The organism is Sinomonas cellulolyticus, from assembly GCF_014656475.1.
GTDB lineage: Bacteria > Actinomycetota > Actinomycetes > Actinomycetales > Micrococcaceae > Sinomonas > Sinomonas cellulolyticus.
In genome coordinates, this window is record NZ_BNCM01000009.1 from 56,619 (window position 1) to 113,792 (window position 57,174).

General features: G+C 70.3%; 49 protein-coding genes and 4 riboswitches (2 of these 53 running past the window's edge). Of the genes, 16 read left to right on the forward strand and 33 right to left on the reverse strand.

What is annotated here, in order from left to right:
* From IE231_RS12235 to IE231_RS12275, 9 genes are all read right to left on the reverse strand, one after another.
* A protein-coding gene (locus IE231_RS12235; RefSeq protein WP_189694251.1) for an FdhF/YdeP family oxidoreductase crosses the window boundary here: on the reverse strand, window positions 1-2,280 show its 5' portion. It extends 129 nt beyond the left edge of the window; the window shows 2,280 of its 2,409 coding nt (coding positions 1-2,280); it begins with the start codon at window positions 2,278-2,280; its stop codon lies off the left edge, out of view.
* A gap of 78 nt (window positions 2,281-2,358) precedes the next feature.
* The gene (locus tag IE231_RS12240) at window positions 2,359-3,744 is read right to left on the reverse strand and encodes a molybdopterin molybdotransferase MoeA (protein WP_189694252.1); all 1,386 of its coding nucleotides are present in this window, start codon (window positions 3,742-3,744) and stop codon (window positions 2,359-2,361) included.
* The gene (locus IE231_RS12245) at window positions 3,741-4,058 is read right to left on the reverse strand and encodes a DUF6457 domain-containing protein (RefSeq protein ID WP_189694253.1); all 318 of its coding nucleotides are present in this window, start codon (window positions 4,056-4,058) and stop codon (window positions 3,741-3,743) included. The genes IE231_RS12240 and IE231_RS12245 overlap by 4 nt, the downstream gene beginning before the upstream one ends.
* A complete protein-coding gene (gene mobA / locus IE231_RS12250) occupies window positions 4,051-5,010 on the reverse strand; it encodes a molybdenum cofactor guanylyltransferase (protein WP_229866819.1) in 960 nt (319 codons plus the stop codon). Before mobA ends, IE231_RS12245 begins: the two co-directional genes overlap by 8 nt.
* On the reverse strand, window positions 4,974-5,474 hold the full coding sequence (locus IE231_RS12255; protein ID WP_189694254.1) for an HNH endonuclease: 501 nt from the start codon (window positions 5,472-5,474) through the stop codon (window positions 4,974-4,976). The genes mobA and IE231_RS12255 overlap by 37 nt, the downstream gene beginning before the upstream one ends.
* A 262-nt stretch (window positions 5,475-5,736) precedes the next feature.
* Window positions 5,737-6,504, reverse strand: coding sequence for an NlpC/P60 family protein (locus IE231_RS12260; RefSeq protein WP_189694255.1), 768 nt, complete (start codon window positions 6,502-6,504; stop codon window positions 5,737-5,739).
* A 109-nt stretch (window positions 6,505-6,613) separates the two neighbouring features.
* The gene (locus IE231_RS12265; RefSeq protein WP_229866821.1) at window positions 6,614-7,354 is read right to left on the reverse strand and encodes a C40 family peptidase; all 741 of its coding nucleotides are present in this window, start codon (window positions 7,352-7,354) and stop codon (window positions 6,614-6,616) included.
* 4 nt (window positions 7,355-7,358) lie between these two features.
* Window positions 7,359-7,519: riboswitch (cyclic di-AMP (ydaO/yuaA leader) on the reverse strand.
* A gap of 135 nt (window positions 7,520-7,654) precedes the next feature.
* Window positions 7,655-8,473 (reverse strand): M23 family metallopeptidase, encoded by an 819-nt coding sequence (locus tag IE231_RS12270; RefSeq protein ID WP_374189449.1) that lies wholly within the window; start codon window positions 8,471-8,473, stop codon window positions 7,655-7,657.
* A 3-nt stretch (window positions 8,474-8,476) separates the two neighbouring features.
* Window positions 8,477-8,659, reverse strand: a riboswitch (cyclic di-AMP (ydaO/yuaA leader).
* A gap of 206 nt (window positions 8,660-8,865) precedes the next feature.
* Window positions 8,866-9,561 (reverse strand): iron-dependent transcriptional repressor DtxR, encoded by a 696-nt coding sequence (locus tag IE231_RS12275; RefSeq protein WP_189694257.1) that lies wholly within the window; start codon window positions 9,559-9,561, stop codon window positions 8,866-8,868.
* Between the two features lie 227 nt (window positions 9,562-9,788).
* On the opposite strand from IE231_RS12275, the gene serC reads away from it, so the two are divergent.
* On the forward strand, window positions 9,789-10,922 hold the full coding sequence (serC, locus tag IE231_RS12280) for a phosphoserine transaminase (RefSeq protein WP_189694258.1): 1,134 nt from the start codon (window positions 9,789-9,791) through the stop codon (window positions 10,920-10,922).
* Between the two features lie 93 nt (window positions 10,923-11,015).
* On the opposite strand, the gene IE231_RS12285 is transcribed toward serC, so the two are convergent.
* Both IE231_RS12285 and IE231_RS12290 read right to left on the reverse strand, forming a co-directional pair.
* On the reverse strand, window positions 11,016-11,621 hold the full coding sequence (locus IE231_RS12285) for a DUF3027 domain-containing protein (protein ID WP_189694259.1): 606 nt from the start codon (window positions 11,619-11,621) through the stop codon (window positions 11,016-11,018).
* Between the two features lie 2 nt (window positions 11,622-11,623).
* On the reverse strand, window positions 11,624-11,998 hold the full coding sequence (locus tag IE231_RS12290) for a cold-shock protein (RefSeq protein WP_189694326.1): 375 nt from the start codon (window positions 11,996-11,998) through the stop codon (window positions 11,624-11,626).
* A gap of 164 nt (window positions 11,999-12,162) precedes the next feature.
* On the opposite strand from IE231_RS12290, the gene IE231_RS18270 reads away from it, so the two are divergent.
* From IE231_RS18270 to IE231_RS12340, 10 genes are all read left to right on the forward strand, one after another.
* Complete coding sequence (locus IE231_RS18270) at window positions 12,163-12,456, forward strand: hypothetical protein (protein ID WP_229866823.1); 294 nt, start codon at window positions 12,163-12,165, stop codon at window positions 12,454-12,456.
* Complete coding sequence (locus IE231_RS12300) at window positions 12,456-14,852, forward strand: helicase-associated domain-containing protein (RefSeq protein WP_189694260.1); 2,397 nt, start codon at window positions 12,456-12,458, stop codon at window positions 14,850-14,852. Before IE231_RS18270 ends, IE231_RS12300 begins: the two co-directional genes overlap by 1 nt.
* A 70-nt stretch (window positions 14,853-14,922) precedes the next feature.
* The gene (locus IE231_RS12305) at window positions 14,923-16,578 is read left to right on the forward strand and encodes a DNA repair helicase XPB (protein WP_189694261.1); all 1,656 of its coding nucleotides are present in this window, start codon (window positions 14,923-14,925) and stop codon (window positions 16,576-16,578) included.
* Between the two features lie 275 nt (window positions 16,579-16,853).
* Window positions 16,854-18,971, forward strand: a complete 2,118-nt coding sequence (locus IE231_RS12310; RefSeq protein ID WP_189694262.1) for a prealbumin-like fold domain-containing protein — start codon at window positions 16,854-16,856, stop codon at window positions 18,969-18,971.
* 219 nt (window positions 18,972-19,190) lie between these two features.
* Window positions 19,191-19,652: a DUF6220 domain-containing protein gene (locus tag IE231_RS12315; RefSeq protein WP_189694263.1), complete on the forward strand. Its 462-nt coding sequence runs from the start codon at window positions 19,191-19,193 to the stop codon at window positions 19,650-19,652.
* Between the two features lie 28 nt (window positions 19,653-19,680).
* Window positions 19,681-21,657, forward strand: coding sequence for a multicopper oxidase family protein (locus tag IE231_RS12320; protein WP_189694264.1), 1,977 nt, complete (start codon window positions 19,681-19,683; stop codon window positions 21,655-21,657).
* 97 nt (window positions 21,658-21,754) lie between these two features.
* Complete coding sequence (locus IE231_RS12325) at window positions 21,755-22,468, forward strand: response regulator transcription factor (protein WP_189694265.1); 714 nt, start codon at window positions 21,755-21,757, stop codon at window positions 22,466-22,468.
* 3 nt (window positions 22,469-22,471) lie between these two features.
* Entirely contained in the window at window positions 22,472-23,980 is a 1,509-nt protein-coding gene (locus IE231_RS12330) for a sensor histidine kinase (RefSeq protein ID WP_189694266.1), read from the forward strand.
* 93 nt (window positions 23,981-24,073) lie between these two features.
* Window positions 24,074-24,364: a WXG100 family type VII secretion target gene (locus IE231_RS12335; protein WP_189694267.1), complete on the forward strand. Its 291-nt coding sequence runs from the start codon at window positions 24,074-24,076 to the stop codon at window positions 24,362-24,364.
* A 119-nt stretch (window positions 24,365-24,483) separates the two neighbouring features.
* The gene (locus IE231_RS12340) at window positions 24,484-25,419 is read left to right on the forward strand and encodes a ribonuclease HI family protein (RefSeq protein ID WP_189694268.1); all 936 of its coding nucleotides are present in this window, start codon (window positions 24,484-24,486) and stop codon (window positions 25,417-25,419) included.
* A gap of 242 nt (window positions 25,420-25,661) precedes the next feature.
* Here the strand turns inward: IE231_RS12340 and groL are convergent, their stop codons facing one another.
* From groL to IE231_RS12360, 4 genes are all read right to left on the reverse strand, one after another.
* Window positions 25,662-27,290 (reverse strand): chaperonin GroEL, encoded by a 1,629-nt coding sequence (groL, locus tag IE231_RS12345; protein WP_189694269.1) that lies wholly within the window; start codon window positions 27,288-27,290, stop codon window positions 25,662-25,664.
* 223 nt (window positions 27,291-27,513) lie between these two features.
* Entirely contained in the window at window positions 27,514-28,767 is a 1,254-nt protein-coding gene (locus tag IE231_RS12350) for an ABC transporter substrate-binding protein (RefSeq protein WP_229866824.1), read from the reverse strand.
* The gene (locus IE231_RS12355; RefSeq protein ID WP_189694270.1) at window positions 28,764-29,378 is read right to left on the reverse strand and encodes a LytR C-terminal domain-containing protein; all 615 of its coding nucleotides are present in this window, start codon (window positions 29,376-29,378) and stop codon (window positions 28,764-28,766) included. The genes IE231_RS12350 and IE231_RS12355 overlap by 4 nt, the downstream gene beginning before the upstream one ends.
* 49 nt (window positions 29,379-29,427) lie before the next feature.
* Window positions 29,428-29,736, reverse strand: a complete 309-nt coding sequence (locus tag IE231_RS12360; protein WP_189694271.1) for a DUF3263 domain-containing protein — start codon at window positions 29,734-29,736, stop codon at window positions 29,428-29,430.
* 87 nt (window positions 29,737-29,823) lie between these two features.
* On the opposite strand from IE231_RS12360, the gene IE231_RS12365 reads away from it, so the two are divergent.
* Window positions 29,824-30,633, forward strand: a complete 810-nt coding sequence (locus IE231_RS12365; RefSeq protein WP_229866838.1) for a uracil-DNA glycosylase — start codon at window positions 29,824-29,826, stop codon at window positions 30,631-30,633.
* A 58-nt stretch (window positions 30,634-30,691) separates the two neighbouring features.
* Window positions 30,692-31,561 (forward strand): siderophore-interacting protein, encoded by an 870-nt coding sequence (locus IE231_RS12370; protein WP_189694272.1) that lies wholly within the window; start codon window positions 30,692-30,694, stop codon window positions 31,559-31,561.
* Between the two features lie 29 nt (window positions 31,562-31,590).
* Here the strand turns inward: IE231_RS12370 and IE231_RS12375 are convergent, their stop codons facing one another.
* Together IE231_RS12375 and IE231_RS12380 are read right to left on the reverse strand one after the other, a co-directional pair.
* On the reverse strand, window positions 31,591-33,288 hold the full coding sequence (locus IE231_RS12375) for a threonine/serine exporter family protein (protein WP_229866843.1): 1,698 nt from the start codon (window positions 33,286-33,288) through the stop codon (window positions 31,591-31,593).
* A gap of 12 nt (window positions 33,289-33,300) precedes the next feature.
* Window positions 33,301-34,455, reverse strand: coding sequence for a lipid II:glycine glycyltransferase FemX (locus tag IE231_RS12380; RefSeq protein ID WP_189694273.1), 1,155 nt, complete (start codon window positions 34,453-34,455; stop codon window positions 33,301-33,303).
* A 115-nt stretch (window positions 34,456-34,570) separates the two neighbouring features.
* On the opposite strand from IE231_RS12380, the gene IE231_RS12385 reads away from it, so the two are divergent.
* Complete coding sequence (locus IE231_RS12385) at window positions 34,571-35,143, forward strand: type 1 glutamine amidotransferase domain-containing protein (protein ID WP_189694274.1); 573 nt, start codon at window positions 34,571-34,573, stop codon at window positions 35,141-35,143.
* A 67-nt stretch (window positions 35,144-35,210) separates the two neighbouring features.
* On the opposite strand, the gene IE231_RS12390 is transcribed toward IE231_RS12385, so the two are convergent.
* The 10 genes from IE231_RS12390 to IE231_RS12435 form a co-directional block, all read right to left on the reverse strand.
* On the reverse strand, window positions 35,211-36,626 hold the full coding sequence (locus tag IE231_RS12390) for an L-serine ammonia-lyase (protein ID WP_189694275.1): 1,416 nt from the start codon (window positions 36,624-36,626) through the stop codon (window positions 35,211-35,213).
* Between the two features lie 71 nt (window positions 36,627-36,697).
* The gene (glyA, locus tag IE231_RS12395; protein ID WP_189694276.1) at window positions 36,698-38,017 is read right to left on the reverse strand and encodes a serine hydroxymethyltransferase; all 1,320 of its coding nucleotides are present in this window, start codon (window positions 38,015-38,017) and stop codon (window positions 36,698-36,700) included.
* The gene (gene gcvH, locus IE231_RS12400) at window positions 38,014-38,394 is read right to left on the reverse strand and encodes a glycine cleavage system protein GcvH (protein ID WP_189694277.1); all 381 of its coding nucleotides are present in this window, start codon (window positions 38,392-38,394) and stop codon (window positions 38,014-38,016) included. The genes glyA and gcvH overlap by 4 nt, the downstream gene beginning before the upstream one ends.
* 53 nt (window positions 38,395-38,447) lie before the next feature.
* On the reverse strand, window positions 38,448-39,629 hold the full coding sequence (gene gcvT, locus IE231_RS12405; protein ID WP_189694278.1) for a glycine cleavage system aminomethyltransferase GcvT: 1,182 nt from the start codon (window positions 39,627-39,629) through the stop codon (window positions 38,448-38,450).
* Window positions 39,630-39,643: 14 nt separating this feature from the next.
* The gene (gene gcvP / locus IE231_RS12410) at window positions 39,644-42,559 is read right to left on the reverse strand and encodes an aminomethyl-transferring glycine dehydrogenase (protein WP_189694279.1); all 2,916 of its coding nucleotides are present in this window, start codon (window positions 42,557-42,559) and stop codon (window positions 39,644-39,646) included.
* 37 nt (window positions 42,560-42,596) lie between these two features.
* Window positions 42,597-42,701: riboswitch (glycine riboswitch) on the reverse strand.
* A gap of 1 nt (window position 42,702) precedes the next feature.
* Window positions 42,703-42,801, reverse strand: a riboswitch (glycine riboswitch).
* A gap of 134 nt (window positions 42,802-42,935) precedes the next feature.
* Complete coding sequence (locus IE231_RS18275; protein ID WP_201896890.1) at window positions 42,936-43,691, reverse strand: excalibur calcium-binding domain-containing protein; 756 nt, start codon at window positions 43,689-43,691, stop codon at window positions 42,936-42,938.
* Window positions 43,681-44,301 (reverse strand): GNAT family N-acetyltransferase, encoded by a 621-nt coding sequence (locus IE231_RS12420; protein ID WP_229866845.1) that lies wholly within the window; start codon window positions 44,299-44,301, stop codon window positions 43,681-43,683. Before IE231_RS12420 ends, IE231_RS18275 begins: the two co-directional genes overlap by 11 nt.
* Before the next feature lie 47 nt (window positions 44,302-44,348).
* Window positions 44,349-46,898, reverse strand: coding sequence for a Tex family protein (locus IE231_RS12425; RefSeq protein WP_189694280.1), 2,550 nt, complete (start codon window positions 46,896-46,898; stop codon window positions 44,349-44,351).
* Window positions 46,899-46,908: 10 nt separating this feature from the next.
* Window positions 46,909-47,784 carry a metal-dependent hydrolase gene (locus tag IE231_RS12430; RefSeq protein ID WP_189694281.1) on the reverse strand — a complete coding sequence of 292 codons (876 nt, stop codon included), beginning with the start codon at window positions 47,782-47,784 and terminating at the stop codon, window positions 46,909-46,911.
* A gap of 66 nt (window positions 47,785-47,850) precedes the next feature.
* Window positions 47,851-48,102: a hypothetical protein gene (locus IE231_RS12435; RefSeq protein ID WP_189694282.1), complete on the reverse strand. Its 252-nt coding sequence runs from the start codon at window positions 48,100-48,102 to the stop codon at window positions 47,851-47,853.
* An 83-nt stretch (window positions 48,103-48,185) separates the two neighbouring features.
* Between IE231_RS12435 and IE231_RS12440 the strand changes: the two genes are divergently transcribed.
* Window positions 48,186-48,806: an L-threonylcarbamoyladenylate synthase gene (locus IE231_RS12440; protein WP_189694283.1), complete on the forward strand. Its 621-nt coding sequence runs from the start codon at window positions 48,186-48,188 to the stop codon at window positions 48,804-48,806.
* A gap of 66 nt (window positions 48,807-48,872) precedes the next feature.
* Here IE231_RS12440 and IE231_RS12445 read toward each other — a convergent pair whose 3' ends face one another.
* Both IE231_RS12445 and IE231_RS12450 read right to left on the reverse strand, forming a co-directional pair.
* On the reverse strand, window positions 48,873-49,337 hold the full coding sequence (locus IE231_RS12445) for a GatB/YqeY domain-containing protein (protein WP_189694284.1): 465 nt from the start codon (window positions 49,335-49,337) through the stop codon (window positions 48,873-48,875).
* A gap of 72 nt (window positions 49,338-49,409) precedes the next feature.
* Window positions 49,410-50,624, reverse strand: coding sequence for a trypsin-like peptidase domain-containing protein (locus tag IE231_RS12450; RefSeq protein ID WP_306341566.1), 1,215 nt, complete (start codon window positions 50,622-50,624; stop codon window positions 49,410-49,412).
* A 287-nt stretch (window positions 50,625-50,911) separates the two neighbouring features.
* On the opposite strand from IE231_RS12450, the gene IE231_RS12455 reads away from it, so the two are divergent.
* Complete coding sequence (locus IE231_RS12455; RefSeq protein ID WP_189694286.1) at window positions 50,912-53,080, forward strand: transglycosylase domain-containing protein; 2,169 nt, start codon at window positions 50,912-50,914, stop codon at window positions 53,078-53,080.
* An 88-nt stretch (window positions 53,081-53,168) separates the two neighbouring features.
* Here IE231_RS12455 and ocd read toward each other — a convergent pair whose 3' ends face one another.
* The 4 genes from ocd to IE231_RS12475 form a co-directional block, all read right to left on the reverse strand.
* Window positions 53,169-54,200: an ornithine cyclodeaminase gene (gene ocd / locus IE231_RS12460; RefSeq protein WP_189694287.1), complete on the reverse strand. Its 1,032-nt coding sequence runs from the start codon at window positions 54,198-54,200 to the stop codon at window positions 53,169-53,171.
* Window positions 54,201-54,338: 138 nt separating this feature from the next.
* Window positions 54,339-54,770, reverse strand: a complete 432-nt coding sequence (locus IE231_RS12465) for an Lrp/AsnC family transcriptional regulator (protein WP_189694288.1) — start codon at window positions 54,768-54,770, stop codon at window positions 54,339-54,341.
* Window positions 54,771-54,774: 4 nt separating this feature from the next.
* Window positions 54,775-55,533: a dienelactone hydrolase family protein gene (locus tag IE231_RS12470; protein ID WP_189694289.1), complete on the reverse strand. Its 759-nt coding sequence runs from the start codon at window positions 55,531-55,533 to the stop codon at window positions 54,775-54,777.
* Window positions 55,534-55,567: 34 nt separating this feature from the next.
* Window positions 55,568-57,174: the 3' portion of a DHA2 family efflux MFS transporter permease subunit gene (locus IE231_RS12475; RefSeq protein ID WP_189694290.1), read on the reverse strand. It continues 76 nt past the right edge of the window; 1,607 of the gene's 1,683 nt are visible here — the last part of the coding sequence; the start codon falls outside the window, past its right edge; the stop codon is at window positions 55,568-55,570.

A 57,174-nucleotide genomic window follows, 5' to 3' on the forward strand; every position in this document is an offset into this window, starting at 1 on the left:
GTGCACGAGGGCGTTGGCCTCGGGGAAGTATGCGGCGGCACAGCCTCTCGCCGTCGGGTAGGAGACGAGCCGGAAGCGGTCGGCGCGCCGTTCGTCGCCGTTGAACACGCTCACGACGTCGACGAGTTCACGGTCCTGGAGGCCGAGGTCGGCGAGGTCCTCGGGGTGGACGAGGATGACGCGACGGCCGTCCTTGATGCCGCGGTAACGGTCGTCCTGGCCGTAGAACGTGGTGTTGTACTGGTCGTGGCTGCGGACTGTCTGGAGGATGAGGTGGCCCTCGGGCGCCTCGAGGTACTCGAGCGGGCTGACCGTGAAGTGCGCGCGGCCCGCGTCCGTGGCAAACGTGCGGGTGTCGCGCGGCGGATTGGGCAGCTGGAAGCCGTTCTTCTCCCGCACGCGCCGGTTGAAGTCCTCGAAGCCCGGCAGCACCCGCGAGATGTGGTCGCGGATCACGTCGTAGTCCTCTGCCATGGCGCGCCAGTCCACCGGGTGGTTCTCGCCGAGGGCGGCGGCGGCCATGCGCGCCACGATCACGGGCTCGGCGAGGAGGTGCTCGGAAATCGGCTCGAGGCGGCCCTGGGTCGAGTGGACCATGGACATCGAGTCTTCGACCGAGAGGAACTGCCGGCCCTTCGGGTGCTTGTCGTCCCGGTCGGTGCGCCCGAGCGTGGGCAGGATGAGCGACGTCTTGCCATGGACCACGTGGGAGCGGTTCGGCTTGGTCGAGATGTGGACTGTGAGCCCGGCGCGCTGCATGCCGGCCTCGAGCGCCTCGGTGTCCGAGTTCGCCTGGGCGAAGTTCCCGCCGAGGGAGACGAAGACGTCCACCTCGTCCTTCTCGAAGGCGTGGAGCGTCTCGGTGGAGTCGTACCCGTGCTCACGCGGGCTGCTGATGCCGAACTCCCTGTCCAGTGCCGCGAGGAGCCACTCGGTGGGCTTCTCCCAGATGCCCATGGTCCTGTCGCCCTGCACGTTCGAGTGCCCGCGCACGGGGCACGCACCCGCGCCGGGCTTGCCGAAGTTGCCCTGGAGCAGGAGCACGTTGACGATCTCGCGGATCGTGTCCACCGAGTGGGGCTGCTGGGTGAGGCCGAGGGCCCAGCAGATGACAGTGGCCTTGGACTTCGCCAGCAGGTTCGCCACCGTGGCGATCTCGAGGCGCGAGAGGCCGGTGGCGCGTTCCGTCTCGTCCCAGTCGATCTCGGCGCGGGCCGCCTCGTAGGCGGCGAAGCCCTCGGTGCGGGCGTCGACGAACGCGCGGTCCACGATCGTCCCCGGGGCCCGGCGCTCCTCCTCGAGCAGGAGGTGGCCGAGCGCCTGGAACAGCGCGAGGTCGCCGCCGACCTTGATCTGGAGGAACTCGTCGGAGATGGTCGAACCGTGGCCCACGTAGCCCTCGACGGTCTGGGGGTCCTTGAAGTGGAGGAGCCCGGCCTCGGGCAGCGGGTTGACCGCCACCACCTTGCCGCCGCGGTCCCGGCACTCCTTCAGGGCCGAGAGCATGCGCGGGTGGTTGGTGCCCGGGTTCTGGCCGACCACCATGATGAGCTCGGCCTCGTGGAGGTCCTCGAGCGAGACGGTGCCCTTGCCGATCCCGATAGTGGGGTTCAGCGCCGATCCGGAGGACTCGTGGCACATGTTGGAGCAGTCAGGCAGGTTGTTGGTGCCGAGGCTCCGGGCGAAGAGCTGGTACATGAACGCCGTCTCGTTCGCGGTGCGGCCCGAGGTGTAGAACACGCACCGGTCGGGGGTGGTGGCGTTGATGTGCTCGGCAACGAGGTCGAAGGCGTCCGTCCACGAGATCCGGTGGTAGCGGTCGTCACCGGGGTGCAGCACCACCGGCTCGGTGATGCGGCCCTGCTTCGAGAGCCAGTAGTCCGTCTTGTCGCGCAGCGTCGCGATCGGGTGCTCGGCCCACCACTCCGGCGTCACAGCGGAGACGGTGATCTCCTCCGCCACGGCCTTCGCACCGTTCTCGCAGAACTCGGCGGCCTTGCGGTGCCCGGTGGACTCCGGCCACGCGCAGCCGGGGCAGTCGAACCCGCCGCGCTGGTTGATCCGCGCCAGGGAACGCAGAGTGCGCGCCGGGCCGCCCTCGCCGATGGTCCTCTGCAGCGCGACGGCGACAGCCGTCAGGCCCGCGGCGGAGGTCTCCGGATGGCCGACGTGCAGCGAATCCTCATTGATGTCTGCAACCTGCCGCTCTGCAGGCTTCCTCTCCGCCGTTCTCCCCGCCCGGTCCACGGGCCTCTCGACGGTGCGCGCCTCATTGCTCATGGGCCCATACTGCCCATGTCCCCCACACTTTTCGAAAGGCGCCCGTCATGTGGGCAGTGCGCGGTCACATGGGCGCGCTCAGCGGTCCAGTGCGCTCCAGTCGACCGGCTCCTTCGACCCCACGGAACGCCGCCGGGCCTTGGGTTTGGCGTCACCGCCCGCTCCCGATGCCGACGACGGCGTGGCACCGCCGAGCGGGCGCCCCCACGGCAGCGGGAGGCACTCCACCGGGCTGCCGAGTTCGACGCCGTGCGGCGGGACCACCATGAACCCGTCCGCCCGGGCGAGGCCACGGAGCATGCCGGACCCGATGCCCGCCGCCGGGGAGGCCATGCCGTACATCCGCCGGAACGGCACGATCCGGGTGCGCTTGAGCTCGGGCTCGAACACCTCCCCGGAGGGAAGCTCGACGGCGGCGAGGGGCTTCCGCCCGCACAGCGCCGCCAGCAGGGGCTCGCCGAGGGTGACGAGCCCCACGACCGCCGCGAGCGGGTTCCCCGGAAGGCCGAGGAAGAAGCGGCCGTCCGGGAGCTCGGCAAGGACCGTGGGATGTCCGGGGCGCATCGCCACCCCGTCCACGACCAGCCGGCCCCCCATGCGCGCCACGATGTCGCGGAAGTGGTCCGAGCCGCCCTTGCCCGTCCCGCCCGTGGTGACCACGACGTCGGCCTGGCCGTCCGCGGACGGCGCGGCGCCGGCGTCGTGCCCTGCCCGGATGACGTCCCGGCCGGCGCTGTCTGCGAGCGCGGCCTCCCACTCCTCAGCGGCGTCGCCGATCTTCTCGTGCCCCACCAGGATCCCGCCGTACGCCTCCAGAAGGGGCGGCAGGAGGTAGCTGAACACGTCGCGGACGAGGCCGGGCCCGGGGAGGCCTGCCTCGACCACCTCCCCGCCCGTGCGCACGAGCTTCACGTTGGGACGCCCCGTGACCCGGAGGGAGTCATAGCCGGCGAGGGCCGCGAGGGCGAGCTGCGCCGGGCCCATCAGCGTGCCGGCCTTGAGCAGCACGTCGCCCTCGGATGCCTCCTCACCCGCTGGCCGGAGGTCTGCGCCGCCCCCCGGCGCGCCCGGGGGCGCCCCCGGTGCGAGGCGGAGGTGGGGCAGCCCGTCGTCGTCGGGGACCACCTCGCCATGCTCCCGCCGCAGCACCGACCGGGCCCCGTGCGGCAGCACACCGCCGGTGACGATGGGAGCGGCCTGGTGGGCCGTCAGGGGCTCGCCGGGCTCGGCGAGGATCCACGGCCCGGTCCCGCACACCGCCCAGCCGTCCATGGCGGAGGACGTGTAATGGGGCATGTCCCGAAGGGCCGTGAGCGGGCCGGCGAGCGTACGGCCGCTGGCCCTGCCCAGCGGCACTTCCGTGGGCGGCTGGGGAAGCGCAGCGGCCGCTGCGGCCGCGCGCGCCTCGCTCCACGTGAGGTGAAGTGCGTGGTGTCGTCCGGCCGGGTGGGGGCCGGAGGTCATTCCTCGGACCCGGCCGCTCCGTGCGCCTTCGCGGCCTGGAGCGCGGTTGCGATCGAGGACTGGATCGCCTCGCCTGCCTCCGCCTTCCCGCTGCCCGCGGCGAGGCCCGCGGCGTAAGCGGCGAGGAACGTGGTCAGCGGCGCCGCCGGACGGACGATCGAGTGCGCCGCCACACCTGCCAGACCCAGGACGGCATCGATGTCGATGTCGGTCCCGCCGAGTCCCAGGACCTCGCCGAGCTCGGCGCACCAGATGCGCAGCACCGCGTCCTTCTCGTCCGACCCGTTCGGCGTGCCTGCCGGCGTCTCAGTCATGGCGTTCCTCCTGCCGTGGCGTGGCGTCCCGCCCCTCGCCGGGACCGGGCCGTTCGATGCCCCAGCTCAGCGCTGCCTCCCACGTGTCGACGTCATCGGAGGCGCGCGGAGGCAGTGCCAGGGGCAGCATGTCCAGCCTAGCAACGAGGTGCTTCATCGGGCGGTCGGCGAGGCCGCCCTCGGCGGCGAGCCGGGCGAGCACTTTCTCGAGCGGACCGCGGCGGTACGCGGCGAGGAGTGGCTGGGCGCGGCCGCCGGCATCGGTGCCGAGCAGCGCGTCTGGGCCCGGCGGCGCATCTGGGCCCGGGGAGGCAGCGGCAGGGTCCGGGGCGGCAGCACGGTCCAGGGCGGCGGCGCGGGCCAGGAGCTGGGCGACGCCACCCGTGGCAAGCGGAAGGTCCGCGGCGAGGACGACGACCCATTCCGGCTGCGGCTCCATCTGCGAGTCAGATGCTGCCTGATAGCCCACGGCCGCCCGCGAGTCGAGGGCCGCGCGAGCACGCAAGGCTGCCAGGCCCGCACCGAGTGCCGCGAGCGGGCCGGCGAAGCGCGGCTCCTCCCGGGTGAACAGCACCGACGGCGGGAAGTCCAGGCGGCCCTCGTGCGCCTCGGGTTTCCGGCCTTCAGGGCAGGCGCTTTCAGTGCCGGCCCTGCCCGGCAGAGCCGGCCCTCCCGGCTCGCCGGGGGCCGGACCGACGACCACCACGGTGCGCGCCCGGGCGACGGCCCGCAGGGCATGCTCCAGCAGGGTGGCACCGCGGTACTCCAGCTGCGGCTTCGGGTAGCCGCCGAGCCGCGAGGCTCGGCCGCCTGCGAGCACGACCGCATCGAACAGCGGCGGGTCCTGGGCCGTCCCTGCCCCGGCCGAGGCGGCAGGTGCCGGTAAAGAGCGGGACGAGGGGCCGGCGTCGCGCGTCAGGCCGCCGACTCCGGGGCGAGGAAGGGGCTCCACTGCGCTGCCGGCTTCTCCAGTTCCTTGATCTGCCAGACGACGCCGACCGGCGCTGCGGGCGAGAAGCGCAGCTTCCAGCCCATCTCGCCGGGCGTGTGGTCGCCCTTGACGTTGTTGCAGCGCAGGCAGCATGCCACGAGGTTCTCCCACGTGTCCGCGCCGCCGCGCGAGCGGGGCAGCACATGGTCCACCGTGTGGGCCGCCTTCCCGCAGTAGGCGCAGGCGTGGGCGTCACGGCGGAGCACGCCCCGTCTGCTCACCGCGGTGGCGTACGTGCGCCGGGGCCTGATGTACCGATGCAGCAGGATCACCGAGGGGCGCCCGAGCACTTCGCGTGGTCCGACGACCGGTTCGCCGTCTTCCAGCACGACGCTCGCCTTGCCGGCGAGCACGAGGACGAGCGCGCGGCGGAAGGTGACCACCGCGAGCGGTTCATATCCAGCATTGAGAACGAGTGTGCGCATGCGCGTTCCTCACGGCCGCACCCGGTCAGGGGCACAGGGCCGGCTGCCCTGTGCGTAGCCGGGCTGATCGACCCTCCCAGAGTACTGAACACATCTGTGATTAACCGAACGACCCCGTGAGACTCCCCACACCGCCCACTGCCGTTCACCGATTCGCAACCAGCCAGGGCCCGAAGGCACAGGGACGCCCCCACCCGTGCGGGTGGGGGCGTCCCTGAGGTTTTCCCGGACCGTTCGCTGCCCGGGAGGTATTCGCTGGCGGTCAGCCGCCGACGCGGATGAACACCGGGCCGGAGCCGACGTTCACACTGAACAGCGCGGTCGTGCCGCCGTTCCAGCCGCCGTGCACGGCCATGCCGTTGCCCACGTAGACGGCAATGTGGGCCATGCCCATGCCGCCGTTGGCGTAGTAGGCGAGGTCGCCGGGCTGGGCCTCGGCGGCGCTCACGGTGCGGCCGAGGGAGAGGTAGCCGGCCGGCCAGCCGTGGTAGTGGATGCCGACGGCGGCCAGGGAGTTGGTCACGAGCATCGTGCAGTCCTGGGCCACGCCGAGCTGGGCGTAGGCGGCGGCTGCGATCGCGGCACCCATGCCCGAGGCGGCAGCAGGCTTCGGCGCCGCGGGGGCGGCCGGGGCGACAGCAGCCTGGACCTTGGCAACCGGGGCGGCCTGCTGCGTGGCGACCGGAGCGGCCGCTGGGGCCGGGGCCGGTGCCGGGGGCTCGACGACGGGAGCGGCGACGGACTGGACGGCCGGGCGCTCGAAGCTCACCGCTGCGTTCGCCTCGGCGGAGATGGGGGCCTGGACGGCGCTCTCAACGTCGAGCGCGACCGGAGCGGACGCCTCGCGCTGGGTGGAGACGTTCGCCGCGTTGGCGGCCACGCCGCCGGTGAGCACGAGGCCGCCGGCAGCGGCGATGACAGCAGCCTGGCGGCCGACGCCGCCAGCGTTCTCCGTCACAGCCTTGGCGATGACGGCCAGCGAGGAGGTGTTGTCCGCGCGGTGGCGGGCAATGCCTGCACGTGTGGTCATGAAGGGGGTTCTCTCTTTCGTGTCCTTCAGGCCGCGGGGGGTAGGACGGCACTGAAGCGCGGCAACACGGTCACGAGAGCGCCGCATCGCCTGGATGTGTGATTGGGCCTCAGTGGGTGAGGGTGTAGTACGCCGAGGTTCCGGTGGCAGCCACAGCGTGGAGGAGCGTGCCCTGCGAGGGGTTGAGGGCGCTGATCATCATGCCGTTGCCGACGTAGATGCCGACGTGGGCGCCGCCGTTCTGGACCACCAGATCACCGGGCATGGGGGTGGACGTCGGCTTCATGATGGACCAGGCCTGAACGCGCGGGATGCTGATGCCAGCCTGGGCGTAGACCCACTGGGTGAAGCCCGAGCAGTCCCAACCGGCGGGGGTGGTGCCGCCCCACACATAGGGGTGGCCGATTCCGGTGTAGGCGATTCCTGCGAGGCTCGAGCCGGCGGCGGTCGGCGCTGCCACGGGGGCAACAGCGGCCGGGGCGGAGGCAGCCTGGACGGTGGAGGCGGCAGTGCGCGCCGTCGGGGCTGCCTGCTGGGCGGGCTGCTCGACAACCGGGGCGGCCACGGACTCGACGACCGGGCGCTCGAAGGAAACCTGGGCTTCGTTGGACGCGACAACGCTCGGAGCCGAGGCGCTTGCCACGTCGGAGAGGGCGGAGGCCTCGCGGTGGGTCTCCGCGGCCTGGGCGGGAAGCCCGGCGCTCATGATCAGCCCGGACGCCGCAGCGATGACGGCCGCCTGACGGCCGATGGTGCCTGCATTGCCGGAAACGGCCTGCGCGACGGCCCCGAGGGGGCTCGTGCGGACTGGAAGGGCGCGGTGGCGCGCCGTCAACGTACGAGTCGACACAGAAATAGCCTCTCCCAATGCCTACGAGGTGAGCTGTCGGGTTCGGATGGAAAGTATCCGGCAGCCCGGCGGACCGGACTGCTTAACCCCAAGACCCTCCGAAGAGGACCAGAAGTGGTTCCCCCGCCTCTGCCAGACGGATTGTGCGAACGGCTCCGGGAAGTGGCAGAGCTAGGCGTTCTTCCCGGATGTTCCAACTTGGTAGGAGCTGGAACAGGAACGACCCTACCTGAGACCTGACGAAAAGTCACATTCGGATCACAGATTGTTTTGGCGCGTCACGGACAGGAAACGGAGGCCTCAGAGCCACCCGTTCGGATCCACCACTTCGCCGTTCACCATCACCTCGAAATGCAGATGGCAGCCCGTGGACGCGCCGCTGGTGCCACTGAGGGCGATGGAGGCTCCGCGGTCGACCTTCTGCCCCACTTGGACCGAGAAGGACGAGAGGTGGTTGTAGGTGGTCTCGAGGCCATTGCCGTGGTCCACCACAACACGGTTGCCGCCCCCATACGGGTGCCAGCCGGCAAAGGTGACCGTGCCGCCAGCGGCAGCCTTGACCGCCGTGCCGCACTGGGCGGCGAAGTCCTGGCCGCGGTGGAACTCCCCGGCTTCGCCGCTGATCGGGCTGACCCTGTACCCGTAGGGCGAGGAGGGCACCATCGAGTCGAGGGCAGCCCCGAGAACGTGGTGCGATTCGCCAGCAGTGATCCCACCCGCCGACTCTGCCGCGAGCAGGTGCTTGAGCTGCCCGTCCGGGTCTGCGGAGCTGCCGACCGCAGCCTTCGCGAACTCGACGACGGAGTCGCCGGAGGCCGTGATTGCGGGCTGCTGCGCCGTATCTGCGGTCGAGGCGGGTGCTGCGGCGCGCTCCGCAGCGGCCGTCGGGACGGTCACGGTGAGTACGAGTCCCGCGGCCGCCAGCGCGACGCCGGCCTTCTGGCCGGCTCCGCCGGCAGAGGCCATCTCGGCGAGCTGGCGCATGGCGCCCGGCCTCGCCGCGGCGCGGCGCCCGCGCACTGCGGAGCCACGCGGCCGAGGCCCGGGGGCATGGGTGGAAGACGGCGCGGATGGCGGCACGGTGGCACGCCTGCGCCCGTGGACGGCAGACTGCGTCAAGCGATGCCCTCTCTGTCATCGCCTGCGAAGTTAGCTGTCGGGTTCGAGTCAGAGAGCCACGGACTCGGCCCAGTCGTCCGGGCACGCCGGACTTGGGCCGGGTGCTGCGGCGGACGAGCTGCGGGCTTCACCCCAAGGCGGCTGGTGCCGCCGTCGGCGGGTCCCCCGCCTCTGCCATTCAGGATGCGATCGCGTCCCGCTGGCAGAGCTCGGCGTGCGGGCCGGGATGACGCCGAGAACCCCCGGCGTCGTGACCCCAGCATAGGCGGAAGGGGCCGGCTGTAACAATTCCGTGATCTTTTATGAGACTTGACTCACTTACTACGCGAGAGTAGGTATTACTCCAGCGAGTAGACTTTTGTCGCTTTGTGTGAGGCAGTGTGAGATTCGTCTCAGCCGACGGAGACGAAGACGTGCGCGGCGACCTCGGACGGGAGCTCCAAGGCGCCGTCAACGCTCGGCACGCGCACCGAGATGTAGTCGCCGACGCGCTCGAGCGAAACCTTCACCCCGGGGCGGATGCCGCCCTCGTCGAGCTGGGCGAGCAGCTCCGGGTCGACCTGGATCGGCTCAGCCAGCCGGCATACCACCACGCGCGAGCCCGGGGCGTACTCCCCCATCGCCTCCACGAGAGTCATCATGCCCTCGCCGAATCCCTCCGCGGCCTCGCCGCCGAGTTCCTCCAGGCCCGGAATGGGGTTGCCGTAGGGCGACTCGCTCGGCCGGCCCAGCAGCTCGTACAGCCGGCGCTCGACGCGCTCGCTCATGACGTGCTCCCACCGGCAGGCCTCGTCGTGGACGTAGGCCCAGTCGAGGCCGATCACGTCCGAGAGCAGGCGCTCCGCGAGGCGGTGTTTGCGCATGACCTCGACGGCCCGCTTCCTTCCAGCAGCGGTGAGCTGGAGGTGGCGGTCGCCGGAGACCACCACGAGCCCATCGCGCTCCATGCGTGCCACGGTCTGCGAGACCGTAGGGCCGGAGTGGCGCAGCCGCTCGGCGATGCGCGCACGCAGCGGGACGATGCCCTCCTCCTCGAGCTCGAGGATGGTGCGCAGGTACATCTCGGTGGTATCGATGAGGTCGGACATGCGGGGTGCGAGCTCCTGGCGGCCGGACGGCGGTGCAGTTCACCGCTCGAACACCGAGTCTAGCTTATTTTGATCTGCTCAGATTAGACGTGCCGCGCCGACCCGACCAGGGCCCAAGGCGCTCGTGACCGATTCGCACGCGCCCTTGCCGTTGCGGCAAACTGGAGGGCGGGGCGGAGCGTATCACCTCGGCCCCCAAAAACCCGGATCCCGTAGGAGGCGCCCCCGTGACCGAAACCAGCCAGCTCCAGATCCCCGCCGATCTCCTTCCCTCGGACGGCCGCTTCGGCGCCGGGCCCTCGAAGGTCCGCAAGGAGCAGGTCGATGCGATCGCCGCGGCTGGCTCGACCCTGCTGGGCACCTCCCACCGGCAGGCGCCGGTGAAGAACCTCGTGGGAAGCATTCGCGAGGGCCTCACGTCCTTCTTCAGCGCGCCTGACGGCTACGAGGTCATCCTCGGCGTCGGCGGCTCGACGGCGTTCTGGGACATCGCCTCCTTCGGCCTCGTCCGCTCCAAGGCCCAGCACCTCTCCTTCGGCGAATTCGGCTCGAAGTTCGCCAAGGCGACCGACAAGGCACCGTTCCTCGAGGCGTCCTCGATCATCACCTCCGAGCCGGGCACGCGCCCCTCGCCCAAGCCCGAGGCGGGCGTGGACGTGTATGCATGGCCCCAGAACGAGACCTCCACCGGCGTCGCCGCGCCGGTAGAGCGCGTGGAGGGCGCCGACGAGGGCTCCCTCGTGGTGGTGGACGCGACGAGCGCCGCGGGCGGCCTCGCCGTGGATGTGGCCCAGAGCGACGTCTACTACTTCGCGCCGCAGAAGAACTTCGCGTCCGACGGCGGCCTCTGGCTTGCGCTGTTCTCCCCCGCCGCGCTCGAGCGGGCAGAGGAGATCAAGGCCTCGGGCCGGTGGATCCCGGACTTCCTGGACCTCAAGACGGCCATCGACAACTCCAGGCTCAACCAGACCTACAACACCCCGAGCCTGACCACCCTCGTGGGCCTGAACGCCCAGGTCGAGTGGCTCAACGCCCAGGGCGGCCTCGACTGGGCCGCGTCGCGCACCGCGGACTCGGCGGGACGCATCTACTCCTGGGCGGAGGCATCCGAGTTCGCGACCCCCTTCGTGTCCACGCCGGACGAGCGCTCCAACGTCATCGCCACGATCGACTTCGACGAATCGGTTGACGCCGCCCAGGTCGCCAAGGCCCTGCGGGCCAACGGCATCGTGGACACCGAGCCCTACCGCAAGCTGGGTCGCAACCAGCTCCGGATCGCCACGTTCGTTGCGATCGAGCCCGAGGACATCACGAAGCTCACCCAGGCGATCGACTGGGTCGTGGGCCAGCTGGCCGGCTGAGCAGCCTCCTCCGGACGACGGCGGGCCCCCACCTTCGCCGGTGGGGGCCCGCGGTGCGTCGTGGCCCGGACGGCGGCGGCGAGACGGGGAAGCTCAGCTCTGGGCGTCCTCGCCGGAGGCCTCGCCGGAGGTCTCGCCCGTGGCGTCGTTGCCGGGAGCCTCCGGTTCCTCGGGCCCCTGTTCCTCCGGACTCTCCGGTTCCTCCCGGCGCTCAGGCTCCTCCGGACTCTTCGGCGAGCCGTCCGCGGAAGCCGCGGGGGCGCCGTCGTGCGCCTGCTCACCCGGGGCGGCCTCAGGCCCTGCCGTGTGGCTGTCCTCCGGGCGGACGCGCTCCGACCACGGGACCCACTCGGGAGCGAGGATGGAGTCCTGGGACGGGACCAGGCCGATCTCGCTCACCGTCGCGGCCTTGGACCGGGCCACCCGGGCGAGCGTGGCAAACCACTGCCAGCCCCGATAGCCGCGCAGGCGGCACTCGAAAAGGTGCGTGACCACGCGCTCGCCCTCGCTCTTGGCCGCGATGTGGCCCCCGATGTCCTCGGGGCGCGCGATGTCGGCCAGTGCCGCCCGGGCCGTGTCCGCGGCGGCGGCGAGGAAGGCATCGGGCTTGCCGACGCGCCACACGGGCACGCCGGCCTTGGGCTTCGCGGACGCCGTCGGCGTGCGCGCTGCGCTCTGCTGTGCCCCGGGCTCGGCCATGGCTACGCTTCGAGCTGCTCGGCCACGCGGCGCAGCGCGGCGGCGATCGTGGCGCCCTTGTCCGGGTAGTTGCCCCGGGAGAGCTGGCCGGAAACGTTGTCCAGGACGCTCACGAGGTCCTGGACAATGGGGGCGAGCTCACGGGCGGGCATCCGCTTGGCCCGCGCCACCGATGGGAGCTTCTCGAGGACCCGGACGGAGAGCGCCTGGGGCCCCCGCCGGCCATCGGCGATGCCGTACTCGAGCCGCGTGCCCGTCTTGATCTCGGCGTCGGCGGGCACGGCGGAGCCCGGAAGGAAGACCTCCTGCCCGTCATCGCCGGCGATGAACCCGAAGCCCTTCGCCTTGTCGAAGAACTTGACCTTGCCAGTGGGCACTGCCACTACCCCCATCTGTGAGGACTCGTTGGAACCCGCCCGCTGCCAGCGCAGAGGCCGCGCGCAAGGGCGGGGAAGCTGTACTGCATCTAGGTTACTGGCTCCCACAGCCAAAGTCGGCTTGGCGTCCGTGCCCGTGGGCGCCTCTGATATAGGTTTGACGCATGGTGCCTTCCCTGCCTCATCAGGGCCCACACGACCCGTCGTCGGGCGGTGTGCCCGGGAACGGCGGCTCACCGGCCGCCCCCCTTCCCGGCTGGCGCCGCGCTCTGACGGCCGCCGGAGCGGTGCTCGCCGTGGTGTCGCTCGTGGCGTGGGGCGTGACCCTGGGCCTCGCGGCAGGCGGGGGTCGAGCCCCCGGCTGGGTCGGCGGCCTGGCGCTCTACGGACTCCCCGTGGCCTTCATCCTCATGGGCGCGGCCCTCGCTGCCGCCGTCCTGGACCGGAGGCGCCGGTAGTGTCCTCGATCCGCGCGCTCGCCGAAGAACTCTCCGCCAGGGGCAACGACTCGTTGCGGCGGCTCTTCGTAGCCCGCCCGGACCTGATCATGCCCGGTGTGCCGGACTTCGCTGCCCTCGCGGCCCGGGCCTGCGCCCGGGTCAGCCTGCAGCGTGCCCTCGAGGGGCTCACGAAGCCGGAGCTGCAGGTCCTCGAGGCGCTCGTCCTGACCACGAACGAGGACGAGGGCCGCAGCGGAAGTGCGGTCGAGCTCCGGCACGCGGTGGGCAACGCGACGCTCGGCACGCTCGAGACCATCCTCGCCAACCTCTCCCAGCTGGCGCTCCTGTACCGGGCGGACCCCCCGGACACCATCCACTCCGCGTCGGGCAGCCGGCGCCGCTACTACCAGCCCGTGGCGCGACTGCGGGAAGTGCTCGGCACGTACCCGGCGGGCCTCGGCCGCGCCTACACCGACCTTGCCGCCGCGTCGCCGATCTTCGCCGAGCAGGCCGCGCGGATCGTGAACGCCATCGCAGCGCTGCAGCCGGCCGTGCTCCAGCAGCCCGTGGAGCACCACATCGCCGCCGCCTACGCGCTCGAACGGTGGGCGGCGCTTCCGGAGTCGCTCGAGGGGGCCCCACCGCGCACGGGCGAGGTCCTGGCCAAGTTCGCCCACTGGCCAGTCGGGGCCGTGCCCCACGCGGTGGCGCGCATCAAGCCCGGGCAGCGGACCGACAACCCCGTGGACTGGCTCCTCTCGCACGGAATCCTCGTGCCCCTCGACGACGAGCATGTCGAGCTCGCCCGGCCAGCCGGCCTCGCGCTGCGCGGCGGCCGCATCGTGCCCGAGCTCACGCTGGCACCACCCGTGCCAGAGCTTACGACGACGCCGCCGGCCCTGCGCCGCAACGCCGCACTCGGGGCGATCGGCGACCTCCTGCGGACGGTGAGCGCCCTCGCCGTCGAGGCGTCCGAGCGGCCGATCGAGACGCTGCGGGCCGGCGGAATCGGCACCCGGGAGGTGCGGCGCCTCTCCACCGCGCTGCGCGTGGACCACGACGCCGCGGTGTTCGCGCTCGAGCTTGCCGCGGCGGCGGGCATCCTGGCCCTGGATCCGGACACGTCGGTGTGGCGGGCCACGGGCGCGGAGCCCTGGCTGGCTCTGCCCCGCCCCGAACAGTGGCTCATCCTCGCGACCGTCTGGCTCGACACTCCGCGCGTGGCGTCCCTCGCGATGTCAGCGGAGGGCAGCGACCAGCTCGCACCGCTCTCCGGCGAGGGCCAGCGATCCGACGCCCCCAGCGTCCGACGCCGCGTCCTCGAGGTCGTCGAGCAGCTGGCGCGGGACGCGGCGCAGACCGATGGGCGCAGCGTCGTGGTCGGCCCGGAGGCAATCCGCACCCGCATCGACTGGCTCCAGCCGCGGCTGGCCCGCCGGCTCCGGGGCCTGCTCGAGATGGTCCTGTCCGAGGCTGCCCTGCTCGGCGTCATCGGATCCGGCTCGCTGACCGAGGTCGGCTCGGCGGTGCTCAAGGACGACTTCGACGCCGCCCGCGCGCGGCTCGCCGAGCTGCTGCCCCCCGGCGTGGACAAGGTGCTCCTCCAGGCAGACCTCACCGCGGTGGCACCCGGCTACCTCGACCCTGTCCTCGCGAGGCGCCTCGCGCTCCTTGCCGATCCCGAGGGCCGGGGCCCCGCCACCATCTACCGCTTCTCCGCGGCCAGCCTGCGCCGAGCCCTCGACGCCGGCGAGGACGCGGCGTCGATCCATGCCTTCCTTGCCGAATACTCCTCGACGCCAGTGCCCCAGCCTCTCGCCTACCTCATCGACGACACGGCGGCGCGGCACGGCCGGATCAGGGTGGGGCGCGCGGGGAGCTTCATCGCGAGCGACGACGAGGCCGCCGTCGCGGGGATCCTCGCCGACCCGGCGGCACGGCAGCTGGGACTGACCCAGATCGCCCCGACGGTGCTCGTGAGCAACGCCTCACCCCAGGAGGTGGCGAACGTCCTGCGGGAGCTGGGCCTCTCACCCGCGGTGGACGCAGCCCTCGACCCGGTCGTGCGGCTGCGCCGGCGCGCCGGCGAAAGTGCGCTCCCCACGCCCGTTCCCCACCCTCAAGTGCCGGACCGCGAGGCCGTCGAGGCGCAGCTCGCGATCCTCCGTGCGCAGTCCCCGGTGGGGCCGAACGGTGACGAGGCGGCGCCCGCGGTGGGCATCGAGACCCTCCAGAAGGCCATCCGCCTCAAGCGCGCGGTACGCTTGAACATTGTCGATGCGCTCGGCAATTCGAGCGTCGAGGAGCTGCGCCCGGTGTCCATCTCGGCGGGCCGCGTGCGCGTCTTCGACCCGGAGCGAGAGACAGAGCGGGTCCTCTCGGTCCACCGGATCATCGACGTCGAACTGGCCTGACCCGCGGACCGGAGCTGATTCGCGCGGCGCTTGCCATGCCCGCGAGCGCCCGTTGCCAAGGAGGCGTGGTATGAGCGATGGACCGCTCATCGTCCAGAGCGACAAGACGATCCTGCTCGAGGTGGACCATCCGCTCTCGACGGAGGCGCGCCACGCGATCGCGGCGTTCGCCGAGCTCGAGCGCGCGCCCGAGCATGTGCACACCTACCGGATCACGCCGCTAGGGCTCTGGAACGCCCGTGCGGCCGGGCTGGACGCGGAGCAGGTCCTCAACACGCTCCTGACCTACTCGAGGTTCCCGGTCCCCCACCCCCTCCTGATCGACATCGAGGAGACGATGTCGCGCTACGGGCGCCTCCGGCTCGAGAAGGACCCTGTTCACGGACTCGTGCTCCGCTCCGAGGACTTCCCGGTGCTCGAGGAGGTGCACCGCGCCAAGAAGATCGCGCCGATGCTGGGCCCGCGCATCGACCCGCAGACCACCGTGGTCCACTCCTCCCAGCGCGGGGCGCTCAAGCAGGCCCTGCTGAAGATCGGGTGGCCGGCGGAGGACCGCGCCGGCTACGTCGACGGCACCCCGCACCCGATCGCCCTCGAGGAGCGGGGATGGACACTGCGCCCGTACCAGCGGGTGGCGGCGGAGAACTTCTGGGCCGGCGGCAGCGGCGTCGTCGTGCTTCCGTGCGGTGCGGGGAAGACGCTGGTCGGGGCGGCGGCGATGGCGCAGTCCTCGACCACCGCCCTGATCCTCGTGACCAACACCGTCTCCGCCCGGCAGTGGCGTGACGAGCTGCTCAAGCGGACCACGCTCACGGAGGACGAGATCGGCGAGTACTCCGGCGCGGTGAAGGAGGTCCGCCCCGTCACCATCGCCACCTATCAGGTGCTCACGTCCAAGCGCGGCGGCCTCTACCCCCACCTCGAGCTGCTCGACGCGAACGACTGGGGACTCATCATCTACGACGAGGTGCACCTGCTGCCCGCGCCGATCTTCCGCATGACCGCTGACCTCCAGGCGCGGCGGCGGCTCGGGCTCACTGCGACCCTCGTGCGCGAGGACGGCCGGGAGGGCGAGGTTTTCTCGCTCATCGGGCCCAAGCGGTACGACGCCCCGTGGAAGGACATCGAGGCGCAGGGCTACATCGCTCCCGCGGACTGCGTGGAGGTCCGCGTGGACCTCCCGCGGGACGAGCGGATGGCGTACGCCATGGCCGAGGAGGCGGACAAGTACCGGCTGTGTGCCGCCAGCGAGACCAAGACCGCGGTCGTGGAGAAGCTCGTGGCGCGGCATGCCGACGAGCAGCTGCTCGTGATCGGCCAATTCCTCGATCAGCTCGCGGAGATCGGCGAGCGGATCGGAGCGCCGGTCATCACCGGGGCGACGAGCGTGAAGGAGCGGCAGCGGCTGTTCGATGCGTTCCGGGCGGGTGAGGAGAAGCGGCTCGTGGTCTCCAAGGTCGCGAACTTCTCGATCGACCTTCCGGAGGCCTCCGTGGCCATCCAGGTCTCCGGTTCCTTCGGGTCGCGCCAGGAGGAGGCCCAGCGCCTCGGCCGGCTCCTGCGGCCCAAGTCGGACGGTCGTGCGGCCCGGTTCTACGCGCTCGTTGCACGGGACACCCTGGACCAGGACTTCGCAGCGAAGCGCCAGCGCTTCCTCGCAGAGCAGGGATACGCCTATCGGATCCTCGACGCGAACGACGTGCCATCAACAGGCTCCGGGGACTGATCGACAGCTCCTGTGATCGTTGAGCGTCCAACGGCTTCCGGTCCACGGGAATTGAAGAGTGATCTACATCACATTACGGTGCGCGCGCTCGTACGATGAGTCCTGCAGGTCGGAGGGGGCTCCGCCTGAGCGCTGGGGACGCGCAGCCCACTGCACCCGGTGGGCACATAGGGTCGCGGTATGACCGCGTAAGCCCGATCAGGCTAGCTGGGGGCCGGCCGCGACATTCATGAGATCGCGGGACTGCATTCGTTCTCAGGAAACGAGAACTCCTCATGAAACTCATCCATCGCACCCGTTGGGGTGCGCTAGTGGGCGTGGGCGCGCTCGTCATTGCGACGGCGGCACCCCTCCACGCAGCTACGCTCGACGGGAGCACTTTTGACGCCGGCAATGGCTCGCTGACCACGAGCCTCTCCGGTGAGGTCGACTGGGCGACTCCCAACTTCGGCGTCAACTGTAAGGACACAACCTTCAGCTCGTACTGTCGCGACGACACCCCCTCGGGCAAGAACGACAACGCGTTCGGCAATGGCACCAAGGAGGACACGGTCAGCCCCACAGTCGTTAGCGGTGCGATTCCTCCGAACAAGAGCGACCTGACCCGGTTCTTCGCCAAAGTCGTCACAGAACAGAACGGTAGCGATTACGCCTACCTCGCGTGGGAGCGGAAGAACAACCCGTCCGGCACCACCAACATGGATTTCGAGCTCAACCAGAGCAAACTCGTTGACGGCAATGGCATCCCCGTACGCACCGACGGCGACATCCTGATGGACTTCCACCTCGCGAACGGTGGAACCAGCCCGACCATCATCTGGTACCGGTGGAACGCCACCGCCGGCTCCTGCGAAGCAACCGGTGCACCGCCCTGCTGGGGACCTGGAACGACAATTACAAACTCCGGCGGAATTCTCGGCAACTTCCAAGCCTCGGTCAACACCGCTACCGGCCAAGCGAATGATGCATTCGCCGGAACGGTACTGACGACAGCTCCCGGTCCACTCGACCCGTTCACCTTCGGCGAAGCAGCAGTAAACCTCGAGGGCGCGGGGATCATTCAACAGAACTCGTGCGTGACGCTCAACAACGCCTACGTCAAGAGCCGGTCGTCCGACTCGTTCACGTCAGAAATCAAGGACTTCATTCTGCCGATCAATCTCGGCTTCCAGAAGTGCGGCAGTATCACGATTCAGAAGACGTCCATCGGCGGTACGGGGACGTTCAACTACACTGACACGTCTTCCGTGGCGCAGGCGCCGAACTCCAACCTTACGTCACCGTTCTCCATCACGACTCAGGTCGCCGGAACGGCAAAGGCAGCTCCGACCTTCGTCAACCTCAGAGCGGGAACCTACACCTTCACCGAGAACCCGACGACCGGGTTTGACCCAACCAATCTGACATGTACTGTCCCACCGGGAGGGAAATCGACCTACACGGCTTCGCCCGACCACACGGTAGCGAACGTTACCCTCGTGGGCGGTGAGAACGTAACGTGCACCTACGAGAACACTGCTCAGGCAAATCTCTACGTCGTGAAGAAGACCGTCCCTAATCCGGACTCGACCGGGACGCTCTTCAACTTCACCGGCAACCTCACGGGCAGCATTGCAAATAAGGGCACCATCGCCGACCCAAATGTGCTTCCAAACCAGACGTACACCTCGACTGAATCTCCGACGATTGGCAGCCCCGGCCCAGCTCCGCGCTGGGACCTGACAACGGACAGCGGCTGCGTCAACACCGTGTCCGGCACGGCGGCGACCAACGCATCGATTGATGTCGGTAAGGCGACGGCAACCTTCAACCCAGTACCTGGCGACAACCTCACATGCACGTTCGTCAACCAAGAACGCGGCCAGATCGTAGTCACCAAAGTGGACGACCAAGGGAACACAGCTCCTTCGCTCAACGGCGCAATCTTCACACTCCTCGACAAGTCTGGGAATGCGCTTACAGGGAACCTTGCTGACAGCACAACGTGCACGATCAGTGGAGCAACGACAACCACTGCGGGCACCTGCTCGTTCACAGACGTCTATCCCGGCACCTACACCGTGCGGGAGACGACGCCACCCACGGGTTACTCGGCTGGGCCCGACGCAACAAATGTTGTGGTTGCGCCCGGTGCAGGGTACGACTCCGCCGTGCCAGCCGCCGCAGTGACCGTCAAGGATCCGCGGCAGTTCACGGTGATCGTCCTTGTGTGCCGGAACTCCGACCACTCGCTGTACCCGAGCCAAGTCACGCTCGATGGTTCGGCGGCAGTGACCTCGCTTGGAGCTGGCGGCGGCGGCGCGATCTCTGACGCGTCACTCTGCGCGCTTCAGGGTGCAACGTTCAGCCCCGAGGGCACTGGCAACCACACCAGCGGGATCAACATCCAGTAATCAACCACCAGTCTGATCTGGCATCCGAGGCCCCGCTGCCCACAGCGGGGCCTCACCCTTAGAGCAATAACTACACCGTATTTACAAAATCGCCACTCAGATCTACTCTGGAATCGCTGACGGGAAACACCAAGTCCTCGCGGGGCGCCCTGACCGGGGCGAGAGGACTCTCATCACGGTCCATTCCGGCATCCGCCCGTACCCTCACGGAGCTTTCCCATGCGCAAGGCATTCTTCGTTGTCGCTGCCCTCATGTTCCTCGACACCATCGTCCAGCTCTACCTCGCCGCGTTCGGCGCCTTCGCCGAGAGCCTCCTCGGCGAGGACTCGTTCGCCTACCACTTCATCAACGGCTACTTCATCCTGCGTGGCCTGTCGCTCCTCGCGATCCTCTTCGCGGCCCTGGCGAGGGCCGGCAAGAACACCGTCTGGCTCACCGTGGGCATCTTCGCCCTGACCTGGGTCCAGATGCTCGTGTTCGTGGTGGGCGGCATGCTGACAGGTGCCGGCCCGGAGAACCCGACGGTGCCCGGCGCCTGGGCCGTCGCGACCCATGCTGTCACCGGCCTGCTGATCATCTTCTGCTGCTACTGGCTCATGCTCCGCGCCCGCCGCCTCGACAAGACCGGCTCGGTCGCCCGGCCGGCCGACGCCGCGCAGCAGCCGGCCGCCACCGTCTGATCACCCCACCGCACCCTGGGGAGGCACCATGGCCGGCTCGGCCGTGCTCGGCGTCGACCTGCTCCTCGCCGCGGCCTGCACCGTGGCGTGGGCGGGCGCCCTCACCGCAGCTGTTGCCCTCGGACGCACGACGCCGCCGGGCTGGCTTCCGCGGTGGGCGCCGGCGGCCGCGGGCGCTATCGGCGGGCTCCTCGGGGCCGGGCGTCTGGCCATCCTGGCCATCGCCCCACCCGTCTTGGCGGGTGACCGGCTCCTGGGCGCCGCAGCGCTCACGGCACCCGGGAGCGCTGCCGGGATCGCCGCCGTCGTCCTCCTGAGCCGCGGCTCCAGCAGACATCCCGAGACCGGCGCCGGCGGCGAGGCGAACCGCCGCCGGCGCCCGCGGCTGGCCCTGACGGGGCTCGTCGCCGCGGCGGCGTTCACGGCGGCGGCGTTCATCGCCACGCTCACTTTCGGCACACCGGCCGGCTGGCTGCCGCTGGCCGTCCTCGCCTCACTCGCGGTCTTGGCCACGGGAACCGCCGCGATCGGATTCGGCCGGGGCTGGAGGCACCGCGCCGTCGTGCCGCTCGCGGGGCTCGGGGCCGCAGTGCTGGCCGGCTCGCTCGCGGTCTCCTGGATGGACAGCCGGGCCGCGCCGCCCTCGGCCTTCCACGATGCGGGCCACCATGCAGCCGCACCAGCCGCCGCCTCGCCGCCTCTGGCGGAGCGCAGCGTGGACTCGCTCCGCGGTCCCTCCACGGGGCCTGTGCACGCGTTCACCCTCCACGCCCGCAGCGAGCAAGTCACCCTCGACGACGGCCGGACGGTCAGCGCCCTCACGTTCGGCTCCCTGCCAGGCCCCGAACTGCGCGCGGTCCAGGGCGAGACCGTCAGGGTCACGCTCGTCAACGACTCGGTGGCCGACGGCGTGACCCTCCACTGGCACGGCTACGACGTGCCCAACGCCATGGACGGCGTGCCCGGGGTCACGCAGGACGCAGTGATGCCCGGCCATTCCTTCACCTACGAGTTCCCCGCGGCCCAGACGGGCACCTACTGGTACCACACGCACCAGAACGGGTCGGCGGACGTCCCGCTCGGGCTGTACGGGGCGCTCATCGTGGACCCGGCCTCCCCCGATGCGCCCCTTCCGTCCGGTGCCGAGGACCTCACGGTCCCGGTCCACTCGATCGGCGGCTCGACGCTGTTCGGCTACCACGCCGCGCCCTGGTCCGAGACCGTGGCCCCCGGCACGCCCGTGCGCGTGCGGCTCATCAACACGGACCAGCTCACCCAGCGGTTCAGCGTCGCGGGGGCGGCGTTCCGGCTCGCAGCGGTCGACGGCGGGGAGGTCGCCGGCGGGGCGGAGCTCACCGGCGCGGTGCTGCCCCTTGCGGCGGGCGGCCGGTACGACGTCGTGCTGACCATGCCAGAGCGCCCGGTGCAGATCGCCCTCGAAGGCTCCCGCGGCGGGAGCCTCACGCTCGTGCCCTCCGGCGAGCAGGCGCCGTCGTCCGCACCGCGCTTCACGCCGGGCCCCGAGCTCGACCTCGCATCCTACGGCGCGCCGGCTGCGACACCGGCGCCGGCGGCGGACGCCTCCGCGACGTACGTCGCCGACCACCTCCTCCGGTTCGTGGAGGGCGTTCCGCGCTTCGCGTTCACCGTCAATGGCGCGGTCTACCCGAACATCCCGCCGCTCGTCGTGCGCGAGGGCGAGAAGGTGCTCATCACGATCGTGAACCGCAGCGACGACGTCCATCCGATGCACCCCCACGGCCACCACGTGCGAGTGATGAGCATCGACGGGCGGCCCGTGACCGGGGACCTTCGGATGGACAGCCTCGAGGTCCGGCCGGGGCAGGTGTGGACGGTGTTGCTCACCGCGGACAATCCGGGCATCTGGATGGACCACTGCCACAACCTGAACCACGCGCGGGACGGCATGGTGTTCCACCTCGCCTACGACGGGATCTCGACCCCGTTCGCGCACGGAGGCGCCTCCGCGAATCGGCCCGAATGACGTCCAACGCTGCCCATGTTCCGTGCAGTGCGGACCGAGCCGTCGGCGCAAGACCGCACAGCGAACGTCCAGACAATTCTCAGAGTCTGGGGGCACGATGGGAGCCGTGAAGAAGACCGATCATGAAGCCAAGCTCCTCGTCGTCGATGACGAGCCCAACATCCGGGAACTCCTCTCGACGTCCCTGAGGTTCGCCGGGTTCGAAGTCGTTGCGGCAGGGAACGGGCGCGAAGCCCTCGCGGCCGCGGAGGCGCAGTCGCCCGACCTTGTGGTCCTCGACGTCATGCTCCCGGACATGGACGGCTTCACCGTGACGCGGAAACTGCGGGCGGCCGGCCGCCACGTCCCGGTCCTCTTCCTCACGGCCAAGGACGAGACCGAGGACAAGGTCCAGGGCCTCACCGTGGGCGGCGACGACTACGTGACCAAGCCGTTCAGCCTCGACGAGGTCGTGGCCCGTATCCGCGCCGTCCTGCGGCGCACCCAGCCGGTGCTCGACGACGACGCCGTGATCCGGGTCGATGACCTCGAGCTCGACGACGACGCGCACGAGGTGCGACGCGGGGGCGTGAACATCGACCTCTCCCCCACCGAGTTCAAGCTCCTCCGCTACCTCATGCTCAACCCCAACCGGGTCCTGTCCAAGTCGCAGATCCTGGACCACGTCTGGGAGTACGACTTCAACGGCGACGCCTCGATCGTCGAGTCCTACATCTCCTACCTGCGCCGCAAGGTCGATGCCAACGGCCCCGGGCTCATCCAGACCAAGCGCGGCGTCGGCTACGTCCTGCGGACAGCGGAGAAGCGCTGATCCGTGCTCGCTCTGTGGAAGAGGGCGTCCCTGCGCTCTCAGCTCGTCGCGATCATGATGGTCCTCCTCACGGGGGCCATCTTCCTGACGGCGGCGGCCACAGTCACCCAGCTGAGGACCTACCTCGTGGGGCAGCTCGACCTCCGGCTCACCAACGCGTCCGACTACGCGAAGAACAACCAGGACATTGACCTCCTGACGACCGAGAATCCGCTCGTCCCCCAGGACTACGTCCTCGTGATCTATCCCCAGGGCGGGAAGCCGAGCGTCTACAACACGCCGGACCCTGCGATCGGGCGCCCCGACATCCCTTCGATCACCCCGGACGAGGCGCGCGCGATGCAGCAGCGCGACGAGGTCCGGCAGGTCCGCGGCACCGCGAATTCGACCGACTGGCGCTACACGGCGATCCCCGTCCGGGTGGTGGCGAGCAACACGCCCGCGGCCATCGTCATCGCCCTGCCGCTGACCGACGTCGAGAATGCAATCCAGCACACCCTCACGCTCACCGCGGGCGTCGGCATCGTGACGCTCGCCTCCGTCTTCGCCATCGCGATGTGGACCGTCACGCGCGCCTTCAGGCCACTGCGGCGCGTGGAGAAGACCGCTGCAGCCATCGCCGCGGGCGACCTCTCCCAGCGCGTCGACGCCGAAACGCCGGGCACCGAGCTCGGGCGCCTCTCCTCCTCGCTCAACGCCATGCTCTCCCACATCGAGGTGGCGTTCCAGGCGCGCATGGCGTCCGAGGCACGCATGCGCAGGTTCATCTCTGACGCCTCGCATGAGCTCCGCACCCCGCTCGTGACGATCCGCGGCTTCTCCGAGCTCTACCGCCATGGCGCACTCGCGACCGACCAGGACGTCGCGACAGCGATGGGCCGGATCGAGAGCGAGGCCAAGCGGATGGGGACCATGGTCGAGGACCTTCTCACACTGGCCCGGCTCGACGAGCAGCGGCCGCTCGTGCTCAAGCCGATCGACCTCCTGCCCGTGGGCCACGATGCGGTCGTGGACGTACGGGCGACCGCGCCGGACCGCGAGGTGCGGCTCGTGGGGCTCGCCGGGCCTGCCCCGGCACCCGCCCCGACACTCGGCGACGAGGCGCGCATCCGGCAGGTGGTGGGCAACCTCGTCGGCAACGCGCTCGCCTACACCCCCGCCGGCTCACCGCTGGAGATCGCCGTCGGCACACGTGTTGCGGGCACTCGCACGGTCGCGGTCCTCGAGCTGCGGGACCACGGCCCGGGCATCGAGGAGAAGGACGCCGCGAAGATCTTCGAACGCTTCTACCGCGCCGACACCTCCCGTACCCGCCAGACGGGCGGAACGGGGCTCGGGCTCGCCATCGTGGCGGCCATCATCGGCTCCCACAACGGGACCGTCAGGTACCAGGACACCCCCGGGGGCGGCTCGACGTTCGTGATCGAGATGCCGTACGTCGACGTGCCTGAGCAACCCTCCGCGCCCCCGGCATCCGCTACCGAGAAATCCTCCCGCGAGTTGTCCACATAGGGACGACGGCGGCTGCCCCGGCGCAGCACCCTTCCCTAGGGTCGAGGAGAAGGCGCGGAAGGGCCGCGGCGGATCAGGGAAGGAACCGGACCCATGGCGATCATGAAGGTGGACACCGAGGCGATCGGCTCGAGCTCGCAGGCGGTGGCGGCGACGTCCGAGCGTGTGCGAGGCGAGGTGCAGGCCATGCGCAACAACCTAGAGAACCTGCGCGCGAGCTGGGAGGGACAGGCGTCGGAGACCTTCCAGACGCTCGTGGCCGACTGGTCGCGCACCCAGGCCCAGGTGGAGGCTTCACTGAGCGCAATCGGCACCGCGCTGCGCCATGCCGGCGTCGCTTACGGGGACATCGAGACGAGCAACGCGAGCATGTTCCGCGGCTGACGGCGATGGCGCCGGGCTGCCGGCGGCCTTCCTGTGCTGACCGCGCGGTCAGAGACGGCGTGGCCGGTCCCGCCCGCAGCTGGAGCGGGACCGGCCGCGTGCTCTGGCAGGATTGAGGCATGACCATTACCGCCGCCGCAGACGGCTCTGCCCTCGGCAATCCTGGCCCTGCGGGCTGGGCCTGGTACGTCGACGAGGACCACTGGCATGCCGGTGGCTGGCCGCACGGCACCAACAACCAGGGCGAGCTCATGGCTGTCCTTGATCTCTTCCGCTCGACCGTGCACATGGCGGACGAGTCCCTGCGCATCCTGTGCGACAGCCAGTACGTGATCAACTGCATCACCAAATGGATGCCCGGGTGGAAGCGGAAGGGCTGGAAGAAGGCTGACGGCAAGCCGGTGCTGAACGTCGACCTCCTCAAGCAGATCGACGCCGAGCTCTCCGGACGCCGCTACACCTTCGAATGGGTCAAGGGCCACGCAGGCCACGAGCTCAACGAGGCGGCCGACTCCAAAGCCCGTGCCGTGGCCCTCGCGTTCCAGTCCGGCAGGGCACCGGTCGAGGGGCCCGGCTACCCGGCGCCGGCCGCCGGAACCGAGCGTGCGGCCGCCCGGGCACGGGACGAGCGCGATGCGCCGGAACCGGCGCGCGAGGCCGAGCAGGCCGGCCTATTCGACGAGATCGTCCACGAGGAGCCGGTATCCGCAGCGACGCGGGACGTCGAAGCCGTCGTGGAGCTCGAGCAGGAACTCCTGAGCCCGGCGGTCCGCGGCGACTACGGACAGCTTGCCTACCTGCTGCATCCCCAGTACCGCGAGATCGGCGCCTCGGGGCGCCTCTGGGAGCGTGAGGAGCTCATCGAGGAACTCGTGCAGGGCCCAGAGATCCAGACGCGGTTCGAACTCGTCGATGCCACGCCCCTCGCGGGCGACCTCGTCCAAGTCGTCTACCGCACGGCCGGCAGCAGCGGCTCGTCCCTGCGCTCGTCGCTGTGGCAACGCGAAGAAGGCCGCTGGCGCCTGCGCTTCCACCAGGGAACGCCCGAGGCGTAGAGGCCAGTGGGGACGCTCCACGGACGGGTCGACCCCGTCCGTGCTGCTGTGGTCTCGGTTGGCCTTCAACGCGCGCAGCCTTGGAAGGGACCTCGCATTGCAGAGACCTGACCCCGGGCCGCAGAGAGGCGACCCCGGGTCGAGTGGCCGGGAACGCCGACGGCGGGGCCTCCACCGAAGTGGGGACCCCGCCGTCGTGCGTGGTGCGCCGGGCGTGCCCGGCTTGCCTTGGAGGCGGAGGCTCAGAAGCCGCCCATGCCGCCCATGTCGTCGCCACCGGGCATGGCCGGGGCGGCCTTCTCCGGCTTGTCGGCCACGACGGCCTCGGTGGTGAGGAAGAGGCCGGCGATCGACGCGGCGTTCTGCAGCGCCGAGCGGGTGACCTTGACCGGGTCGTTGACGCCAGCGGCGAGGAGGTCCTCGTACTGGCCCGTGGCGGCGTTGAGGCCGTGGCCGGCGGGAAGGCCGCGGACCTTGTCCGCCACGACGCCCGGCTCCATGCCGGCGTTGAAGGCGATCTGCTTCAGCGGAGCCTCGATGGCGACCTTGACGATGTTGGCGCCCGTGGCCTCGTCACCCTCGAGGGTGAGGTTGGCGAACGCCTTGGCGCCGGCCTGGATGAGGGCCACGCCACCACCGGCGACGATGCCCTCCTCGACGGCGGCCTTCGCGTTGCGGACAGCGTCCTCGATGCGGTGCTTGCGCTCCTTGAGCTCGACCTCGGTGGCCGCGCCCGCCTTGATGACGGCCACGCCGCCCGCGAGCTTGGCGAGGCGCTCCTGGAGCTTCTCACGGTCGTAGTCCGAGTCGGAGTTCTCGATCTCGGCGCGGATCTGCGCGACACGCCCGGCGATCTGGTCGGCGTCGCCGGCACCCTCGACGATCGTGGTCTCGTCCTTGGTCACGACCACCTTGCGGGCCTTGCCCAGGAGGTCGAGCGTGGCGTTCTCGAGCTTGAGGCCGACCTCCTCGGCGATGACCTGGCCACCGGTGAGGATCGCGATGTCGGTGAGCATGGCCTTGCGGCGGTCGCCGAAGCCCGGGGCCTTGACGGCGACGGACTTGAACGTGCCCTTGAGCTTGTTCACGATGAGCGTGGCCAGGGCCTCGCCCTCGACGTCCTCGGCGATGATGAGCAGCGGGCGGTTGGCCTGCATGACGCGCTCGAGGACCGCGACGAGGTCCTTCACCGAGGAGATCTTGGAGTTGACGATGAGGATGTAGGGATCCTCGAGCACCGTCTCCTGGCGCTCGGCGTCCGTGACGAAGTATGCGGAGAGGTAGCCCTTGTCGAAGCGCATGCCCTCAGTGAGCTCGAGCTCGAGGCCGAACGTGTTCGACTCCTCGACGGTGATGACACCCTCCTTGCCCACCTTGTCGAGGGCCTCGGAGATGAGCTCGCCGATCTGGGTGTCGCCAGCGGAGATGGACGCGGTGGCGGCGATCTCCTCCTTGGTCTCGATCTCCTTGGCGGACTCGAGCAGCTCGGACGTGACGGCCTCAACGGCCTTCTCGATGCCGCGCTTGAGCGAGAGCGGGTCGGCGCCGGCGGCGACGTTGCGGAGGCCCTCGCGGACGAGCGCCTGGGCGAGGACGGTGGCGGTGGTCGTACCGTCTCCGGCGACGTCGTCGGTCTTCTTGGCGACCTCCTTGACGAGCTCCGCGCCGATCTTCTCATACGGGTCGTCGAGCTCGATCTCCTTGGCGATGGAGACGCCATCGTTGGTGATCGTGGGGGCGCCCCACTTCTTCTCGAGGACGACGTTGCGGCCACGCGGGCCGAGGGTGACCTTGACGGCGTCAGCCAGCTGGTTCAGGCCGCGCTCGAGGCCACGGCGGGCCTCCTCGTCGAATGCAATGATCTTGGCCATGACGGCTTCAAGTCCTTTCGGGACGATTCTGTCGGTAGGCCACCTGCTGAAAGCGCCCGCGACGGCCGGCGCCCCGCCCGCTTGCGCGGCCGAGGAGCCTCACCCCAGCGAGGTGTTCCTGTCCCCTGCAGCCACATCGTTTTAGCAGTCTAGCCACAGGAGTGCTAGGTCAATTTTTAGCACTCACCCCCTCCGAGTGCAAGCGCACGACGGCGCCGGCCGCCTACCGCGCCACCGTCACCTCGGCGTCGCGCGCGGGCAGGTTGTCCGCGCCGAAGGTGAACACCATGAAGCGCGCCGTGGTCACGTCGCCATGGGAGTCGAAGGCGATCGGCCCGGACGTGCCGTCGTAGTCGATGGAGGCCCCGCGGGCCTGTCGGGCGAGGCAGTCGGGGAGGCCGGTGCACTTCTCACGCGCCTCGCTCGGGTTGCCGGGAAGTGCGCCGCCGGAAACGGCGGTGAGCTTGGCTGCGATGGAGGGGCCGCCGTCGTCCTTCGCGGCGCCCGCAGCGAGGATCGCGAGGGCGGCTGCGTCATAGGCCTCCGGGGCGAAGGTGAGGTCGGTGAGGCCGGGGGCGTGCTCGGTGAGGGCCGCCTGGAAGTCGGGGCTGGGGAAGACGCCCGGGACCGTGGCGCGGGCCCCGCGCAGGGCCCCGTTGGCCAGGGCCGAGCCGTAGCGGCCGAGGAGGTCGCCCGAGACGAGGAGCTTGTTGCCGGGAACGCCGGCCTGGGAAACCGCTGCCAGGATGGCCTGGCCCTCCGACTGCGCCACGACGATCACCGCATCGGCATCCTTCGCCGCCGCGGCGCCCGCGCCGGCGTCGTGGCCGGTGAACTCCGAGCTGCCCTTCTCGGTCAGCCCTGCAGCCTTCGCGGCCGCGGAGGCACCGTCCGCCTCTGCCTTGCCATGGTCCCCGGCCTGGTGCAGGATCGCGACGGTCTTCGCGCCTGACTGCCGGGCGAGCTCCACGAGCGCTGCGCCCTCCGCGCCCTCGGGGGCGGCCGTGCGGAAGTAGTACCCGTCGCTGCGGTAGGTGCTCAGGCCCGCGGCGGTGTTGGCCGGCGAGATGAGCGGCACCTTCGCCGACCGGAGCGCATCGATGGCGGCGGGCGCGTGGCCCGAGTCGGTGGGGCCTATCACGGCATCGGCGCCTGCTTTGGCGAGTCGTTGGGCCGCCGCGCCGGTATCCGCTCCGGACTCGGGCGGAAGCAGTTCGACCGGCTTCCCGGCGAACCCGCCGGCCGCGTTGGCCTGCTGCACGGCGAGGACCACGCCAGCGCGCTCGGAGTCGGAAAGATACTGCGAGCCGCCGGTCGCATCGAGGAGGAGGCCGAGCCGGAGGACGCCGTCGCCCGAAGCGGCCGGGGTGGCCGTGCGCGCATCGCCGCCCATGAGGCCGCAGGCCGTGACTGCGAGCACCGAGGCGAGGACTGCTGCGGCCAGCGGGGTACGAACGTACCGGGCCGGCCTGGTCACCCGGCGTACCCGGGGCCGACCACCACGGCGAGCGGCAGCCCGAGCGCCGGGGCCTGCAGGACGGTGGTGATGCCCGTGTCCGCGGCGAGGGCCCGGGCCGAGGCCTCCTGGGCGGCCGTCTTGTAGTATACCACCGAGGAGCTCACGGGCGTGCCGGCCCAGTTGGCCACCGCCGTGACGTTCCAGCCGGCGTTCCGGGCCGCCGTGGCGACGCGATTGCCGAGACCGGCCGTGGTGCTCCCGTTGTAGACGCCGACCTCGAGGGCCTTGTCAGCGCCGGCGCGGCTGGAGGCAGACGACGGAGACGGCGCCGAGGGAGAGGCGCTTGCGCTCGGGGCCGCGGACGGCTCGGCGCTGCCGGGCGCAGTGGCGGACGCAGCAGCCGGACTGTCGGCCGAGGCTGGAGAACTGCTCAGGCCGAGGCGTGGGAGCACGAAGAAGGCGAGCGCGCCGATCACGAGCGCTGCGACGCCGGCGGCGAGGATCCAGCGGAGGCCGCGCCCAGACTGGGCGGCGGTGTCGGATGCTGCCTCTCCGCGGGTCCGGTGGATGCCCTGCCTGCGGGGAGACTCGGGGACATCGTCGAATTCATCGCGGGGATGCATGCTCATACCGGGGTAGGTCCTTGTTCGGTAGCCGTGCGGGGGTGTGTGCGCGGCCTCAGGCGCCTCCGCCGAGCCGGCGGGCAGTGCGCGCTCGCTGCCGCGACGTCCTCAGTCTACGCAACCGCTTGACGAGCATCGGATCGTGGGCGAGCGCCGCCTCGGTGTCGATGAGGGCATTGAGCTGCTGGTAGTAGTGGGTCGCCGAGAGGTCGAACAGCTCGCGGATGGCCTGCTCCTTGGCTCCCGCGTACTTCCACCATCCGCGCTCGAGGGCAAGCATCTGCTCCTCGCGCTCCGTGAGTCCCTGGGCCCTCTCCCCGGCAGTCTGCTCGAAGGACCGGGCGTGCTCTGCTGGTGCCGACATGGCCTCCAGCTTAAGAGGGAACTACAGGGATGTCATTCCGGCTCGCCCGGGAGCCGGCACGTGTTCGGCTCGTGGCACACTGGCCGGATGGACGCCGAACCCCTCTTCGAGCTCGCTGCCGTGCCCGCTGCCCCGGCTGAGGGAACCGCGGGAGAGGGAACCCCGGCCGAGGGAACCGCGGGAGAGAGAGCCCGGGCTGAGGAATCCGCGGTGGAGCTGGCCGCGATGGCGGCGGCACCCCTCGAGGACCTCGTCCACCCCGAGTGGGCAGCCGCCCTTGCCCCCTGCGAGGCATCCCTGCGCGCGGCCCTGCGCGCCCTCGCGGACAGGGCGTATGACGGCGCACAGATCCTCCCGCCCCCATCCCGGCTCCTGCGCGCGTTCGGCTGGCCGCTCTCGTCGGTGAAGGTGCTCGTGATCGGCCAGGACCCGTACCCCACGCCCGGGCACGCGATCGGCCTCTCGTTCGCGTGCGACGCCCGCGTCCGCCCGCTGCCCCGCAGCCTCGCCAACATCTACCGGGAACTCGCCGACGACCTCGGCGTCCCCGCCCCCTCCACTGGTGATCTCTCCGGATGGGCACAGGAGGGAGTCCTCCTGCTCAACCGCGTGCTCTCGGTCGAGGCCGGTGCGGCCGGCTCCCACCGGCGCCTCGGCTGGGAGGCGGTGACGGACACCGCCGTCCGCGCGGTGGCCTCCCGCGCGCTTCCGCTCGTGGCCATCCTCTGGGGCAGGGACGCGCAGTCCGTCGCACCGCTGCTGGGCACGACGCCGGTGATCGCCTCCGCACACCCCTCGCCGCTGAGCGCATCCCGGGGCTTCTTCGGCTCACGGCCGTTCAGCCGCGCGAACGAGCTGCTGGCAGCACAGGGAGCGGAACCGGTCCACTGGGTGTGACGTCCGGAGACTGGGCCGAGGAGCCGGACCGCGAGCACCAGCGGATACTCTGGTCGGCATGACGACGCCCGCAGAGAGCGCTCCCGCTGCTCGCACCGACTCCGCACGACCGGCCCGGAAGCCCCGCCCGACTCTGGACCTGGTCGTGGTGCGCACCGAGCAGCTCTCCCCGCATATGGTGCGCGTGGTGGCTGGCGGCCCCGGTTTCGATGCCTTCACGGACAACGGCTTCACGGACAAGTACGTCAAGATCTCCTTCCCCACCCAGCTGCCCGGCTGCGCGTGGCCGGATGGGCCCGTCGACATCGCGGCGCTCAAGGAGGACCTGCCGCGCGAGCAGTGGCCCGTGACGCGCACCTATACGGTGCGCTCCTTCGACGCGACTGCCCGGGAGCTCGCGATCGACTTCGTGGTACACGGCGACGAGGGCCTCGCCGGGCCCTGGGCGGCGGCGGCACAGCCCGGTGACCGGCTTGTGTGCGCGGGCCCCGGCGGCGCCTACTCCCCCGATCCCGAGGCCGAATGGCATCTCTTCGCCGGTGATGAATCGGCCGTCCCGGCGATCGCCGCCGCGCTCGATGCCCTCCCCGCGGACGCCCGTGGCCTGGCCCTCCTGGAGGTCGCCGGACCGGAGGACGTCCTCGAAGTCTCGGCACCGGCCGGCGTCGAGCTGCGGTGGCTCTCCCGCGACGGGTTCCCCGCCGGGGAGACGGTAGTCCTCGCCGAGGCCGTGGCGGGCGCCGAGTGGCTTCCCGGGACGCCGAGCGTCTTCGCCCACGGCGAGCGCGGGGCCATGAAGGAGCTGCGGGCAGTGTTCAAGGAGCGCGGCGTGCCGCGCGAGAAGCTCTCCCTGTCCGGCTACTGGGCCCACGGCCGCGCCGAGGACCAGTTCCAGGCGGAGAAGAAGCTCCCCGTCGGCCAGATCTGAGGGACTGCCCCTGCGCAGGTGAGAGCAGGTCAGCGGCGGCGTGCCCGCCGCCGGCGCTCGAGTGACGTGGCGCTGCGGGTGAACGGCCGGGCGAGGTTGTCGCCGAGGACCACGCCCGCCGCGGCACCGAGGATGATCGCCATGGCGGTGAGCATGCCGCCGGCCCCGGCGGTGATCTGCGCGGCGTCGAGCGTCGCGACGTACATCGAGCGGAAGATCGTCAGGCCGGGCAGCAGGATGAGCGCTGCGGGCACGGCGACGACGAGCTGGGGTGCGCCCATGCGCAGGGCCACGATCCGGGCGAGGAACCCCATCACGACGGCGCTCACGGCGGGGGCGAGCCGGTCCCCGACTCCGAGCAGCCCCACCCCGGTCAGGGCCAGGTACCCGACGACGCCGACCGCCGCCGTGGGCAGCACGAGCCGCCGTGCGCTCTGCTCGGTGATCGCGATGGCGGCCACCGAGACCCCGATGAGCAGCACCTCGACCGGATACGGGTAGGCGGGCGGGAAGGTCTCGGTGACGTCGATCCGGGAGATCCCGAGCATCTCCCCCACCGCGGTTGCCACCGAGATGCCCGCCACGAGCGCGGCGAACGTCAGGAAGGCCGAGAGGTACCGGCCTGCCGCGGTGACGGGGAACCCGTTGATCGCGTCCTGGGTCGCCGAGACGAGCCGGGACGTGGGCAGGAGCAGCAGGATGCCGCCCACCACCACGATCGTGGGCGAGATCGGCAGCTGCGCGGCGAACATGAGCAGCGCGATCATCGTCACGAGGAACGAGCTCGCAAGGGTCGTGAAGAAGTCCGGCACGCGCCACGTGCCGAATACCCGCGCGACCAGTGAGACGAGCAGGTTCGAGCCGAACGCGATGAGCGAGGCCAGCTGGCCGCCGCCGAGGACTCCCACGAAGGCCGCGGCGAAGACGCCGAACGCGACCGTCACGGCCCACTTGGGGAACGGCTTGGCGCGGCGCGAGATCGACTGGAGCCGTCGGGTGGCCTCGTTCAGGCTCACTCCGCCGGCCGCGATCTCCGTGACGAGCTGGTGCACGAGCACGAGCCCCGCGTAGTTGGACGTCCACGAGCGCACCACGCGCAGCAGCGAGCTCGGGGTGGCGTCCTGCGGGGCATGGTTGATCGTGACGGACTGGTTGGTGATGTCCACGTCGACGTGCCGCAGCCCGAGCGCCGTCGTCACGGCGATCATCGAGGTCTCGACCTCGAGGGCGCCCGCGCCGTAGCGGAACATGGTCTCGGCGAGCTCGAGCGCGAAGTCGAGGGTGCGGCGCACCGACTCGTCCGGGGCGGCCGGGATGGTCGGGTTCGCGTAGGGGCTGCCGGCGAGCCGGTCCACGATGCTCATGGGAGCGGTGGGCGGATTCTCCCCGCGCATGAGCCGCGCGAGCACGCGCTTGGCGGCAGCGTTGGCACGGACCTGGGATGCGGTGATGGGCGCGCTCGGGGCTGCCGCCGGAGCCGCACCGCCCGGTCCCGGCGCCGGCGGCGGGACGGCTGGGGCGACCACCGCGGGAGGCGGCACGGACGACGGCGGCGGCCCGGCCGGCGTCGTGCGCCCGCCGGAGCGGGTGCTGGGGGGCGGCGGGGCGGCGGACCCAGCTTCCGGCGCGCCCGTGCCCACGTCGGTGAAGGCGACGGGCGTGATCTTCGGGATCGCACCGGCGGGGATGTCGCCGTGGTTCCCGTCCTGGAGCTCGGGGTCAGCCATGGCGCGTGCCGATCAGTAGAACTGCTGGCCCGTGCGGCGCGTGTAGAGCTGGCGCGCGATGCGCTCCCCCGCCGTGGTCCACGCCCGGTACCGCAGCGGGTCGATCACGTAGTCCCAGCAGCCCACAAAGTCGGTGACGGTCTTGGTGAACGAGGTCTTGAACAGGCCGAGCCCATGGAAGGGATGCGAGGTGTCCTTGAGGCGGTCCGCCGGCGGGGTGCCGCAGAAGTCGTACTCGACGCAGCCGAGCTCCTTCGCACGGTTGATCGCAGTCCACTGGATGAGGTGCGAGTCGCCGTACTGGGAGCGCCTCTGGAGCGAGCCGCCGTCCTTGTAGGTGGCCTTGCGCCCATAGGTGATGACGAACGCGCCCACCGAGGGGCGGCCGTTCTCGTAGACGAAGTAGAGCCGTCCCTGGCCCCGCGAGGTGAACTCGGTCCAGAACTGGCGGTAGTACTCGAAGCTGCGCACCTGAGCGCCGGTACTCGACTTGGCGTTGAGGGTGCCGGTCATGAGCCGGTGCATGATGCGGTAGTACTCGGGCGTGGGCTCGGCCTCGACGACCTCGACCCCCTCCCGCTCGGCCCGCCGCACCGCGTTGCGGCCGCGGGAGTGGAGGCTCTTGAGCACGAGCCGCGGCTCGGGGCTGATGTCCAGGATCGCGGTGGAGTCGTTGGGCTGGAGGTTCGGGACCTTGATTAGGCCTGCACCCGCGAGCACCGCGCGGGCGTCCTCGGAGTCGAGGAGGTCGGGCTCGACCTTGACGGCGAACACGCCGAGGTTCTCGCGCGCCACGAGCTCCTTGATGCCCTCGAGCGCGGCGGGAACCTCGTGGATGTCCGTCACGCCGGGGCCCTTGATGAGGTACCAGAACCGGCCGAGGACCGGGAAGCTCTTCTCGAGGACGAGGTTGTAGCTCGGCTGCGCTTCTTCGCCCTCTCCGGAACCTTCTCCGGACACGGCGGCGGCCGGCTCGAGGACCAGGAAGCGCACTTCCCAGCCGAAGTTGCGCTTGACCGTTGCGAACGCCTCGGACTGCAGGAGGTTGCCGCCGTTGGGATTGGCGGTGACGTGCTCGTCCCAGTGCGCGATCTCGTCCGGGCTCGCGAAGCGTGCGGTGAAGGCGGTGGCGGGGCGGGCGGTGGGACGGGCAGTGAGGCTGCTCAAGGGGGCTGAGTCCCTTCAGTCGCGGATAGGAGGCCTAGCCCAGTCTAGTCAGTCGCCGCGGCCCCGGACGCGCCTGGGAGGTTTGCCGCCGGCCCCAGCGGGGAAAGCCGAGGGCATGGCACAGAACAGCACACACCAGATCACCGGCAAGAAGGTCGCGTTCCTGGCCACGAGCGGCGTCGAGCAGTCAGAGCTCACCGAGCCGTGGAAGGCCGTGCAGGAGGCCGGCGGGCAGCCCGTCCTCGTCTCGCCTGCTGAGGGGAAGATCACCGCGCTCCAGCACGACTGGGACCACGGCGACTCCTTCGACGTGGACGTCCCCCTCTCCCAGGCGCGGGCGGAGGACTACGACGCCCTCGTCCTCCCGGGCGGCGCGATCAACGCGGACAAGATGCGCGCCGAGGCGGCCGCCGTGGACTTCGTGAAGGCCTTCGCGGAGAGCGGGAAGCCGATCTCGGCCATCTGCCACGCACCATGGACCCTCATCGAGGCCGGGCTCGCGAAGGGCCGCCGGATGACCTCCTACAGCTCGCTGCAGACCGACCTCCGCAACGCGGGTGCCGACTGGGTGGACGAGCAGGTCGTCACGGACCGTGGCCTCACCACGTCGCGGAACCCCGGTGACCTCGAGGCCTTCTGCGCGAAGATGCTCGAGGAGATCTCCGAGGGGCAGCACGCCGAGCTCTGAGCCGCCATACGACGGATGGGGCGCCTCCCGTGCGGGAGGCGCCCCATCGCCGTCGTGCGGCAGTGCCTCAGCACTCCACGACGTTGACCGCGAGGCCGCCCATGGCGGTCTCCTTGTACTTGCTGGACATGTCCCTGCCCGTCTCGCGCATGGTCACGATGACCTCGTCGAGCGAGACGCGGTGCGTCCCGTCGCCCCACAGCGCCATCTTGGCAGCGTTGATGGCCTTCGCCGCGGCGATCGCGTTGCGCTCGATGCACGGCACCTGGACGAGGCCGCCGATGGGATCGCACGTGAGCCCGAGGTTGTGCTCCATGGCGATCTCTGCCGCGTTCTCGACCTGGGCCGGGGTGCCCCCCATGACCTCTGCGAGGCCCGCGGCCGCCATGGACGACGCCGACCCGACCTCGCCCTGGCAGCCCACCTCCGCGCCGGAGATCGACGCCTGCTCCTTGTAGAGGACGCCGACGGCGCCGGCGGCGAGGAGGAACTTCACCACCACATCGTCCTTGTCCTCCTGCGTCGCGTTCTCCATGCCGGGGGCGTAGTTGAGCGCGTAGTACAGGACGGCGGGGATGATGCCAGCCGCGCCGTTCGTGGGGGCGGTCACGACGCGCCCACCGGACGCATTCTCCTCGTTCACGGCGAGCGCGATGAGGTTGACCCACTCCTGCCAGTACTTCGGGTCCCGGTCCTTGTCCTCCTTCAGGAGCCGCTCGTGCCAGTCGGGCGCACGACGCCGCACCTTGAGTCCGCCGGGAAGGATCCCCTCCCGCTTGAGGCTGGATTCCACGCAGCCCTCCATGACGGACCAGATGTGGAGCAGCCCCTCGCGGATCTCCTCCTCGGAGCGGGAGGCCTTCTCGTTCACGAGCATGATGTCGCTGATGGACAGTCCCTTGGAGGAGCAGCGCCCGAGCAGCTCCGCGGCGGTGCGGAACGGGAACGGGAGTTCCTTCTTGGACTCGTCGAGCTCCTTCTGGGCGGAGTCCTCCTCGCCCTCGCGGACGATGAAGCCGCCGCCGACCGAGAAGAAGGTGGCCTTGTGCACCACCTCGTCCTGGGAGTCGAACACCGTGAACGTCATGCCGTTGGTGTGGCGCGGGAGCACGGTGAGCGGGTGGAGGACCATCTCCTCCACCGAGTACGGGAGCACGAGCGAGCCGGCGAGGTTCATCTTCCCGGTCTCGGCAATCGAGGTGAGGCGCTCCTCGACCTGGTCCGGGAGGATCTCCTCGGGTTCGAATCCCTCGAGGCCCAGGAGCACCGCGGTGAAGGTGCCGTGGCCGCGGCCGGTCGCCGCCAGGGAGCCGTAGAGGTCAACCCGCAGCGACGCCACGCGGTCGAGGTAGCTGGGCCCTCCGTCTGCGCCGGCTTCACGCAGTTCGCGGGCGAACACCGCACCTGCGCGCATAGGGCCCACGGTATGGGAGCTGGAGGGGCCGATGCCCACGGAGAACAGTTCGAAAACGCCGACTGCCATTGTCGGTGTCTCCTTCCTCGAAAGGGAATGACCACGTGGGCCCGGGAGTCCGCCCGGGCCCACGCGCGGGGTCAGGCCAGGTCGGCGACCCCCGGGTAGAGCGGGTGCGCCGCCGCGAGGGCGTCGACCCGCGCCTTGAGCGGAGCGAGATCCGCGTCCGGGCCCGCGATGAGGGCCTCGGCGATGATGTCCGCGACCTCGCGGAACGCGGCCTCGCCGAACCCGCGGGTGGCGAGGGCCGGCGTGCCGATGCGCAGGCCGGAGGTGACCATCGGCGGGCGCGGGTCGAACGGGACGGCGTTGCGGTTCACGGTGATGTCGATCGCCGCGAGCCGGTCCTCGGCTTCCTGGCCGTTCAGGGCCGCGTCGCGCAGGTCCACGAGGACCAGGTGCACGTCCGTCCCGCCTGACACGACGCCGATGCCAGCCGCCTTGACGTCGTCGGCCGTGAGGCGCTCGGCGAGGATCTTCGCCCCGGCGAGCACGCGCTCCATGCGCTCCTTGAACTCCGGCGAGGCGGCGATCTTGAACGCGACGGCCTTGCCGGCCACGACGTGCTCGAGCGGACCGCCCTGCTGGCCCGGGAACACGGCCGAGTTGACCTTCTTGGCGATGTCCGGGTCGTTGGTCAGGATGATGCCGCCGCGCGGACCCGCGAGGGTCTTGTGCGTCGTCGAGGTGACCACGTGGGCGTGGGGCACCGGCGAGGGGTGCAGGCCTGCGGCCACGAGGCCCGCGAAGTGGGCCATGTCCACCATGAGGTAAGCGCCCACCGAATCGGCGATCCGGCGGAACTCGGCGAAGTCGAGCTGGCGCGCGTAGGCCGACCAGCCGGCCACGATCAGCTGCGGCCTGTGCTCCTGGGCGAGGCGCTCGACCTCGGCCATGTCGATCCGGTGGTCGTCCTCGCGGACCTGGTACGGAACGATGTTGTAGAGCTTGCCGGAGAAGTTGATCTTCATGCCGTGCGTGAGGTGGCCGCCGTGGGCGAGGTTGAGGCCCATGACGGTGTCGCCCGGCTTGATGAGCGCGTGCATCACGGAGGCGTTCGCCTGGGCGCCGGAGTGCGGCTGGACGTTCGCGTATTCGGCGCCGAAGAGCGCCTTGACGCGGTCGATCGCGAGCTGCTCGATGACGTCGACGTTCTCGCAGCCGCCGTAGTACCGCTTGCCCGGGTAGCCCTCGGCGTACTTGTTGGTCAGCACCGAGCCCTGCGCCTGCATGACCGCCACAGCCGTGTGGTTCTCGGAGGCGATCATCTCGAGGCCGCTGCGCTGCCGTCCGAGCTCCGCGTCGATGCTGCGGGCGACCTCGGGGTCGAAGTCCCCGATGTTGGCATCGAGCGAGGGGGACTTCACCTGCTGGAAGGTGGTGTCCTGGGCCGCGCTCACAGCTCTCCGCCGTTCTTGGAGGCGTACTCCTCAGCGGTCATGAGGGGGCCCTCCTCGGAGACCTCGACCGTGAAGAGCCAGCCGGCGCCGTAGGGGTCCTCGTTGACGAGGGCCGGGTTGTCGATGGCCTCCTGGTTGACCTCGACGACCGTGCCGGAGACCGGCGAGTAGAGGTCGGAGACGCTCTTGGTCGACTCGATCTCGCCGCAGGTCTGGCCTGCCGTCACGGTGCCGCCGGCCTCGGGGAGGTCGAGGTAGACGACGTCGCCGAGCGCGTCAGCGGCGACCTGGGAGACGCCGATCTTGGCCGGGGCGGAGGTGGTGTCGAGCCACTCGTGCTCTTCGGAGTACCGCAGGCCGTTCTGGACCTTGCTCATGGTGTGGATCCTCTTCTTCGTCGAATGGGGAAAATCAGGGAAAGGTGCGGGGGCTACTTCTGGCGCTTGTAGAACGGCAGCTCGACCACTTCGAACGGCTCGGCCTTGCCGCGCAGGTCCGCGTCGAGCTTCGTGCCGACGGCGGAGTGCTCCACGTCCACGTAGGCGAGCGCCACCGGGTAGCCGAGGGTCGGGCTGGGCTGGCCCGAGGTCACCTCGCCGACCTGCACGCCGTCCTTCGTGATGGCGTAGTGCGAGCGGGCCGCGCGCCGGCCGAGGCCCTTGAGCCCCACGAGGCGCTGGCCGCTCGTGGTGCCCTCGCCCTCGGCCTTCTTCGCCTCGAGCGCGGCGCGCCCCACGAAGTCGCCTTCCTTGCTCTTGAGGGCCACGACGCCGCCCAGGCCGCCCGCGAAGGGCGAACGGCTGCGGGAGAGCTCGTTGCCGTAGAGCGGCATGCCGGCCTCGAGGCGGAGCGAGTCGCGCGAGGCGAGGCCGCACGGGACCAGCCCGTGGGCCTTGCCGGCCTCCTCGAGCGCCTTCCACAGCTGGACGGCAAGCTCGTTGCCCACGAAGAGCTCGAAGCCGTCCTCGCCCGTGTAGCCGGTGCGGGCCAGGAACACGGGCACGCCCGCGATCGTGGCCTCGATGCCCGCGTAGTACTTGAGCGTGCGGATGTCGTCGTGGTCCTCGGCACCGGCCACGGAGAGCAGGATCGCCTCCGCGTTCGGGCCCTGGACGGCGACGAGGGAGGTCTCAGCCGAGGCGTCGCGGAGGGCGACGGCGCCTGCCGCGCTGCCGTCGTCGGCCGCGGTGAACGCCTCGAGACGGGAGGCAAGCTCGCCCGCGACCGTCGCCGCGTTGCCCGCGTTCGGGACCACGAGGAAGTCCTCCTCGGCGACGCGGTAGACGATGAGGTCGTCGATGATGCCGCCGTCCTCGGCGCAGATCAGCGAGTACTTGGCCTTGCCCACGGCGATGGCCGAGAGCTTGCCGACGAGCGCGTAGTCGAGGAACGCGGCCGCTCCCGGGCCGGTGGCCCAGACCTCACCCATGTGGGAGAGGTCGAAGAGGCCCGCTGCCTCGCGCACCGCGCGGTGCTCGGCGAGCTCCGAGCCGTACTTGAGCGGCATCTGCCAGCCGCCGAAGTCGGTGAAGGACGCGCCGAGCGCCTCGTGCTCTGCGTAGAGGGCGGTGTGCTTCTCCTGCGCGGTCTGGGTGGTGGTGGTCTCAGTCATGGAAGTCTCCTCGCTCAGTGGGCCAGAGCCGCTTCGGCCTCTTCGAACGCCTCGAGAGGCGGGCACGCGCAGATCAGGTTGCGGTCGCCGCCGGCGCCGTCGATGCGGCCGACCGGGGCGAAGTACTTATCCTGGTGATGCGTCTTGCCCGGGAAGGCCGCCTGCTCACGGGTGTAGGGGCGGTCCCACTCGGTGGACACGACCGCAGCCGCGGTGTGCGGGGCGCGGCGCAGCGGCGAGTCGGCGAGCTCGAACTCGCCGGTGCCGACCTGGTCGATCTCGGCGCGGATGGAGACCATCGCGTCGATGAACCGGTCGATCTCACCGAGGTCCTCCGACTCCGTCGGCTCGACCATGAGCGTGCCCGCGACGGGGAACGCGAGGGTCGGGGCGTGGAAGCCGTAGTCGATGAGGCGCTTCGCGACGTCCTCCGCGGTCACACCAGTCTTGGCGGTGAGGTCGCGCAGGTCGAGGATGCACTCGTGGGCAACGAGGCCGCCCTCGCCGGTGTAGAGGACCGGGAAGGAGGAGTCGAGGCGCTTGGCGATGTAGTTGGCCGCCAGCAGGGCGGACTTGGTGGCCTCGGTGAGGCCCTCGCCGCCCATGAGCTTCACGTACGCCCATGAGATGGGCAGGACGCCGGCGGAGCCGAAGCGGGACGCCGAGACGGGGATCGCCGTCTGGCCCTCCTCGCCGGTCCACTGGGTCGCGTCGCCCGGCATGAACGGGGCGAGGTGGGCGCGGGCCGCGACCGGGCCGACGCCGGGGCCGCCGCCGCCGTGCGGGATGCAGAACGTCTTGTGGAGGTTCAGGTGGGAGACGTCGCCGCCGAACTTGCCCGGCTGGGCGAGGCCCACGAGCGCGTTCATGTTGGCACCGTCGATGTAGACCTGGCCGCCGGCCTCGTGGACCGCGTCGCAGACCTGGCGCACGTCGGCGTCGTACACGCCGTGGGTGGACGGGTAGGTGATCATGATCGCCGCGAGGTTCTCGCGGTGCTGCTCGATCTTGGCGTTGAGGTCATCGTGGTCGATGGTGCCGTCGGAGGCGGTGGCCACGACGACGACCTTCATGCCCGCGAGGACGGCTGAGGCGGCGTTGGTGCCGTGAGCCGAGGCCGGGATGAGGCAGATGTCGCGCTGGCCCTCGCCCCGGGAGGCGTGGTAGCCGCGGATCGCGAGGAGGCCCGCGAACTCGCCCTGGGAGCCGGCGTTGGGCTGGATGGAGACCTGGTCGTAGCCCGTGATCGTGGCGAGGTCCGTCTCGAGCTCGGAGATGAGCTCACGCCAGCCGGCTGTCTGGGCATCGGGGGCGAACGGGTGGATGCCCGCGAACTCCGGCCACGTCATCGACTCCATCTCGACGGTGGCGTTGAGCTTCATCGTGCAGGAGCCGAGCGGGATCATCGTCCGGTCGAGCGCGAGGTCGCGGTCCGAGAGGCGGCGCAGGTAGCGCAGCATCTGGGTCTCGGAGCGGTAGGAGTGGAACACGGGGTGCGTGAGGTACTGGCTCGAGCGGAGCATGGCGGTCTCGAGCTCGAAGCCCTCGCCGGTGCCGGTGCCCGCGTGGGTGTCGACGCCGTCGCCCGCCGCGCCGGCGCCGAAGACGCCGGCGACGATGGCCACGTGCTCGGCCGTGGTGGCCTCGTCGCACGAGATGCCGACCGTGTCCGCATCGACGAAGCGGAGGTTGACGCCCTGCTTCTCGGCCTTCTCGACGATCGCGGCCGCGCGGCCCGGGACCTTGGCGGTGACCGTGTCGAAGAAGCTGCGGTGCGCGAGCTCGACCCCGGCGCCGGCGAGCGCCGTCGCGAGCGAGCGGGCGTGGGAGTGGGTGCGCTGCGCGATGGCCTTGAGGCCCTCGGGGCCGTGGTAGACGGCGTACATCGAGGCGACGATCGCCAGCAGCGCCTGCGCGGTGCAGATGTTGGAGGTGGCCTTCTCGCGGCGGATGTGCTGCTCGCGGGTCTGGAGGGCCAGACGGTAGGCGGGCATGCCGGTGTCGTCCTTCGAGACGCCCACGAGACGGCCCGGGAGCTGGCGCTCGAGGCCCTTGTGCACGGACATGAAGGCCGCGTGGGGGCCGCCGTAGAACAGCGGCACGCCGAAGCGCTGGGCCGAGCCGACGGCGATGTCCGCGCCCTGCTCGCCCGGGGACTTGATAAGGGTCAGGGCCAGAAGGTCGGCCGCGACGGTGACGAGGGCGCCACGGTCCTTGGCCTCGGCGATGAGCGCCGTGGCGTCCGTGACGAGACCGGAGGCGCCCGGCTGCTGGATCACGATGCCGTTGATCGGACCCTCAGGGAGGCCCTTGGAGAGGTCGGCGACCTCGACCTCGAAGCCGAGCGCCTTCGCGCGGCCCTTGACGATCGAGAGGGACTGCGGGAAGAGGTCCGCGTCCAGCACGGTGCGCCCGTTCGCGGCGTCCTTGTTCTTGTTGGCACGGCGCATGAGGAGGACGGCCTCGGCGACGGCGGTCGCCTGGTCCAGCAGCGACGCGTTGGCGATCGGCAGGCCGGTCAGGTCCGCGACGGCGGTCTGGAAGTTCAGCAGGGCCTCGAGGCGACCCTGCGAGATCTCCGGCTGGTAGGGCGTGTACGCCGTGTACCAGGCGGGGTCCTCGACGATGTTCCGGCGGATCACCGGCGGGGTGATCGTGTCGTAGTAGCCCTGGCCGATCATCTGCACGCGCAGCTTGTTCTTCGAGGCCAGGCCGCGCAGGGTCGCGAGGGTCTCGGCCTCCGTGAGCGCGGTGCCGAGGGAGAGCGGCTTGTCCTGCTTGATGCTCTCCGGCACGGCGGCCGACGCGAGGGCGTCGACACTGTCGTACCCCACCGCATTGAGCATGTGCTTGATGTCAGCGTCGCGACGGGCACCGATGTGCCGGTCGACGAACGCTGCGGGGGAAAGGTCCGTCACGGGGAACTCCATCCATCTGGCCGCCCGGGGGCGGCTTCTGACTTTCGTTCCTCCCCGCTCTGTATCGGACCTGAGAGATTCCGCTGGGCTGAGAGCCCGGCTTGCACCGTCGGTGAGCGCTTGCCTTGGGAAGGGGCGCTGCTTTCCAGAGTTGCCTTGCCGCGGCGGTACAGGTGCCTGAGAGATTCCTGGGGAGGTGTTGCTCCTACGGCGCCTGCTTGCTCATGCTCGCAGGACTCTCCCGCCGCAGATCAGAGGCTGTATTCAGTTTCCGCCGCTCGGCGCACACGGGCGCGATGGGCGTAGTCCAATTGTGCTATGCCGAGGGTCACATCGGCAAATGGCATGACTTTCCGCGAACAGCGTGGGAGCGTCCCCCGTTGCCCGCTCAGTTGCAGGCGATCCCGTCGCCGTTCCGATCGAGCCGGGGGCTGTACCCCGGATCGCCGCGGCGGAGGGTCTGGATCCCGAGCGAGCGCAGCGCTCCGCAGTTCTTGTAGGTCGGCGTGGGGGCCGGAGCGGTGCTCTGCACGGTCGCCAGTGGTGGTGTGGCGGCTGACACGAGCGGTGCTGCAGGGGCTGCGGCCGAGGGCGGCTCCTGCGGAACCCCCGCGCCCTGGCCCTGCCCTGAGGGCGCCGGTTCCGGGGCGCTCGCCGAACTTGCGGGGCTCGAGGTGGGGGCCGCGGTGGCTGTCGCGCCCGTCGCGGACGACGGCGACGGCGCGCCGCTGGTCTCGGAGCCCGCCTCGGGCGCAGCCACGGCTGGACGGGACGCAGAGGCAGAGAGCGAAGGGGACAGGCCCGTGGTCCATGGGCCGCGCATTGCCTGGACGGCGGTGGCGCCGACGCCGAGCAGCAGCAGGACGACGCTCGCCCACACCACCGGACGGGGAACCACACTGGCGCCGGCCGAACGGGCCGCGCCCGACCTCCAGAAGGCAGCGACGCCGAGGACGGCCGCGGCCAGGACGAGCACCACGACCGGCGCGACGACGAGGCCCGCCACGGCCGCGCACGCCGCCGCAGCGACGAGCACGACCGCCACCCAGCCGGCTGACGGCGTTCCCGGGCGACGCCGGGGCCGCAGTTCCTCCGCGGTCTCGTCATGCGGTGCAGCTCCGCCCAACAGCTCGTCAGCCAGCACGCCGCGCCTCCCATTCCTCACGGAGCACGCCGTAGACGACCGCGTCATACAGCTCGCCCCGCACCTTGCGGGCCTTGCGGAACCGAGCTTCCTCGGTGAAGCCGAGCTTGGCGCCGATGCGGCACATCCCGGCGTTTCCGCTCCACGTGGCGTAGTCGAGCCGGTCGCCGTCGGCGGTCCGGAAGAGGTAGTCCGTCCAGAGGGCGAGCGCCTCGGTGCCGTAGCCGGCGGACCAATCGGACGGATCGTAGATGGCGAGCCCGAGCCTGCGCCACGGCAGGAGTGCCGTGCCGTCCGCGGACTCCTCGGTGGGCCGCTCCTCCCAGTACCACGAGACCTGGCCCACGAACCGGCCTGTCGCGCTGTCCACGACGGCGAGGTGCTCGCGCACCGCCGGCCAGTCGCCGTCGTGCGCGCGCCGCAGCAGGCCGTCGCACCAGCCGTTGGCGCCCTCGGCGGTCCAGCGGGCGTAGAAGGGACCGTCGAAGAGCTGCCACTTGTGCACCCCCTGCTCGGGGGGCACGATCCATCGGCGCAAGGCCTCGATGTCAGCGGGCGTCCAGTCCCGCAGGGCCGCGCGGGAGCCGGGGATGAGCACGGGGTCTGTCACCCGACCACCCTACCGACCCAGCCGGGCGCCGATTCCGGGAGCCGGTCTCAGCGGGCGAGCCCGGCCCTCCGCAGGGCATCGGCGAGGGCCGTGTCCGCCGGGGCCTGCCCCTGGCCGCCGCGGCCGCCACCCGACTCGCCACGGCGCTGGCCCGAACCCGGCTGGCCCGCACCCCGCTGGCCCGCATCGTTCTGCCCGGCGCGGCTCCCGCCGCTCCCACCTCCCGGTGCGTCCTGCGGCGCACGACGGCGGTCCGCACCACCGCGGCCCGCTCCCCCGCCGCTGCGCTCGGCCCGGCCGCCGCCGCTGCGCTCGGCACGGCCGCCACCCACCTCGTCGTCGAGGCGGAGCGTCAGCGAGATGCGCTTGCGCGGAACGTCGACGTCGAGAACTTTGACCTTGACGATCTGGCCCGACTGCACCACCTCACGAGGATCCGAGATGAACTTGGTGCTCATCGCGGAGACGTGCACGAGCCCGTCCTGGTGGACACCGAGGTCCACGAAGGCACCGAACGCGGCGACGTTGGAGACGGTGCCCTCGAGGATCATGCCCGGCTTGACGTCGTTGATCGTCTCGACGCCCTCGGTGAGGGAAGCCGTGACGAATTCGGGCCGGGGATCGCGGCCGGGCCGCACGAGCTCGGCCATGACGTCCCGCACGGTCGGCAGTCCGAAGCGCTCGTCGGCGAACGCCGAGGGGTCCAGCGTCGCGACGCGCTCCTTGGAGCCGCCCGCGGCGTCGAGGATGCGGGCCGCCAGCCCGTACGCCTCCGGATGGACGGCCGAGGCGTCGAGTGGCTGCGTGCCGCCGGTGATGCGCAGGAAGCCGGCACACTGCTCGAACGCCTTCTCCCCCAGTCGCGGGACCTTCTTCAGCTGGGCCCGCGAGGCGAAGGCGCCGTGAGCGTCCCGGTACTCGACGATGTTCCTGCTCAGCGTCGGTCCCAGGCCCGCGACCCGGGCCAGGAGTGCGGGCGAGGCTGTGTTGACGTCGACGCCGACAGCATTGACGCAGTCCTCCACCACGGCGTCCAGCGTCCGCTCGAGCTTCGACTGGGTGACGTCGTGCTGGTACTGGCCCACGCCGATGGACTTGGGATCGATCTTCACGAGCTCGGCGAGCGGGTCCTGGAGGCGGCGCGCGATGGAGACGGCACCGCGCAGGGACACGTCGAGGCCGGGGAGCTCGGCCGAGGCGAGGGCGGAGGCGGAGTACACCGAGGCGCCGGCCTCCGAGACGATCACCTTGGCGCTGCGGGGAAGGCCGAGCCGTCCGAGGAGTTCGCCCGCGAGGCGGTCGGTCTCGCGGCTCGCGGTCCCGTTGCCCACAGCGACGAGTTCGACGCCGTGGACCCGGCAGAGCTTCTCGAGCACCGCGAGCGACTCCTCCCACTTCTTGGCGGGGGCATGCGGATAGATGGTCGCGGTGTCTACCACCTTGCCAGTGCCGTCCACGACCGCGACCTTCACCCCGGTCCGCAGGCCGGGATCGAGGCCGAGCACGGTGCGGTTTCCGGCGGGCGCGGCAAGCAGCACGTCGCGCAGGTTGGCAGCGAAGACCTTCACGGACTCCTCCTCGGCGCCTTCGAACAGGCGCGACCGCAGGTCCGACTCGAGCTTCGCCAGAAGGCGTCCCTGCCACGCGACCTTGACCGTCTGGGCGAGCCACTTCCCCACCGGCGTCGTGGATCCACAGCGGACCCCCAGCGCGTGGGCGACTGCGGACTCGTAGGCGGACCGGGCCTCGGCGAGGGCGGCCTCGTCCCGCGGATCGGCCTCCGCAATGCCGAGCGAGAGGGCGCCTTCACGTTCTCCCCGCAGGAGGGCGAGGACGCGGTGTCCGGGCAGGGAGTCGACCGGCTGGACGTAGTCCTCGAAGTCGGCATACTTGCCGTCCTGCTCGCCCGCGCCGGCCCCCTTGGACTCGGAGTGGATCCGACCGCCGCGGAAGAGCCGCTCGCGCAGCCCCGAGACGAGCTCGGCGTTCTGCCCAGCGCGCTCGGTGAGGATGGCACGGGCGCCGGCCAGGGCGTCCTGCGCGCTGGCGATACCGTGCTCCTGGTTCAGGTAGGCGGCTGCAAGGGCATCGAGGTCTTGCTCCGCGGCAGCAAGGAGCGCATCGGCGAGAGGCTCGAGGCCGGCCTCCCGTGCAATCTGTGCCCGCGTGCGGCGCTTGGACTTGTAGGGCAGATAGAGGTCCTCGAGTTCGGCCTTGGTGGCCGCAGCGAGGACGGCAGCCTGGAGTTCGTCCGTGAGGGCGCCCTGCTCCTCGATCGCGGAGAGGACCGCTCGACGCCGGTCCTCGAGTTCGCGGAGGTAGCGGAGTCGCTCCTCGAGGTCGCGCAGTTGGGCGTCGTCCAGAGTCCCCGTGGCTTCCTTGCGGTAGCGGGCGATGAACGGCACGGTCGCCCCGCCGTCGAGCAGCTGCACGGCCGCCTTGACCTGCCATGGCGCGACCCCGAGCTCGGTGGCGATCGTCCGCGCGATCGCCTCCGCCGTCTCCTCGTCGCTGGGCAGGGCAGGGCGCTTCTGGCTGGGGGCAGTCTCGATGCTCACGGACCTACTCTGCCCTACGGTGCCGACACTCCTCGCCATCGGGCACCTGTCAGGGGACGGGAAGCCCCCACAGCGTTCCTGCCCAGAGCAGGCCGGACCTGCCCAGCTGCACGAGGGACGTGCCCACGCCGATCACGGCGTAGACACTCACCGGCACCAGCATGAGCCATTCGCGCCAAGAGCCCGCGTCGCCGAGGATCGGCAGGGACAGGTGGCCACCACGCCGCCACACGGTGCGGATGATCGGCGTGCGGTGCATGAAGGTGGGGCGGCGCACCCGGAAGGGCCAGATGAGGTTGCAGCCGCCCGTGGTCAGCAGGTCGCCGGCCACGTGGACGCCGCAGCCGATGCCGACGGCGAGCGGGAACCAGTCCTGCTCGTGCGGGGCGTAGAAGGCCACGAAAGCCGCGAGCGGCAGCGACAGGATCCACGGCAGCTTCTGCACTCCGTCCGGGAGGATACCCAGGACTTTCGCGGCGAACGAGACGAGGAGCAGCGAGACCAGGCCCGCGCCGACGTAGACGGTGCCCCAGAAGGGCGTCTCTACCGTCCAGTGGCCGGCAAACCATGCGAGCGCGACGAACCCGGCGATGCCCACGAGCGAGTGGGTGCCGTTGCGGTGGCCGCCTGCGATCGCCCCGATGCTCGCGCACAGGGCGTTGGAGACGGGAGGGAGCGACTGTGCAATGGTCGCGCTGCGGTGGTCGGCGTCAGGGAGCAGGGCAGCGCCCGCCGTCACCAGGGCCCCGATGACGATGCCCACCGGTGTCGCCTGGAAGATCGGCCACCCGAGGTCGAACGTGATCGGTCCCACTCCCAGCTCGTGCGGGAGGAGCGACGTCGCGAAGGTGAGGTCGAAGTGGACACGGGTAGTCAGCGCGACCCAGGCTGCTGCGCCACAGGCCGCGTGGTGCGCCCCCATCATGCCGCCCGGGACCTCCGGCGGCAGCTGCAGGGGGACGGTGGTCCCGGTTCTCGCACTGCTCGGCGCTCAGGCCGTGCAGTCGGCGCAGACGCCTGCCGAGAGGTCGGAGTCCTTCAGGACCGCGCCGCAGTCGCGGCACCACATGTGCGCGTCGAGGTCCAGACAGCCCGAGCACCGGTACTCCTCGGCCTCCCCCAGGACGTTGCCGCAGTCGGTGCAGAGATCGTCCTGGACGAGGGCCACGGCGGGACGGCGCGGTGCCGGCTCACGGTGTGCGGTGTTCTCCGCGTTCGGGATGACGACTGCTGCTGTGCTCATATACCGAGGCTAAGGAGGGGCTCCGACATTTCTCGTCCACGGCCTCGGAGAGTTGCAGATTGGGCGGGCGTAGGCTGACGGGCATGGCCAGATTCTTCGACGTGCACCCGGTGGATCCGCAGCCCCGGGCAATCTCCCAGGTCGTCCAGATCCTGCGCGACGGCGGGCTCGTCGCCTACCCCACGGACTCCTGCTATGCGCTGGGGGCAATGATGGGCAACCGCGACGCGCTGGAGAGGATCCGGCAGATCCGGCACCTCGACAGCAAGCACCATTTCACTCTCGTGTGCGCGGAGTTCGCCCAGCTCGGCCAGCTCGTGGAGATGCCCAATGACGTCTTCCGGGCGATCAAGGCGGTGACCCCCGGGCCCTATACCTTCATCCTCCCGGCCACGCGGGAGGTGCCGAAGCGGATGCTGCACCCCAAGAAGAAGTCCGTGGGTGTGCGCATCCCCGACCATCCCGTGGTCCGGGCCCTCCTGCGGGAGCTCGGGGAGCCGCTCCTGTCCTCGACCCTGCTCCTTCCGGGCGAGGAGGATCCGCTCACGGACGGCTGGGAGATCAAGGAGCGGCTCGACAACGTCCTGGACGCGGTCATCGATGCCGGCGAGTGCGGCTCCGAGCCCACCACAGTGGTCGACTTCACTTCGGGCGGCGCCGAAATCGCCCGGCTCGGCGCCGGAGATCCGAGCCGCTTCGAGTAGCCACATCAGGGACGAGCGGACGACGGCGGGTCCCCACCCGCCGTCGTCCGGACCCCGACGGAGCCTCTACCCCAGGCGCGCCCGGACGATCTCGCTGACGGCTTTGCCGTCGAACCGGCCGGCCACCTCGGCCGTGACGGGCTTCATGACCTGGCCCATCTGCCGCATCGACAGCTCGGCCCCGCCCGCGGTCAGGTCCGCGATCGTGCGGTCAACGATCGCCTCGACCTCTTCACGGGTGAGGGGCTTGGGGAGGTACTGCTCGATGACCTCTGCCTCGGCGATCTCGGCGGAGGCGCGGTCCTGCTCGCCGGCCTGCGCGTAGATCTCGGCCGTCTCACGCCGCTTGGAAGCCTCCTTCTGCAGCAGCGTGGTGAGCTGCGCGTCGTCGAGCGTCACGGGCGTCTTGCCCGACTTCTCGCGCGTCTCGATCTCGCCGAGCACGTTGCGTACCGTGGCGAGGGCCGTCTTGTTGCCGGACTTCATGTGGGTCACGACGTCGGCCTGGAGTCGTTCTTTGAGCGTGGGCATGGCTACCTTCCTCTGGTGTGCAGACCCGCCTCGGAGGCTGGGCCCACCTCCCGATCGTAGGCACGCGAGGGTTCAGGGGCACGGTGACGGGTCGCCCCACGGCGTCTGGGCGTCGTCGATTCGCCAGGCCTGGCCGTCCCACACCACGGTGTAGCGGATGCGCCACACGGAGCACGTCTGCCCATTTCGACCGTAGCGCGCCGCTTGGACTGTTGTGAGACGGGCGTCTGCGGTGAGAACGTCTCCGGAGCCGGTGACGCTGTCAACAGCGAGCGATCGCCAGAAGGAGGTGCCGAGCCCGGAGGCCCACTTCACGAATCCGCCCTGAGCCGACTGCTGACGCGTGCTGAGCAGGCTGAACGCTCCCTCATAGAGGCTCTGGTTGATGTAGATGCCGTGGTTGTAGAGCGTCTGGCCGACGTCGACGGCGTCCGGGTGCGAGGAACTCAGGGTGTATGCGACTCGGGTAAGGTCGGCCGCGCTGCGGACTTGGCAGGCGGCCGCTGGCAGGACGGTGTTCTGCTGCATCCAGCTCGCGAGCTGCCCCCCTGCCGAAACGGCGTCTGCTGCAAGAGTCAGCCCGCTTCCTTCGCCTACAGTTCCTGAGACGACCCCCACTACGTCGCCGCCCATGGTGACGACGGGGCCACCGCTGTTCCCGGGCATTGTCGTAAGGTTGGCCTCGAACAGCCCTCGCACCAGCGGGAGTCCTTGATACTGGGCATGGCGGTCCAGCCCGCTGACACGTCCCGTGGTGAGGGTCAGCTGACGCGAGGACGGGAAGCCAAGTGCGGCGACGTCGTCGCCTGGCCGGGGTTCAACGGTGGCCAGCGAAAGCACCCGGCCGCTCAGGGGAGCGTCCGCCAAGAGCAGCGCAACGTCGCGCCCTTGGTCTAGACCCACAACTGACGCATGAGTGATCAATCCTCCCAGAGCAAGGGTTACCGACGCCTGGCCGTGCACCACGTGAGCCGCCGTGAGGACGTGGCTGGGATCAAGGAGGACGCCAGTGCCAGCCTTCGAATTGTCGCACGTGACTGTCGATATCCGCACGACTCCTCCCTCGACGGCGGCGGCTGTATCAGCCCAACTCCGGGTCTGGGCGGTTACTGTCGGCGCCGCTGCCGTCACGGTCACGGTAGGCGCATCCGTTACGGATCGGGGGACCGCAGCTGCAGCCGTACTGCTTGGAGTCGTCTGCGTGGTGGCCGTGGGCTGCGGGCTGCAGCCGGTCAGAAGGAAGGAGCAGACCGCGACGAATACTCCAGCTTGTCCCATTCCCCACATGGCAGCCCCTCCGTGTTACAGGGGCGGCCCGCCCCCGTCGAACGTGGCAATCGTGCCACGCCGCAGTCTCGATGACGAGAGACGACGCGCGTCTCTTTGCGCTCACTCTGTTCACGGGACAGAAGCTCTACCCGCGCTCCGTTCGCTGTACGCTGCCCCCGGCGCCTCTCGCCATCGCTCAGCCACTACGCAGGGACAGAGACGCTGATCGTGCTCACCTGCCGCCCGCGGCCAATAGCGGCCTTAAAGTTATCGTCCACGTCACACTGGCCCCCTAGGATCGGACCATGGGCAGAGTCAGCGGCGCGTTCAAGGCCGTCGGGAGGCTCCTGGCCTTCTTCGTCATCAGCGCCGTGTGCGGGGCCCTCGTGGCGGGGATCTTCATGCCTGTGGCAGCGGCGACGTGGGGCGCCACGAATGGGACGGTGCAGTTCTTCGACGGACTGCCCACGGAGCTCACCGTCACGCCGCCGGCGCGTGTCACCCAGATCGTCGCAGCGGACGGCTCGGGCATCGCGACGCTCTACAGCGAGAACCGGACGCCGGTGAACCTGGACCAGATGTCACCCAACATCAAGAACGCCATCATCGCGATCGAGGACTACCGCTTCTACGATCACGGCGGGGTCGACACGACAGGCATCCTGCGCGCCGTCATGGCAAACGTCCGGGGCGACCGGCAAGGCGCCTCCACCCTGACCCAGCAGTACGTGGCCAACGTGCTCAAGGAGAACTCCCTGGCCCAGGGCGAGGACCCCACGGTGCTCCTCAACGGCCAGAAGAGCCTCGGCGACAAGCTGCGCGAGATGAAGCTCGCGATCGCGCTCGAGAAGAAGTACTCGAAGGACGACATCCTGGCGGGATACCTCAATCTCGTCTTCTTCAACACGCACGCGTACGGCATCCAGGCTGCGAGCCAGTACTTCTTCTCCGTCGATGCCAAGGATCTGACACTCCCGCAGGCCGCCCTGCTCGCCGGACTCGTCAACGGCCCGTCCGTCTACGACCCCACGCAGTACCCGGAGAGCTCTGTCGCCCGGCGCAACCTGGTGCTCGACGCGATGCTGCAGCACGGCTACATCAGCAAGAAGGACCACGACGCCGCCGTCGCCACCCCGCTCCAGCTGAAGATCAATCCACCGCACCAGGGCTGCGCCTATGCGACGCAGGCGCAGTACTTCTGCGACTACGTGCTCCACCAGATCCTCAACGACCCCGCCTACGGCGACACGCCCGACGCGCGCTACCAGAACATCACGCGCAACGGGCTCACGATCACCACGACCCTCGACCCTCGTCTGCAGGGGCCCGCGCAGGCCCAGGTGGACGCGACCGCGGGCGCCAATCCGGACAAGTGGGGCACCTCCCTCGTGACGGTGCAGCCGGGCACGGGCAAGGTCCTCGCCATGGCCCAGAACACCCGGATGCTTCCCGGGCAGGGCTTGGACTTTGTCACGAGCTACAACTTCAACGTGGACAAGACGGACGCCAATGGCAACGACCTGGGCGGGGCCGGAGGATTCCAGCCCGGATCCTCCGTCAAGCCGATCACGCTCACCGCGTGGCTGAGCGAGGGCAAGCAGACGGACGCGATCGTCAACGCGGCGCAGCGCCGCTATCCCCTCAACCACCCGTGGCGGGACACCTGCGCGAAGGTCACCGGCGCCTATGACGACACGACGGTGGCCCTCGGCACCGCCCCCGACCTGCAGAATGACGAGCCGAACTGGTACCGGCCCATGACGGTGCGCGAGGGCATCTACCAGTCCATCAATACCGCAACGTTCGCCTCCGCGGCGGCCCTCAGCGACTTCTGCGACATCCAGCGCGCGGCAGACGCCCTCGGAATGCGCGACGGCGCCGGCAAGAACCAGAAGCTGGACCTCTCCACGCTCGGCAACCTGCTCGGCGGCATGAATGTCTCACCGATGACCCAGGCCTCCGCGTACGCGACGTTCGCGGCAAACGGGACGTACTGCGTCCCGTGGTCGATCGCCACGGTCAAGGACTGGCAGGGCAAGCAGCTGGGCGGGCAGACTCAGCAGTGCCAGCCGGGCGCCATCAAGCCGGACGTCGCGAAGGCCGTGACCAACGTCCTCCAGGACGTCCTCACCAAGGGCTCGGGCTACAACATCAAGGATGACGCAGGCAAGACGATCACGCTCGGGGTCCCGGACGCCGCCAAGACCGGCACCAACCAGTACAACAGCCAGACGTGGCTGGTGGGGTACACGAAGGGCCTCGCGACCGCCTCGTTCTTCGGCGAGGCACTCGGGAATCCCGAGGACCATCTGGGGCGTAACGTGATGGTCAACGGCCGGTTCTGGCCCAACATCGACGGCGCCTACATCGCAGGGCCTCAGTGGGCCTACTACATGCAGAAGGTCCTCGGCCTGTACGACCACGGCAACTTCGACCCGCCGCCCCCGAGCCTCATCACACCCGGCAAGAAGTAGCGGCCCCTGGAGAAGCACCTCCGGACCCGGCGAGCGCACGACGGCGGGTAGGTTCCCGGCGTCGTGCGCTCGCCACGTGCCCGTGGTGCTATAGGCGGGCAGGTGCCGCCGCGGCAACGAGGCCGTATAGGTCCTTGGGGTCCTCTGGGGCGGCGATGAGGTCGATCTCCTCGGCGAAGTCGGTGCCCGCGACCATGTCCCGCACATAGCGCAGTGCGGAGAAGTCCTCGACGGCGAATCCGACCGAGTCGAAGACAGTGATCTGCTCGGGCGACGTGCGGCCCGGCCGCCGCCCGAGGAGGACCTCCCAGAACTCGGTGACTGGGAAGTCGGGGGCCACTTGCTGGATCTCGCCCTCGATGCGGGTCTGTGGCGTGTACTCGACGAAAACGTCGCCGAGTCCGAGTATCTCTGGCTCGAGCTCGGTCTTGCCGGGGCAGTCGCCGCCGATCGCGTTGATGTGCACGCCTGCGCGGATGAGGTCAGCCGTGAGGATGGTCGCGTTGGTCTTGTCCGCCGTGCAGGTCGTGATGATGTCCGCGCCCTCAACGCATTCCGCGGCGGAATCCGTCACGACGATCTCCACGCCGTTCGCCGCGAGGTTGCGCACGAACTTCTCTGTCGCCGCCGTGTCAGTGTCCCAGACACGGAACGAGGAGATCCCGAGCACCCTGCGGAACGCCAGGGCCTGGAACTCGGACTGGGTGCCGGCGCCGATGAGGGCGAGGACCTTGGAGTCTGGGCGGGCGAGGTGCTTGGCGACCATGGCCGAGGTCGCCGCAGTGCGCAGCGCGGTGAGGACGGTCATCTCGGCCAGGAAGGTCGGGTAGCCGTTGTGGACGTCCGCGAGAACGCCGAACGCCGTCACGGTCTGGTAGCCGCGCGCGGGGTTGGACGGATGGCCGTTGACGTACTTGAACCCGTATTCGTCCTCCGTGCTCGTGGGCATGAGCTCGATGACGCCGAATCGGGTGTGGCTGGCGACGCGCGGGGTCTTGTCGAAGGCCTCCCATCGCCGGAAGTCTTCCTCGAGGTAGTCGATCATGCTGGCGATGATCTCCTCGGGGCCCCTGTCTGCGGCCCAGGTGACCATGGCTCGGACATCGACGAACTGCGCCATCGCGTGCGCCTCCTTGCGTGGATTGCGGGTACCCGTCAACGGTAGAAGCGGTCGATTTTCATCCACAATGAACGAAACGGATGAATTGTGGGCAATGACCCGACGGAATGACATGCGCACCCACGCACAATGGTCAGTTCAGCGCAGAACCGAGCTCAGGAGCAGGCTTGATTCGCTGTTGACGATCCCTTCGATTCCGCGGATCCTTCCGAGGAGCGCGTCGAAGCCGCGCAGGCTGTCCGTGCGCACCTCGGCCACGAGGTCCCAGCGGCCGTTCGTAGTGTGCAGTGCTGTGATTTCCGGGAGCCCGCGGAGCGATGCGATGACGTTCCCCGTGCTGCGGCCCTCGACCTCGATGAGGGTGACGGCATGGATCTCCTCCGAGTCCACTTCCTCGCGGACGCGTGCTGTGAACCCCACGATGGTGCCTGAGGAGACGAGTTTGTCGATCCGGCTGCTGACCGTGGCCCGCGTGACCCCGAGCCGGCGCGCGAGGTTGGCCACGGACTCGCGGCCGTCCTCTCGCAGCGCCGAGAGCAGACGTCGATCCAGGTCTGTCAGTTCTGGCACGCGCTCAGACGGTCAACGTCGTGTCGAGGAGCTCGCGCAGGCGACGGAAGTGCTCCTCCGTCGCAGCCTCGTCGTAGGAGGACGTGTCGGCCATCGAGTAGCCGTGGGCGGCGCCCGGGTAGAGCTCGTTGGAGGCTTCAAGCCCGGCGTCGGCGAGCGCGGCGCCGAGCCGGGCGATCGCGTCGGGGCCCATGCTCCGGTCATGGTCGGCGTGGAGGAACACGAAGCGCGCACGCGCGTTCTGCAGGCGGAGGTGAGGGCTGTCCGGCTCGTCGCTGGCGAGACCGCCTCCATGGAAGCCGCCGACGGCGGCGACCTCCTGTGGCTGAGACGTCGCCGTGCGGACGGCGAGCCGCGCCCCCATGCAGTAGCCCGTGGTCCCGATGGGCCCTGGCGCCACGCCGTCGAGGCGGCGCAGGGCAGCGATCCACGCCGCGGCGTCGGCCACCGCCTTGTCCGCGGTGAGACGGCCGACCCGGGGGAAGGCGGCCTGCCCGGCAGCCTGGCGCCCCTCGGGCGAGGTCATGTCCACTCCCGGTGCGAGGTCTTGGACCGTGCCTTCCCGGTAGAAGACATTGGGCGCGAGGACCACGTAGCCCCAGTCGGCGATCCGCTGGGCCATCTCCTCGATGCGGGGTCGGAGGCCGAACGCGTCCATGTAGAGGATGACTCCGGGGAACGGGCCATCGCCCGTGGAGGGACGCGCGACGACGGCCTCGGCCGTCCCGTCGGGGGCGGGAATCTCGATGAGCTCGGTAGGCATGGGCACAGGATAGCGGCGCGCGCTGGGCGCGGGCTCAGGCTCGCGCAGTCTCCCGCTCCGTCTCGGTCTGGGCGGGCCCACGCCGCCTCTCTCCCCCGGAGCCGAGGGAGAGGGTGGCGAGGAGTCCGACCACGAGGAAGCTCGCCGCCGAGAACGCCGCATAGCGCGTGCCCTCTGAGAAGGCAGCCTTCGCATCCTGGGCGACCGGTGCCGTGGCGGGCGTCGCGGCGAATCCGGCGATGGCTGCGCCCGAGCTGTCGACGACGGCCGAGACGATGGAGTCGCGCTGGCCCGCGGGCACACCGCGGCCGTCGAGGGAGCTGCCGAGGAGGCCGCCGGCGGAGGAGAACAGGACGGTGCCGAGGATCGCGATGCCCAGGGCCGAGCCGACCTGCCGCGCCGTGCTCTGGGTGCCGGAGGCCTGTCCGCTCAGGGCGACGGGGACGTCCTTGAGCACCACGCCGGTCAGCTGCGCGGTCGCGAGCCCCACGCCGAAGCCGTAGATGAAGAGGAACGGGACCAGCAGTCCCCACGGGGTGTCAGGGCCGATGACGACCCCGAGGCCGGCCACCCCGACGATTTCGGCGACGAGGCCCACGCGGACGATCACGACCGGGGACGCGCGGTGGCCCAACGCCCCGGCGAGGCCGCTCGCCGCGAACGAGCCGATGGCCAGGGCCAGCAGGATGAGACCTGTGTCCAGTGCGCTGAAGCCCAAGACGTTCTGGAGCCAGATGGGCAGCGCGAGGATGATGCCGAACTCCCCGAGCGAGACGACGAGTGCGGCCAGATTTCCGTTGCGGAACGAGGGGATGCGCAGGAGCTCGGCCGAGAACATGCTCGCCCGCCCGAGCCGCTCGCGACGGACGGCCCAGAGGGCGCACGCTGCGATGCCCACCAAGGCCACGGCGAACACGAAGGGGATGGGCGAGACGTCGCCAGGCCACTCCCACGAGCCGATCCTCGGGCGGTGGCTCACAGCCCACCACCCATAGGTCCGCCCCTCGATGAGGGCGAACACGAGCGACGCCGAGGCGACGACGGACAGGGCCGCCCCTACCGGGTCCAGTGGGCGGCGCATCCCGTCCTTCGATTCGGGAACCGCGGCGAAGGCACCGACGACGATCACGAGGGCGACGAAGATGTTGACCCCGAAGGCCCACCGCCACGAGAACGAGGTGGTCAGCCAGCCGCCGAGGAGGGGCCCCACGGCGGACATTCCGCCGATGGTGGAGCCCCAGACCGCGAAGGCGATGGCCCGCTCCGATCCCCTGAAGCCGGCGTTGACGAGTGAGAGCGTGGAGGGCAGGACCATGGCTCCGCCCACGCCCTGCACGAGGCGTGAGGCGATGAGGATGTCGCCCGTGGGGGCGAGGGCGGCGGCCACCGACGAGAGCGCGAAGAGGACCACTCCGAGCACCAGCAGACGCCGCCGGCCGACGCGGTCTCCGAGGGTACCGAAGACGAGCAGGAGTGCCGCGAATACCAAGGTGTACGACTCCTGGACCCACTGCACCCCGGTTGAGTCCACACCGAGGTCCTTGACGATCGAGGGGATCGCGACGTTGATGATGGTCGAGTCCACGATGATGAGCGAGACGGCCAGGCTGATCACGACGAGGCCAACCCATCGCCGTCGCC

Bases quoted from the DNA above. Each gene is read 5' to 3' on its own strand.
- IE231_RS18270 (WP_229866823.1), top strand. From the start codon at position 12,163: ATGGTGCCTTCCCTGCCTCATCAGGGCCCACACGACCCGTCGTCGGGC.
- gcvT (WP_189694278.1), bottom strand. From the start codon at position 39,629: ATGACTGAGACCACCACCACCCAGACCGCGCAGGAGAAGCACACCGCC.
- IE231_RS12285 (WP_189694259.1), bottom strand. From the start codon at position 11,621: ATGGCCGAGCCCGGGGCACAGCAGAGCGCAGCGCGCACGCCGACGGCG.
- IE231_RS12255 (WP_189694254.1), bottom strand. From the start codon at position 5,474: ATGCGCACACTCGTTCTCAATGCTGGATATGAACCGCTCGCGGTGGTC.
- IE231_RS12260 (WP_189694255.1), bottom strand. From the start codon at position 6,504: ATGACCACACGTGCAGGCATTGCCCGCCACCGCGCGGACAACACCTCC.
- IE231_RS12335 (WP_189694267.1), top strand. From the start codon at position 24,074: ATGGCGATCATGAAGGTGGACACCGAGGCGATCGGCTCGAGCTCGCAG.
- IE231_RS12365 (WP_229866838.1), top strand. From the start codon at position 29,824: ATGGACGCCGAACCCCTCTTCGAGCTCGCTGCCGTGCCCGCTGCCCCG.
- gcvH (WP_189694277.1), bottom strand. From the start codon at position 38,394: ATGAGCAAGGTCCAGAACGGCCTGCGGTACTCCGAAGAGCACGAGTGG.
- IE231_RS12450 (WP_306341566.1), bottom strand. From the start codon at position 50,624: ATGTGGGGAATGGGACAAGCTGGAGTATTCGTCGCGGTCTGCTCCTTC.
- IE231_RS12445 (WP_189694284.1), bottom strand. From the start codon at position 49,337: ATGCCCACGCTCAAAGAACGACTCCAGGCCGACGTCGTGACCCACATG.
- IE231_RS12325 (WP_189694265.1), top strand. From the start codon at position 21,755: ATGGGAGCCGTGAAGAAGACCGATCATGAAGCCAAGCTCCTCGTCGTC.
- IE231_RS12360 (WP_189694271.1), bottom strand. From the start codon at position 29,736: ATGTCGGCACCAGCAGAGCACGCCCGGTCCTTCGAGCAGACTGCCGGG.
- IE231_RS12375 (WP_229866843.1), bottom strand. From the start codon at position 33,288: ATGGCTGACCCCGAGCTCCAGGACGGGAACCACGGCGACATCCCCGCC.
- IE231_RS12470 (WP_189694289.1), bottom strand. From the start codon at position 55,533: ATGCCTACCGAGCTCATCGAGATTCCCGCCCCCGACGGGACGGCCGAG.
- ocd (WP_189694287.1), bottom strand. From the start codon at position 54,200: ATGGCGCAGTTCGTCGATGTCCGAGCCATGGTCACCTGGGCCGCAGAC.
- IE231_RS12425 (WP_189694280.1), bottom strand. From the start codon at position 46,898: ATGGCGAGGAGTGTCGGCACCGTAGGGCAGAGTAGGTCCGTGAGCATC.
- IE231_RS12315 (WP_189694263.1), top strand. From the start codon at position 19,191: ATGCGCAAGGCATTCTTCGTTGTCGCTGCCCTCATGTTCCTCGACACC.
- groL (WP_189694269.1), bottom strand. From the start codon at position 27,290: ATGGCCAAGATCATTGCATTCGACGAGGAGGCCCGCCGTGGCCTCGAG.
- IE231_RS12340 (WP_189694268.1), top strand. From the start codon at position 24,484: ATGACCATTACCGCCGCCGCAGACGGCTCTGCCCTCGGCAATCCTGGC.
- IE231_RS12435 (WP_189694282.1), bottom strand. From the start codon at position 48,102: ATGAGCACAGCAGCAGTCGTCATCCCGAACGCGGAGAACACCGCACAC.
- IE231_RS12455 (WP_189694286.1), top strand. From the start codon at position 50,912: ATGGGCAGAGTCAGCGGCGCGTTCAAGGCCGTCGGGAGGCTCCTGGCC.
- IE231_RS12370 (WP_189694272.1), top strand. From the start codon at position 30,692: ATGACGACGCCCGCAGAGAGCGCTCCCGCTGCTCGCACCGACTCCGCA.
- IE231_RS12440 (WP_189694283.1), top strand. From the start codon at position 48,186: ATGGCCAGATTCTTCGACGTGCACCCGGTGGATCCGCAGCCCCGGGCA.
- IE231_RS12390 (WP_189694275.1), bottom strand. From the start codon at position 36,626: ATGGCAGTCGGCGTTTTCGAACTGTTCTCCGTGGGCATCGGCCCCTCC.
- IE231_RS12245 (WP_189694253.1), bottom strand. From the start codon at position 4,058: ATGACTGAGACGCCGGCAGGCACGCCGAACGGGTCGGACGAGAAGGAC.
- gcvP (WP_189694279.1), bottom strand. From the start codon at position 42,559: ATGGAGTTCCCCGTGACGGACCTTTCCCCCGCAGCGTTCGTCGACCGG.
- IE231_RS12310 (WP_189694262.1), top strand. From the start codon at position 16,854: ATGAAACTCATCCATCGCACCCGTTGGGGTGCGCTAGTGGGCGTGGGC.
- IE231_RS12355 (WP_189694270.1), bottom strand. From the start codon at position 29,378: ATGAGCATGCATCCCCGCGATGAATTCGACGATGTCCCCGAGTCTCCC.
- IE231_RS12320 (WP_189694264.1), top strand. From the start codon at position 19,681: ATGGCCGGCTCGGCCGTGCTCGGCGTCGACCTGCTCCTCGCCGCGGCC.
- IE231_RS12305 (WP_189694261.1), top strand. From the start codon at position 14,923: ATGAGCGATGGACCGCTCATCGTCCAGAGCGACAAGACGATCCTGCTC.
- IE231_RS12385 (WP_189694274.1), top strand. From the start codon at position 34,571: ATGGCACAGAACAGCACACACCAGATCACCGGCAAGAAGGTCGCGTTC.
- IE231_RS12240 (WP_189694252.1), bottom strand. From the start codon at position 3,744: ATGACCTCCGGCCCCCACCCGGCCGGACGACACCACGCACTTCACCTC.
- IE231_RS12430 (WP_189694281.1), bottom strand. From the start codon at position 47,784: ATGATGGGGGCGCACCACGCGGCCTGTGGCGCAGCAGCCTGGGTCGCG.
- IE231_RS12275 (WP_189694257.1), bottom strand. From the start codon at position 9,561: ATGTCCGACCTCATCGATACCACCGAGATGTACCTGCGCACCATCCTC.